Raw genomic sequence first — 57,671 nt, forward strand, 5'->3', positions numbered from 1 at the left:
CAAAAGCCAGCAACATCAGTGCAAAAATATGACTGTGCACCCCTGTCCCCTCCCTATCTCGTACGGAAGCATCGAATATTTCATCCGAAACTCTTCCGTAGCCATTGATGTATCCTCCGTTATTATATGGAAGACGAAACGGGTGGGTGCACATTAACATCATTATTACTGCTTAAGAGATCGTTCGCACTTGGAGCCTTTGACATCTCGGACAGAAATGCGTACCTCTTCCGCCCACAACTATCTTTTCGATAAGTGATCCACAGTTGATACAAGGTTTGTTCTCACGTCCGTACACTTGAAGTTCCTGCTGGAACATCCCCATCTCTCCTTGGCCATCCACATATGATTTGATCGAGGATCCTCCCGCTTCAATGGATTCCAATAATATTCTGACGATGGAGCCATGTAATATCCCAAGCTGCTTGTCCTCTATAGAATTTGTTGGTTGCTCTGGATGGATTCCCGCTTTAAATAAAGATTCATCTACATAGATATTACCAATTCCGACGACATATACCTGGTTCAAGAGGACTGATTTAATCTTAGTCTTCTTCCCCGTTAGTATCTTCTTGAATTGCTCTAGCGTAAATGACTCATCTAATGGCTCAACACCTAGCTTAGATAACGGTAAATTCACAAGATCCTCACCTGCTGCGAACAAGTGCATTGTACCAAATTGTCGGACATCTTTATAACGCAATTCTGTACCGTCGTTGAAATGAAAGACAACATGCGTATGCTTCTCTACTGGGTCTTGACTAGAGTAAAGACCGTATCTTCCTTCCATCCGTAAATGGGATACGAGTACAAGCCCATCCATCAGAATACGTAAAAATTTCCCACGTCGTTCCACACCTTGAACAGTATGTCCTGCAATCAAAAAGGAAAACTCATCTATATCATCAGGACGCTGAATAATTCGCCCCAAATGAACACTAACACGATCAATCGTTTTGTTTTTAATTAATACATTCAATGTGTTCTTTATCGTTTCTACTTCCGGTAATTCCGGCATAATGCTCTCACCTCTAACCCATTATAACGAAATTCTGACCTTTAGGGCTACTATTTAGCTTCATACCAGTTACTACCAAAGCTAACTTCAGCTTGTAGTGGAACAACAAGTTGAAGAGCTTGTGCCATAATTTCAGGGACAAGTGATTTCATCATCTCAAGTTCATCTTCAGGAACTTCGAATACCAATTCATCATGAACTTGTAGAAGCATACGGCTCTTTAATTTTTTATCTGAGAGCGCCTGATCCATATGCACCATTGCCAACTTAATAATATCTGCTGCCGTACCTTGGATAGGTGTATTCATCGCCGTACGTTCTGCGAATGATCGAAGATTGAAGTTACTGGAATTAATCTCAGGAAGATACCTTCTTCTGCCTAATAGCGTCGTGACATAACCATTCTCCTTGGCTTCTTTCACAATATCACCCATAAATTGTCTGACGCCTTGGAACACCTCGAAATATTGTTCGATAAATTGAGAAGCTTCTTTCCTCGTAATATTCAGATTCTGCGATAATCCATAATCACTAATGCCATACACGATACCGAAATTGACTGCCTTAGCAGAACGACGCATATTAGAATCTACTTCTTCTGGCTTCACTCCAAATACGTCCATAGCCGTCTTCGTATGAATGTCCATATTTTGAATGAAGGCTTCTTTAAGGTTCTCATCATTAGAGATATGTGCCAACACACGTAATTCAATCTGCGAATAGTCGGCCGCTAGAATAGACCACCCTGGTTCAGAAGGTACAAAAGCTTTACGGATTTTGCGACCTTCCTCAAGTCGAATCGGAATATTCTGTAGATTCGGAAATTGACTACTCAATCGACCCGTTGCAGCAATGGTCTGACGATAATACGTATGCACTTTACCTGTCTTAGGAGAGATCTCTTTAAGTAATCCTTCTACATAAGTTGATTGCAATTTAGCAAGTGTCCGATATTGTAGAATGAGTTGGACAACTTCATGATAAGGCGCTAGCTTCTCAAGTACCTCAGCATCAGTTGAGAATCCAGTCTTCGTCTTCTTCACTGCTGGAAGACCTAACTTCACGAATAGAATCTCACCTAACTGCTTCGGTGAATTTATATTAAACTTTGCATCTGCAATACGGTATATTTCTTCTTCAAGATGATGGATCTGCTCCGCAAGCTCCTTACCAAGCTGTTGTAAGCCCTCTGGGTTAACTTGGATCCCTTGCTTCTCCATATCTGCCAAAATACGTGATAGCGGCATCTCAAGGTCATGAAATAATGACTTCATCTCATTCTTATCCAACTCTTCTTCCTGCTTCGGAATAATACTAAGGATGGTAGCTGATTTACGTGCCAAGTGATTGCTCAGAACATCTACATCAGGCACTTTATATTTCGCACCTTTTCCGAATACATCTTCTTCATTAGCTACGGCTGATAAGCCATATTTGGAAGCCAATGCACTTACCGTTTGGTTGGATTCTGTTGGATCAAGCAAGTATGCAGCTAATTGAACATCAAAGTCTACACCAGCAAAGGGAATATCATTCCAATGCAACGCAAGATCCATTCGATGCAGATCATATCCTCTTTTCGGATACGCAGGGTCTTGTAGCCAATTCAGAATAGGTGCAGCAGAAGTTATTCTCAAGAGATCCAATGATACATAATCATGGCGCTCATAGGATGAGAACACGATACCAATGATCTCTGCACGATGCGGATTATCACCATACGTCTCTACATGCAACACTTCAACTTGTGGGAGCCGTGTAATAAACTCGTCCATATTATCTTCGTTAATGACAGTAACCTCTACATCCAGAACAGGTTGCGACGTAGCACCCACCCCTTCTTCTCCTTCTGCCGAGAAAGAAAGACGCTCCAACAATGATTTGAACTCTAATTTAGCGAGTGCCGGACCAGCATTCTCCTCCTGCAGACCATTGAACACCAGCTCATCAAATGTCTTATCTAATTGGACTTCCCGATAAATCGTAGCTAGCTTCTTACTTAGAATGGCATCATCGGCATGGGCCTCAATCTTTTCCTTCATTTTACCCTTTAACTCATGCGTATTGGCTAGAACCTCTTCTACCGATCCGAATTGATGCAGAAGCTTAAGAGCCGTCTTCTCACCTACACCTGGAACGCCTGGAATATTATCCGATGTATCTCCCATTAGCCCTTTCAAATCTGTAATTTGATGTGGTTCTAGACCATATTTCTCTTGAATTAATGCTGGGTTGTATATCTCAATATCCGTAACACCCTTGCGCGTCATCCCAATCTGTACATGCTCTGATGCCAGTTGAAACATATCCTTATCTCCCGATATGATCAATACTTCGCGGCCTGCTGCATCAGCTTGCTTGGCAATAGTCCCAATAATATCATCGGCTTCAAATCCACCCAATTCATATTGGGCAATTCCCAATCCCTCTAATAACTCTTTTAGCAAAGGAAACTGCTCAGATAGCTCATGCGGCGTCTTTGCCCGTCCACCCTTGTATTCTTTATAACTTTCATGTCGGAATGTCACTTTTCCAGCATCAAAGGCCACCATCATATGTGTCGGCTTATGATCCTCAATGATCCGAAGTAACATATTCGTAAATCCATATACGGCATTCGTATGCCATCCCTTGGTGTTCGTAAGTGGTGGCATTGCAAAAAAGGCACGATAAATAATACTATTTCCATCAATAAGAATTAACTTTTCCATAAAACACCTTCCCTTTACAACATTCTTCTATCATGATACCATAGGAACCCACAAATCGAGAAAAAAGCACCGACAATTGTCGATGCTAAGTTTTAAGCTACCTCTTTAATACATGTTCAAAAAGTCGGTTTTTTGAACTTCCTCTATTATTCGTTTAGGTCAGGTCGTGTTCCTGTCACTAGATAAATAACACTTTCCCCAATATTAGTAGCATGGTCTGCAATACGTTCAATGTAGCGAGCTACTAATGTCAATAACATCACTTGAGATATAGATTCAGGATGTGACGGTATATAGGTGTACAATTCTGTAATGATTTGTCCGTATAAATGATCCACTTCATCATCATCTCGTGCCATCTTTAAAGCCAGATCCGTATTCTCATCAAGATAGGAGGTAATAGCTTCTGAAATCATTACATCAACAATTTCAGCCATTTTAGGGATGTCAATAAGTGGCTTAATTAAAGGTTGCCCTTGGAGACGCATCGTTACTTTAGCAACATCTAATGCAAGATCTCCCATCCGCTCCAAGTCACTTGAAATTTTAAAAGCAACAAGGATACGTCGTAAATCCTTAGCAACAGGTTGCTGGGTAACAATCAAGCGTGATCCAATGTCCATAATTTGATCTTCCATTGCATTGAGTAACACATCATCCTTAACGATCTGTTGCGCTAAATCTACATTCAGTGTGTGCAGTGCTGTAATAGCGCCATCTAAAGCTTGAATAACATGTTCGCCCATTTTCCGTAACAATGTACGCAATTCATTTAGATCTTGGTCTAATCCTATTCTTCGAATCATAGGTCCATTATCCCCCCATCAATACTCTTCATTTAACCAAATCGTCCTGAAATATAGTCTTCCGTTCGGGAATCTTGAGGATTCGTAAATAAGACATCCGTTTCATCCGCTTCAACGACTTCCCCATTGAGGAAAAAAACCGTTCGCCCAGATACACGTGCTGCTTGATGCATATTATGAGTAACCATCACAATTGTATACATTTCCTTCAATTCCTGCACTAACTCTTCAATCTTAAGAGTCGAGATTGGATCGAGAGCTGAAGTTGCTTCATCCATCAATAAAATATCAGGCTGGACAGATAATGCACGTGCGATGCACAGACGCTGTTGCTGCCCGCCCGAAAGGCTTAGAGCTGAACGTTTCAAATAATCCTTCACTTCATCCCATAGCGCCGCTTGATGCAAGCTTTGTTCTACTATTTTATCAAGTTCTGCTTTATTCACAATTCCATGCAATCGAGGACCATAAGCAATATTATCATAAATCGATTTAGGGAATGGATTGGGTTGCTGAAATACCATACCCACTTGCTTACGGAGAACCTCAACTTGAACATCTTCACCATATATTTCTTTGCCATTAATTTTGACAGAACCAACAATTTGAGTTCCTGGAATCATATCATTCATACGATTCAATGTACGCAACAATGTTGATTTACCACAACCAGAAGGTCCAATAAATGACGTAATCGTCTTCTCTGGGATCGTTAGATCAACATCCTTGAGAGCATGGAAACTTCCGTAGAATAGATTTAATTGCTTAATATGGATAATATCTTCCATTTAATATTCTTATCTCCTTATCTATACGAGTTGTTCCCTAACATATTACTATTTTTATGTAAATACTGCACCCTACATTTGTAAGGTCCATGTAAAATATATTAATTGGGAACATTTCTCTTTTTATTAACAACTAATTTATAACCAACACCGCGAATAGAATCAATGTGGACAGAGTCAGGATCAAGTTCAAGTTTTTTACGAAGGGAACTAACATGCACGTCAACGGTTCTCTGACCCCCAATATAATCAAATCCCCAAACCTCGTTCATTAAATCATCCCTTGTGAGAACTACCCCAGGCTTGCGAGCAAGGTATAGAAGCACTTCAAACTCTTTGGGCCGTAGATTAATATTATGTCCACCTAATATCACTTCATATTTCTCTGGGAATATTTCTAACTGACCTAATGATATCATCGTGGATGTAGTCTGCGTTGTTATCACTTCTTCACTTTTACCTGATACTCTTCTTATAACAGCGCTCACTCTAGCCAATAATTCCGAGACACCAAAGGGCTTTGTTATATAATCATCAGCACCTAATTTAAGTCCTTGTACAACTTCCTCTTCAGCATTCTTAGCAGTTAGAATAATAATGGGCGTCACTACACCTTGTGCGCGTAATTTACCTAAAATATCAATACCATTCATTCCGGGGAGCATAATATCCAGTAGAATAAGGTCAAACATTTCCTGAGATGCACGTTCATAACCTATCGTCCCGTGATCTTCCACGGTTACATCATAACCTTCTTGTGTTAAATTATAGGATAATAATCGCGCCAATGTCGGCTCGTCCTCAATAACCAACAATCGTTGTGACATGTGAACCCCCCATTCTTTATATTTCATCACTTGCAGACGATCTTTATTCATAATCATAACACCGTAATGTTAACAGAGTGTAAACATTCTATATTATTCCCCATCTCCTTGTAGAAGCGGTAGTTCAATAATAAAGGATGTACCTATATTCAACTCGCTCTCTACCATCACAATCCCATGATGCATATCAACTAAATGTTTTACGATAGACAGACCCAGACCTGTCCCACCAGAAAATCTTGATCGTGCTTTATCGACCCGATAGAAACGTTCAAATATTCGTGAAAGGTCCTTTTTAGGAATTCCCATTCCAGTGTCTGCGATTGTGAATTGAATTGTATCATGACCTTCTTCATGCTCTTTATGCTCAACTGTTACTTTTACCTTCCCACCTTCTTGCGTATAATTGACAGCATTAGATAGAATATTCAGAAATATTTGTTTCAACTTATCTTCATCTGCTTCAATATATAACTCATCTGGAACATCAGCTTGGAGAAGTATCCTTTTTTTAGATGCGACTGCGCCTAATGTATCTAGTACGGGCACGAAGAATGATGATAAATGAACAGGGGAGCACTCCATATGAATACTCTTTGATTCAATTTTAGATAGATCTAGAATATCACTAATCAGCCTGTTCAACCTTTCGCTTTCATCATATATAATTTGTAGAAAAGATCGCACCGTCTTCTCATCTGTCACGCCACCACCCAGCAATGTTTCAGCGAATCCTTTCACTGCAGCTATTGGTGTTTTCAACTCATGTGAGACATTCGTAACGAACTCACTGCGAACATTTTCCAACCTGCGGATAGCCGTAATATTTTGTAATAAGAACAACATTCCCTTGTAAGTACCTTCCTCTTCTAACATCGGAACCCCATCCACGCGCATCAATATTTCCTCAGGATAATATAAATTTCGTTCTTCATGGATAGCTTGCATAGACGTCAGACCTTCATTTAAAAGCTTTGTTAATTCATAATGTTCTTTCATTTCCAAATATGGCTTACCTAGTACTCGTTCAGCTTTAACTTTGAGCATCTTTTCCGCAGCTGGATTAATAACTGCAATATTCCCCTTTATATCAATTAATAAAATACCGCTAGTCATATTATCTAATACACTTTGAATTAACCCCTCGTTATCTCGAATTCTCTTCAGTTGATTCTGCAAACTATCCGCCATTGCATTAATGGCTTTACCTAAATGCCCAACCTCATCATGACGATCCAATTGCACACGAGAATCGTAGTCCAGATGGGAAATTTTTCTAGAAACTTTAATAATCTGTTCTAAAGGTGCCGTTAGACTCGCCGCCATACGATAACTGACGATTGTTGCAATCACAAAAAGGATGAGTAACCATACCGCCATAAGCGTCCATCCGTGCTGTAACCCCTGATTAATGGATTGAAGACTGACCGACAATCGAATATATCCATCAAATTCATTACCCACTTTGATCGGTGCAGCTACATACAACATATCTTGTCCAAGAGAGGTACTATATCTTATAACATGTCCCACACCCTCTTCTCTAGCTGAAATAATCTCTTCTCTGTCGTTGTGGTTATCCATTAATAACGGATCTGTTTCCGAATCACCAATCACATCACCATTATGATTAATAAAAGTCACGCGTGAGTCTATTAACTCCCCTATTTTCTTAGATTCCTCAGTGTAATATCGCAAAGCCCTTGCATCCCCAGTTGGATGAAAGTCGAATGTACTGCCAAGCAGTTTTATTTCCCGGGACATATTCTCCTCAAGGATGATGACATGGGAATCTCTGAATACTTTGGCCATAGCAATACCAGCAACAATCATAGTAAATCCAATCATAATCATTAATACTATGGTTAACTTTGTACGAAAAGACTTCATAAACCATTTCTCCCTTGTTCAGTTTTACTAGTCCATTGAGGGCTCTTTACTTCTTGTAAAGGAACCCATCTTCTAAGATAAGCATGAAACAGCGTAGCTAGTGGTTGTTGCACCATGATCCCTAAAACAACTGGAACTGAGGCTTTTGGAGAGAAGTAACTCATGGCTATCACCATTCCAAGCGATATATTGCGCATCCCCGTTGCATAAGACATCGTTACCTTTATTTCTCTTTCAGGATTTGTCAGGACATTACCACCTAAATAACCCAGTATGTAACTAACGGTCACGATAATAAGCACCGCAGGGATAACGATCAGCATATCCTTCTTCAAGTCTATAAGATGCGGTGCGATAGCTGCTGCATTCAGCATGACTACCGATGTAAATCCAATCTTTGAAAGAGGAACAGCTATAGGTGCAACAACATTCTTAAGCTTTCCTCGTGACAATTCATACAAAGCAACACCTATAACAGTAGGAAGAACGACAATCACAAACAAATCTTTCATCAAACTCAAACTATCAAATGTAATCTGCGTCTCAAAGAAAAATTCAATGAGAAAAGGAACAACAAACGGACTAAGTGCGGAATCTAGAACGACCAAAGCAAGCATTAACGCCACATTACCATGCGATAGTCCAACCCACAGGACAGAAGAAACTCCAAACGGGATAATCGTAAATAGTACCAACCCAACGGTATAATCAGAATAGACCCCAAAGAGTAGCGATCCTAGTCCGAAAGCTAAGATTGGAGCAACAATATGACTTAGTACGAGCACAAGAACGATAGGTGCTGGACGTCTCATGACCCATTTCAAGTGCCCCACCCCACATCCTAATGCCATCACAAGTGTCACATAACCAAATATATAAGGTGACCAAGAAACGTAGGGTAGTAAAGAATGACTAAGTAAGAATCCAATGAACAGCGATCCAGGAATAATTAGAAACATATATTTCTCATACCATTGCGTAAAAGACTCACTCCATCTTCTCATTCTGTATATATCCTCTCCAATGTTGTTCATCATTTCTTCTCTTATAATACTTCCATTGGTATTATAATAGCATAAGAAGATTTATTCGAGAGGAGTTTTATATTTATGAACTATCATTTCTCTGCTTATATGTATCGTCTTCAATATATCCAGCGTTGGAGTCTGATGAGAAGTCACATGCCTGAGAACGTAGCTGAGCATTCTTACCATGTTGCTTTACTAACCCATATGCTCTGCACCATTGGGAATCATTATTTCCAGCGTGAGTTGAATGCTGATCGGGCAGTCACTTTAGCTCTATTCCATGATGCTACCGAGGTGTTCACAGGTGATATTGCTACACCAGTTAAACATGACAACCCACTTATACTCGCAAGCTTCCGTGAGATGGAGACCTTTGCAGCTGAACGTCTACTCAGTATGACTCCACCCCGTCTACAAGATATTTATGAAGGGCTACTCAAACCTGATAATCAGCTAGACATTCAAGATCATGAGTTAAATAAATATGTAAAGGCTGCCGATCGATTGGACGCTTATCTCAAATGTACGTTGGAAGTCGCTTCTGGTAATCGGGAATTTACGGTAGCCAAGAACCAGACCTATGATAAGTTACAACTACTAGATTTGCCTGAGTTGGATTACTTTCTCCAGCATATTGCTCCAAGCTTCGAGATGTCACTAGATGAGCTTTCCTATCCCCAATCCTAAATATACGATGACGGATTGTCCTTACGATCGCTGTTGCCCTCTGATTTCTTGATTATATACCGCTTAGCGGTTGAAATCAGAGGGCAAAGCATATGCTTCCGAAGTAGCTTTCCGTAGGAAAGCTTGTAGGCGAACGCTACCGCTTCTTCAGGACAATTCCGTCACCTACCCTTTTCTTCTGAGTAAGTACCATTTATGCAACTATTTCATCTTATTCTAGCGACCTTCATATATAAGTGTTCTTCCAAATGGTACAGTGCCACGCTATCTACTTTTCGATTGATTATAGCTGATTTGGAAATTAGGACAAAAAAGAAGGAGTACCCTATCATTATCATAAATGACAAGGCACTCCTTTTTACTTTGTATTAAATGATTCCTGGATACACCATGAAGATTACCATCACGAGTAAACAAACCGCGATTAGGGAACTCATCATCCGCATCTTGCTAATTTCAGCTGAAACATCTTTGTTTAGTTTAGTATTTGCAACGGTAGCCTTCAATGGTTTAGTCATCATTCCGCTAATTGCGAACAAAGCAACCATAAGCACAATTACGACAATCATCCATCCTACAGAATAACTACCTTTACTCATTAAATAACCGCCTGTAATAAATTGGATCAACAATCCAATTTGAGCAAAGATATTAAAACTGCGAATAGCCACAGCACTACCTTCTTTAGCGGCTAGTGACAATGTTGTCATTTTACCTATTACGAATGGCAGTAGAAGATAGAACCCAACAGATATCGCTCCTAAAATATGTACAAAATCCATGATTTTCTCCAATTAAAAAACCTCCATTAAATTCGTCTATGATTATTATCATATCAAGTATACCTTAATAACATAATAAAAGGAAAGAAACCCCTTGTTATTACGAAACAACGAGGTTTCTTTCTTCATAGCTTTGTCACATTTATAATTCTTTAATCTACATGGATATCTTATTCGATTATTCACTCAAAATCGAAATAACACTCTGAACAGACGCTGCTGATTTATCCAATGCTAACTTCTCATCTGCAGTTAACTCTAGTTCAAAAATTTTCTCAATTCCATCGCCACCAAGAATCGTAGGTACACCCATAAATAGGTTATCGTATCCATACTCTCCTTCAAGCAGAGCAATCACAGGAATAATACGTTTCTTATCCTTCAAAATAGCTTCTGTCATTTGAACCAAGGACGCTGCAGGCGCATAATAAGCACTACCATTACCTAGTAAGTTTACTATTTCACCGCCACCAACACGCGTGCGCTGAACGATCGCTTCAATACGATCAGCACTGATTAGCGTATCAATCGGTATTCCTCCAACACTTGAATAACGAACTAGAGGTACCATGTCATCACCATGCCCACCTAGTACAAATCCACGTACGTCTTCAACGGAAACATTCAATTCCGTAGCGATGAAAGAACAATAGCGCGCAGTATCAAGTACGCCCGATTGACCAATAACGCGATTCTTAGGGAATCCAAGAGCATGATATGCCACATAAGTCATAGCATCCACAGGATTACTTAGAATGATAACGATAGAGTTCGGGGCATATTTCTTGATGTTCTCACAAACAGACTTCACGATGCCTGCATTCGTATTCACAAGATCATCACGGCTCATTCCCGGTTTACGAGCAATACCCGCGGTAATAATGACAATATCAGAGTCAGCTGCTTCTTCATAATTAGAGGTACCTATAATTTGGCTATCGAATCCTTGAACAGGACTAGCTTCCATCATATCAAGAGCCTTACCTTTAGTAGGATTCTCTAGTTGCGGAATATCAATAAGTACAACGTCACCAAGTTCCTTCTGTGCCAACATAAGTGCCGTAGTTGCACCAGTAAATCCAGCTCCTACTACGGATATTTTATTACGCTTGATAGCCATAATTAATTATCCCCCTATAAATTACATGTTTTTGATCACTTGATCTGCGAACTCTGAACATTTAACTTCTGTAGCTCCATCCATTTGACGAGCGAAATCATAAGTAACAATCTTATCGTTAATGGATGCCTCCATACCTTTGTAAATAAGATCTGCTGCTTCCTTCCAGCCCAAATGTTCAAGTAACATAACTCCCGATAGTACAACAGAACCTGGATTAACAAGGTCTTTATCTGCATATTTCGGAGCTGTACCATGAGTCGCTTCAAAAATAGCATGTCCAGTCAAATAGTTAATATTGGCTCCCGGAGCAATACCAATTCCACCAATTTGTGCTGCAAGAGCATCAGATAAGTAATCACCGTTTAGATTAAGTGTAGCAATAACGTCAAAGTCAGTTGGACGTGTCAGAACCTGTTGCAAAGCAATATCAGCGATAGCATCCTTAATAAGGATCTTACCAGCCGCTAAAGCTTCATCCTGAGCTATATTTGCTGCTGCTTCACCATCTTTTTCCTTAATAATATCGTATTGTGCCCATGTGAATACTTTGTCTCCGAACTCTTGTTCAGCTACTTCATATCCCCAGTTCTTGAATGCACCTTCTGTATATTTCATGATGTTACCTTTATGTACCAAAGTGACACTCTTACGTCCGTGTTCGATCGCATATTCAACCGCAGCACGCACTAGACGTTTGGAGCCATCCTCAGATACAGGCTTGATACCAATTCCTGATGTTTCTGGGAAACGGATATTCTTCACACCCATTTCATCCTGCAGGAATGTGATCAACTTCTTCACTTCATCAGAACCCTCTTTGTATTCAATACCAGCGTAGATATCTTCTGTATTCTCACGGAAAATAACCATGTCTACAAGGTCAGGACGTTTCACTGGAGAAGGTACTCCTTTGAAATAACGAACCGGACGTAAACATACATACAAATCTAATTCTTGGCGCAACGCCACGTTTAATGAACGAATTCCTCCACCAATCGGTGTTGTCAAAGGTCCTTTAATAGCTACAATATATTCACGAATAGCTTCAAGAGTATCATTTGGTAACCACTCTCCATACGCATTGAAGGCTTTCTCACCTGCAAACACTTCATACCACGCAATTTTCTTAGAACCGCCATAAGCCTTGTTTACAGCAGCGTCAAGCACACGTTTGGAAGCTTTCCAAATATCTCGTCCTGTTCCGTCACCTTCAATAAATGGAATGATCGGGAAATTAGGAACCTTTAAGACCCCATCTTGAATCTCAATCTTGTCGCCCTCTGTTGGTAGTGAGTATTTTTCTAATTTAAACATATTTTTGTATCCTCCTAAAATTTTTTTTTAGCATTCCTTCATGATTATTCTTCACAAATAAACATGGATCGTAAGCATTATCTAGTTTTTCGCGTGGATTACAACTAAGTCTTTTATGCTCGTAATTCAATAGGTATATACTTCTGATCAGTTAATCCTATATATTCAGCCCGTGGACGAATAATACGGTTATCAACCCATTGTTCAAGGATATGCGCTGTCCACCCTGATACTCGACTAATTGCAAAGATCAAAGTAAATAACTCACTTTCAATACCAAGTTGTGTGTATACAGATGCAGAATAGAAATCGACGTTTGGCTTCAGACCTTTTTGTCCAGTGATCATCTCTTCTATCTTTATAGACATGGTATAGAGTTTAGTGTCATTCTTCATCTCACCAAGATCACGTGACATCTTCTGCAGGAATTTCGCCCGCGGATCTCCGTTCTTATATACCCGATGACCGAATCCCATAATCTTCTCGCGATTATTCAGCTTCTCTTGAATATAGCTCTCAACTTGATCAATGTCACCAATCTCATCTAGCATTCTCATAACAGCTTCATTTGCTCCACCATGCAATGGGCCTTTCAGGGCACCAATCGCTGAAGTAACACCTGAATATATATCTGAGAGCGTCGCCACCGTTACACGCGCAGCGAATGTAGAAGCGTTCAGTTCATGATCAGCATGAAGCACGAGCGCTTGATCCAATGCCTTGATAGAAGTCTCATCCGGTCGTTCGCCTCTTAGCATGTACAGAAAATTCTCCGCTATGGATAGACCTTTCTGAGGTGCGATTGGTTCCTTACCTTGGCGAATACGTGAGAGTGCTGCCACGATTGTAGGCAATTGCGCCTGTAGTCTTATAGCCTTTTTCTCATTCGTGGAACGACTCATGTCATCCGCCTCATCATCGTACAAAGCAAGAGCAGATACCGCAGAACGAAGAGTAGCCATTGTGTTCACATCTTTAGGATATAATTTCATTTGTTCAATTAATAATTGCGGAATTGGTGCGAAAGTGTCTAGATCTTGTCTCAGATCACTTAACTCTTGTACATTGGGTAACTTACCGAACCATAACAGGTAAGCCACTTCTTCAAAGCCGGCATGTAATGCTAAATCATCGATATCAATGCCGCGATATGTAAGTACACCATCCACGATTGAACTGATGGTAGAGGTTGCTGCAACAATACCTTCTAATCCTTTGGTAGCTGTCATCGTACGTCTCTCCTTTGTAAAAAACATATTTTATAAGTAGCTGTCTACAACAATGAAAACATTTACATAACATTAAATGAAAATAATATAAATCAAAACGCAAAAAACAAACCTTCTACCATCATACTGGAAATTGTCTGATTTGTGAACATCATGCGACGTATTTATTACATTAAAATGTTTTATCGTATTTATAACCAATTTCTTGTTGCTATTACGAGATATTATCTTTTACCTTTTATACACCTTCATGTTCCCGTTCTTCATCTTACTTTTCAGCCATCTCAAAATGAGAATACGATAGATTGGACGAGTTAGTGGGAATATCATGCTGAAGCCGACAATATCCATAAGGAAACCGGGCAGCACTAATAAGATTCCCCCAATAAAAATACTTAATCCATCAACCAAAGTTCTCCCAGGAATTTGACCGCTATTCATTTGTAAGCGAGCATCCTGTAACACTTTTCTCCCTTCAAAACGCATCATAACCAGTCCAATTGCTGAAGTAAATAACGTAAGGAGTAGCGATTTGGTTCCCCCGAAGTTTCCAACAACCAAGTTAAACAAGTATACCTCAATGATGATAATAACGACTATAATTCCCCATGCCCATTTCCACATATTCTAGGAACCCTCCTTAGTTACCTTCCCCTTCAGATTATGTTTAATAAGCATAATATACTCACAAACAATTATCCAGTTTAGCAAATACGGACTCCCTTAGTAGATATTACTGAAAAGAAAAGACGATCTAATTGTATTAGACCGTCACTTCATCTATTTAACATTCAGTTCATATCGCCCCACTGAATTAAAGAATTAAGCTTTATTAACTACACTTACTTTAATAAGATTCGTAGAACCTGAACGTCCCAATGGTACACCTGCTGTAATAACAACAAGATCTCCTTCGCTAACCATACCTGAGTTCAGACCACCTTGAACGGCATAATCAAACATTTCATCCGTTGTGGAAGCCAATTGGCCTTTAACAGGTGTCACTCCCCATGTAAGAGTCAGACGACGCATCGTACGATCTTCTGTCGTCACAGCAATAATAGGAGCTTCTGGACGGTATTTAGCTACTACACGAGCTGTGTGACCTGTCTCAGTCGAAGAGATAATAGCCTTAGCATTCAAATCCATCGCAGTAATAGCAACTGCTTGGCTAATTGCATCCGTAACTGTTGTTTCTTGGAATGTGCTTTGTTTCGCAAATAATTCACGATAATTCAAAGCTGACTCTGCCTTCTCAGCAATACGAGACATCGTAAGAACTGATTCCACAGGGTATTTACCAGCAGCTGTTTCACCAGACAACATAATAGCATCCGTTCCGTCAAAAATCGCGTTTGCTACATCACTTGCTTCAGCGCGAGTTGGACGTGGATTACGTTGCATAGAATCCAACATTTGCGTAGCTGTAATGACTGGTTTACCAGCACGGTTCGATTTAGCAATCATGCTCTTCTGTGCCAATGGTACGTCTTCTGCAGGAATTTCTGTTCCTAGATCTCCACGTGCAACCATCAACCCATCAGAAACAGCAATAATTTCATCTAAATTATCGACACCTTCTTGGTTTTCGATCTTAGAAATAATGTTGATGTGACCTGCATTGTGTTTTTCTAACAATTCACGAATTTCAAGAACGTCACTCGCTTTACGAACGAACGAAGCTGCGATGAAATCGACATCTTGTCCAATTCCAAAAATGATATCAGCAGTATCTTTCTCTGTAATACCTGGTAGAGAAATACGAACTCCTGGTACGTTAACGCCTTTCTTGCTCTTAATTGTACCACCGTTAACGATGACACATTTAATTTCTGTTCCTTTAATTTCGACAACCGTTAAACCAATCAAACCGTCATCAATCAGAATAGTCGATCCAATTTCTACGTCATTTGGAAGATTAGCATAAGTAATCGAAACACGGTTCTTATCACCTAAAATTTCCTCAGTAGTTAGTGTAATGAATTCGTCCTGTACTAGTTCAATTGAATCAACTCCAAGTGTACCTGTACGAATTTCTGGGCCTTTCGTATCTAAAAGAATTGACACTGTCTTTCCTAACTCTTGACAAGCTTGACGAATAACGTTAATCCGATTTCCGTGTTCAGCAAAATCACCATGAGAAAAGTTCAGACGAGCTACATTCATACCTGCATTAATCAATTTCTTAATATTTTCTAACGATTCACTTGCCGGACCGATTGTACATACAATTTTTGTTTTACGCATTATGTTTCCTCCGTTTTTTAAGATCTCTCTTTATCTTCTTTTCAACTACTTAATTTACTACACTATGAAGCTTTTGTATAGTAACTTTGTCACATTACTCAATTTCTGTGACTTGGGCGTTCACATTCTCAGTTGGGGTAATAGGTTCAAATGTATATTGACCTAGTTTCCTGAATTTTAAATATCTATCTTCTTTCAGCTCTTGGCTATCCATAACGGAGAGCTCCTTCAGATGCTTACACAGGCTTTCCTTAATATGCTGTGCTGTTAATTCATAATCCCTATGAGCCCCACCTTTGGGTTCAGAGATAATGTCTTCAATCACTTCAAACTTCAGCAGATCTTCAGCCGTGATTTTCATCGCCTCAGCCGCTTGATCAGCCCTGCTTGCATCTTTCCATAGAATGGAAGCAGCACCATTCGGGGAAATAACAGAATAGATCGCGTGTTCTAACATGAGAACACGGTTACCTACAGCCATACCCAGTGCTCCGCCACTACCACCCTCCCCAATAATGACACAGACAACAGGAACTCCTAATATAGACATCTCTCTGAGGTTTCGAGCAATCGCTTCAGATTGGCCTCTCTCTTCAGCCGCATTACCCGGATAAGCACCCTTTGTATCAATAAATGTAATAATAGGACGTTTAAACTTCTCTGCTTGCTTCATAAGTCTCAATGCTTTTCGAAAGCCCTCTGGGTGTGCGCTCCCGAAGAATCGTGCAATATTATCTTTCGTATCCTTGCCTCGTTGCTGTCCCAATACCGTTACAGGAACACCATTCAATGTCGCAATTCCACCAACAATAGCAAGATCATCACCAAATAAACGATCTCCATGTAATTCAACAAAATCAGTGAAAATAAGTTCTATTAATTCTAATGATGTTGGCCGTTGTTGATGTCTTGCAAGATGTATTTTTTGAGGCGCTGAAATACTGGAATAGATTTCTTCTTCCAACTTCATATATCGTTCCTCAAGTTTAGAAATCTCATCCGTGAAATCAATACCTTTTTCCTGTCCGAACACATACAACTCATCGATCTTTTTACGCATCTCTACGAGAGGTAATTCAAAGGGCATCTCCGCAGCCATTTAAAATTCCCCCTTCATCGTATGAAATTCAATAAGCTTAGCAAGCATTCCGCACATTTCTTTGCGATGTGTCACTAAATCCAATTGTCCATGCGCCATATTATATTCGGCCGTTTGGAATTCATCAGGAAGCTTCTGACGAATAGTCTGTTCAATAACGAGTCGTCCAGCAAACCCAAATACAGCTCCAGGTTCTGCTATATTAATGTCTCCGAGTGTGGCGAAGCTAGCAGAAACACCACCCATTGTTGGATCGGTGATGACAGAAATGTATAGACCACCCTGTTCATTAAAGCGTGCGAGTGCAGCACTTGTTTTGGCCATCTGCATTAAACTAAGAATACTCTCTTGCATTCTAGCACCACCAGAGGTAGAGAAAATAATGAGAGGCAATTGTCGTTCCATTGCGATCTCAATCGCACGTGTTATTTTCTCACCAACGACTGATCCCATACTTCCACTAAAGAAATCAAAACTCATAACAGCTACGACTACTGGAAGCCCAGAAAGAGTTCCTTGTCCGGTAACAACAGCTTCACGCAAACCTGATTTCATCGCTTGCTCTTCTAACTTGGTTGCATAGCCAGGAAATTTCAGTGGATCCACAGAGATCATGTTGCTATCGAATTCTTCAAAGCCTTCCTCATCCAAAGTAATCTGGATTCGTTCCATAGCATTTAGACGCATATGATATCCACAAGAAGTACATACCTTCAAGTTCTTCTCCAGTTCCTTACTATACTGAATGATACCACACTTAGCACATTTGCTCATAAGGCCTTCCGGAATTTCACGCTTCGGACGCTCACCCTCTGGGCTATTGTCACGTCCCACACGATCTGAAGGAATGGTCGCGTATTTTCTTTTTTTCTGAAATATGTCTTTAAACACAACTACACCTCTCCAGCCGTTAATTTGTTGGCCGTTCTTTCCGATAATCTTCTATTATACACCATTTATTGATTGTATTAAGTTAAAGGATGTAGAATAGTGTTCAGAACTTCCTGAATTTCCTCAAGTTCCCTAGAAGGAACCTGAATTTCAAACTGCTGCTTGGACAAATTAATGGGACGTGCACGAACCAAGAAACCTTCTTCTGTTAATTTGGTCTCGATCATTTCTGCAAACTTAGCGGTAGGTGCAATATAAATAACCGTCCACACTTTCGCAAAGCCCCCTACACTCAAATTCTAAGTACATATAATGAACCCATGATACCATATTTATCTTTTTAACCGCAAGAAATAGTATTGGATATAATTGGCTCTCACAATTATTTCATTCGTACTGTACCTTCACCTAACATTTGTTCCATCACCTTAAACAGCTCTGGGGACGGTTTAATTCGATATTTATCACTTAATGCAAGCAACTTCTGACTTTGTTCATAAAAGAGTACCGTCGCAACCGTACCCGGATGCATCTGAAGCAACTTTTTCAATCCAGTCAATAGCTGTGCATTCTCCGCATGATGACCAATCTTTACGAATACACGTTGTTCAGTCGTAGGCTTCGAGTTTTCTTCGATAACCTTCGGCTCACTCGAAATTTCATGTTGACCTACCTTCGCCCCTGTATTCGAGGTTCGCCCCTGTGAAGCAGTCTTCCCTAATGGTTGCTCACTCCCTTTCAGAACGACGCTGTTACGTTTCACTAACTGCACTAACCCTTTACTATCTAGAGGTACAACTTCCTCCGCAAGCAATTTAAATCCTTCATCTTGTTGTTGCACTCTAGCTCTTAGACCAAGTAAAGCACCCTTCTCAATCCATGCAGAACTACGTCTCCACACTTCAGGAAATAAGACAACCTCACAGCGCTCAATCTGATCTTCACACTCTATGAATGCCATAGCCTTTCCTTGCTTAGTCGTTATTGTCTTAATGGAAACAACCATCCCAACAACAACTGTCCGCGTGTCATCTGGTAGTTCACTAAGATCCATTAGACGGTCAACCATCGTCATCTGATCTAACAATTCATCATAATCGTCAAGTGGATGTCCAGACAAATATAATCCGAGTAGTTCGCGTTCCAGTTCAAGCTGCTGTCCTGCGGTAAATGGCGTTATATCAGGATAAGCAATATCCCAATTCGCACTCTCTACGAAATCAAACATTTGAATCTGCAAATCATCGCGCTCCTTGCGCCACTTCACTGCAGCATCAACGATTTCATCTAACATAGCTAACACTTGAGCACGATGTCCAGGTAAGGAATCAAAGGCCCCCGCCTGGATGAGTGATTCAATAACTCTTTTGTTACATACCCTTAGGTCAATTCGTCTGCAGAAATCAAGAAGACTCTCGAAGGGCTTGTCTTGCCTCATAAGAAGAATATTCTCCACCGCTTGGGTACCTACGTTCTTCACTGCGCCTAACCCGAACCGGATATGATCAGAACCTAACTTATCAGTAGGACTGTCTCCCTCTCCCATTGCTGGAACAGGTGTGAAGAGCACGCCACTTTCATTAACGTCAGGAGATAACACACCGATGTCCATCCTCCGACATTCAAGCACATACTCAGCTACTTTCCGATGATTCCCCATCACAGCTGTCAACATCGAGGCCATGAACTGAGCAGGGTAATGAGCTTTTAGATAAGCCGTCTGGAATGCAAGTACTCCGTAGGCTACAGCATGCGCTCGTGGAAATCCATAATCAGCGAAACGCACAATCATATCGTAGACCCGATTAGCTTCTTCTCCGGTATAACCCTGTTTCATACTTCCATCTACGAAATGACTTCTTTCTCGGTCCAGCACTTCCCGCTTCTTTTTCGAAACAGCACGACGCAGTAGATCTGATTCACCTAGTGAGAATCCTGCCATCGTGGATGCAATCTTCATAATCTGTTCTTGATACACAATGATGCCATATGTATCTTTCAAGATCGGCTCCAAGTCTGCATGTGGATATTCCACTTCCAACAGACCATGCTTCGCTTGAATATATTTCGGGATAAACTCCATCGGACCTGGGCGATATAGAGCAAGAACGGAAATAATATCTTCAAATGTTGAAGGCTTCATCTCCTTCAATACTCGTCTCATACCGGCTGATTCTAACTGGAACACACCCGTTGTATCTCCATGTCCAAGCATGGCATACGTCTGTAAATCATCATCTGAGATATGATCGAAATTCGGAGTATTCCCCGTCATTTCACCAATCCATTTCATCGAACGTTCAATGATCGAAAGAGTTCTAAGTCCTAGAAAGTCCATCTTCAGCAAACCGATACTCTCCAGAATCTCCATCGAATACTGCGTGAGCGCTGTCTTCTCACTACCTTCTTGTAAAGGTACAACATCTGTTAGAGGATCACGTGAAATAACGACACCTGCCGCATGTGTAGACGAATGTCGCGGCATTCCCTCTACCTTCATTGCCATGTCCAGCATCTCTCTCGTCTTACCACTAGCATCGTACAATTTCTTTAGATCAGCACTTACTTCCATCGCTCTGTCAATACGAATACCAAGTTGATTAGGAATTAGCTTAGCCGCTTTATCCACATCCCCAAAGGGTATATTCAGTGCCCTTCCGACATCCCTAACCGCAGCTCGCGCAGCCATCGTACCAAAAGTGATAATCTGGGCTACATGCTCTCGACCATATTTATCTACCACATACTCAATCACTTCATCTCGCCGCTCGTCACTGAAATCGATATCTATATCTGGCATCGTCACCCGTTCTGGATTCAAGAATCGTTCAAAGAGCAAATGGTACTTCATAGGATCCACATTCGTGATCTTCAGCACGTAGGCTACAATACTTCCAGCAGAAGATCCACGACCAGGCCCTGTTGCAATCCCATTCTTATGCGAGAACGCAATGAAATCCCACACGATAAGGAAGTAATCAGCAAATCCCATGCTGCCAATGACTCCAAGCTCATAGGAAAGTCTTTCTTCTATCTCTCGTCTACCATCTGCATTCTGCCATCTGTCTGACTTCTCATAACGCGCTATAAGCCCTTCTGAACATAACGCATGTAAATATTGCTCCGAGCTCATCCCTTCGGGTAGTGGGCTATACTGTGGCAGTATTGAACGATCAAATTCAAGCTCGAGCTGACATTTGTCAGCAATAAGATTCGTATTCTCCAAAGCCTCTTTAACATGAGGAAATAAGCGGGCCATTTCCTCCCCACTTTTGAAATATAACTGGTCTGTCGGAATTCGTAGTCTTTGCTCATCATCTACGGTCTTTCCTGTTCCGATACAGATAAGAACATCCTGCATCTCGGCATCCTCATGCTTTAAATAATGTACATCATTAGTCGCCACTAAGGAAATACCTGTCTCTTTGCTAAGCTCGAGCAACTGAGGATTGACCCTCTTCTGTTCTGATATCCCATGGTCCTGAAGTTCTAAATAGAAATCATCACCAAATATATCTTTGTAGCGAAGCGCTGCTTTCCGCGCCTCTTCGTAACGACCATGTAGTAATTGTTGTGGCACTTCGCCACCTAAGCATGCACTAAGACATATAATTCCTTCATTGTAATTTCGAAGTGCATCCAAATCTATCCGTGGTTTATAGTGAAAGCCCTCCAAATGTCCAATAGAGCATAGCTTCATCAGATTTCGATAGCCTATCTCGTTCTTAGCTAACAGTATTAAATGATAGATCGGCTGATCCTTTCGACTACCTCTCTCTTTACGAGAACCCGAGGTGAAATAAACTTCACAGCCTATGATGGGCTTGATACCTTTACTTTTACACGCCTTATAGAACGGAACTGCACCGTACATAACCCCGTGATCAGTAAGAGCCAACGACTTCATTCCTAAATCAGCAGCCTGTTGCACGAGATCCGTAATACGTGCGGCTCCGTCCAGGAGGCTAAATTCACTATGAACATGTAGATGTACAAATGAAGCCATGTTCGCCCTCCCTTTCATCGCTAGTTCAATATTTTTTTAAAAGACTTTCTCTTATTTTATCATATTCCTATAGGGAACGCCCATAGAATGGGTAACAGCAAGTATAAACGATATTTATATTGAAATAAAAAGGACAAGCGCTATACGAACCATTGTTCAAGAGAGGGGACGGGTTTATGAGTACTTTTTTATCAAAAGCGATTTTAGACTTCTTCATCGCCTTCGGTATTGTGCTCGGGGGTGCCTTGGTTGGAGGCATGGGGGCTGTCATTTCCTTACAACCTCCCACTCAAACTATGCTTGATATTGCTGATCGAATTAAGATTTGGGCATTAGCAGCGGCTGTAGGTGGAACGATCGATCCTATGCGCGTCATCGAAAGCAACTTCTTCATCGGTAATCTATCACCTGCAATCAAACAGATTCTCTTTCTTCTATTCGCTTTTCTAGGTGCTCACGCCGGCAGCGAATTAGTCAAATGGATATGCAACGGTAGGCGATAACGATGCGAATCCCTCCAACTCTTATGTTTCGTTCAAAACTAACTGCTTTTCTCGTACTTGGAATAGTCATTGGTAGTATCCTATATAATGCTATTTTTCATGCGAGCTATAATCAGCTTTGGCTTGAGAATCAAGACTTACTTATACAGAAGAAGCAATTCGAAGAGGATAACAAAACATTAAAAAAATATAGTACTCAGCAGACGGTGATCAAAGAAATAAAGATACGTGCTGAGCAACAAGACCCCCCTCTCGATTCCTTGATTGTGAAGGAGATCTTACTTAAAGTTGGAAAAGATGTAGAGGTGTTACGTGGTAGAAGTGTGTATGAGATCGACACCGATAGTAAACTAACTAGAGCACTTCTCGATCGTAAATCCTACTTTGTTCGTGAGAAAGATTACGTCATTCAGATCAAAACGATGCTACTCGCAGATAGTGTTTTGCAAATATGGATTAGTATTAGTATTCCTGTCCGTTAGTCTCTCATTTATGGTACAATACAAGCAAAATTATCATTTGTTAAGGAGTGAATAGAAGGTAATGATTTCTATAATTAAGACTATTCTCATGATATTATTGGTCGCAACATGCATTACTTCAGCATATTACAGCCTACGTTCACACCGTTCCTCTGATCCAATCGATCGCGGACTCTTTGGCGCTATTACCAATATATTGATGGGATTCATGCTCATCATATTATCCATCACCTTTATGTTTGTATTCCAGGGATCTACACCCGCAGTCATTGTAGAGGCATTATTCATGGTCCTCGGTGTATTCAATTTATTCGCAGGCATACGGAATCGCAAACATTATGTTCAGCAGAAATCCAAAGCTCAACCTATCTAAGTAAGAGTACCTGTTCAAAAATAATTTTAGCCATGTTCAATCGATTGAAGCGTCATGACGCCTTTACAGACTAATGTGTCATCATGAGACATTTCAATTTCTATTTTGCATGTTCTCCGACTCATCTCTAATAACTTAGATACGATAACAATCTGATCTTCTATCTGAACCGGTCGCAAGAAATAAGTAGACATATTATCTAACACATAATCATTTCCCGAAATATCTTTCGTGTATTTAAATGCGGCTTGGGTCATCACTGTAGCTAATACGCCTTCCGAAATAGTACCCAGGTCAGTCGCCATTTGAGGAGTAATAAAGCCGTGGAAATACAATCGTCCTTCCTGATCCCGCTCCTCAGCAATTCCATTCCAGATTAATTGATCAAACGTCTCACCTAGCTGCGAATGCTGCTGCGCATCTCTCATCGCTTGTAGAACTTCCTTACGTCTAATGGTTGTGATCAGCTTCCGATTGCGATCGACAACAGGTAAGAAATCAATCCCTTCCCACATCATTAGTTGTGCTGCGGATGCAAGAGATGTCTGCAAACTAGTTGTAATAGGATTTCGAATGAGTACCTTTTCGATCGATTGCCCTTCCGTTAAGCATTCAATATCCCTCAGGTTCACGATACCGATCACCCTATTCCATTCATCTGTGACTGCATACCTCTCTTCTCCAACTTGCTTAGCAAGTGCTCTCCATTCCTCGGGAGTACTTGATATTTTGAGGGCGCTAATTTTGGGTTTATTGACCACAATATCTTCAACAATCATTATTTTCTTCTTTATTATTCTATCAAAAATAGCTCTATTTATCATTGAAGCAACAGTAAATGTATCATGACGTGAAGAGAAAATAGGTAGATTGAGCTGATCAGCTAATACCTTTACTTCACGGCTAATTCCGAATCCTCCTGTTATGAGTACACCCGCCCCCTGCTTAAGTGCCAGCAAATGTGCATTGTCACGGTTTCCAACAATTAAAAGACTCCCTGCGTCTATATACTTTGCCATCGCATCAATCTTCATCGCACCAATAACATACTTGTGAAGATTTTTATGAAGTCCATCTGCTCCACCTAACATTTGGCCTTCTACAATTTCCACCACATCAGAAAAGGTTAACTGTTCAGATATGTTACGTGGCTTTTTCTCAACCCGAATGGTACCTATCCTTTCCTTAGTAATAACTATTCCGAGATTCTCAGCTTCCTTCACGGCACGATAAGCGGTTCCCTCGCTGACCCCCATTTCTTTAGCCAGTTTACGTACCGATATCTTCGTTCCTACCTTTAATCTCTCAATGTATTGGAGCAACTGTTCATGTTTCGTGATCGTATCGTCTCGACTCTCCAACTGTTACACCCCCGCACTATAATCTGTACTATTCTGTACCTATTATATCATGCATCGTGAACTATGAAAAATGAAGAAATAAGCAGTTTCTATGGTAGGTTCATCAAATAGCTGCATAACATGTATCTATTAGGACGGAAAGGGCGAAAGGTGAGGAAATAGATGTAAAAGTGGTAGTTAAAAGTAGGAAAATGGGGAAAATCCGAGTTTTCGAGGAAATTAGATGTCATTCGTGCACCTATTTTTGCTAGCCAACCTGTTCCCCTAATTTAAGTGTTGTTTAGACACTTATTCGCCGGCGGTAGACTTTCTAACCTTTCTAACGGAAGCCAGAGACCTTATTCCACGAAAAAACACTGAAATGAAAATTTAACGGAAATACAGACCTCTATATGCGTATTAACAGCTCAAATCCCAAGAAAAAGTCCAAATAAGGTCACTCACTTCCGTTAGAATTCCAAAAGTGACGATTTAGGCAGAATAGAGGCTGCTATTTCTGTTAGGAATTGTACGCGGTTACTCTCCATGATGCCACTACACGAGGTGTTTCCCATAGAAAATTATACTTTCTCTTTTGTTAAAATAACGGGGTTGTCCAAAGCCATTTCAATGACTTTGGACAACCCCGCTCTATTAAATACTTAGTATTATTAGCGCATAACAACTACATACTCTCGTTTCTCTCGGTCTCTTGTGACCACTTCATTTGCCATTGTTGAAACTTAGCTTGTCTTATCCGCTCAAGTGCTTTCTTCTTCTCTTCATCTACGCCGAGAATAACATGCCAATGGGCAGCAATGACTAGGAATGCGAATAAAACCCACACTACTCCGAACGCAGATATCCAAACATCCCCACTACTGAACGTAATCATAGGTAAAGCATACAATAACATCGCTAAAGCAAGTAGCATGTACAGGACATGCACGAACTTTCTTCCCTTCTTCATCCATATGCAACTCCTTCACTTCTAAATCTATATATCTAGTCTATGAAGATAGCAAATACAATATGAATAGAATTTAAGAGAGGATGTTCAAAAAGTCACCTTTTGATCACGAAGTATAACAAGATGCGTATTCGACATCGAATATTGAATTCAGCCGGTCCTAGCGTATGCTTACGAGGTATGTTTCCTTCGAAAACATTTCAGGTGCTCACGTAGGTACTGCAAGCGTATGCTTCCGAAGTCGTTTTCTACGAAAACGTGTAGCTCCGCTCCTCACTCCCTATCTTCATCCAATCTTCTGAGGCGTTTCGAAGAAACGCAGCATCGTAAGCATACACTTTAGTGCTGAAAAGCTGACTTTTTGAACTTTCACTTTAAGAGAAGCTGATATTACATATTTGATCCGCCATATAAATGCTGAAGGCTATCTGTAATAATCTTGTTCACATCTTCAATAATAACGCTCAACCGACGTTCTGCTTCAAATAAACGACGGATATTTAAGTTCAAGCTAAGCACTTCGAACTCCTTCTCCATTTTCTCCATTTCTTCTGGAGCAGGCATCTCACCAGTCATCATCTGTTGCTGAAGTTCCATTTGACGCTTACGGAAATCTTCAAGCATGTCTTTCCCTTCTGGATCCTTGTCAATCAAACTCATAGCCGAATTGATCTCCTGTACCTCTTGGCTATCCTTAAGTGCTTTTGCTAAATCATGGGCCTTGTCATAAATGTTCATTATTTGTTCCTCCTTTAAAATTACTCTCCAATTCTGAGAAATGGTCAATCACCAAGGGATATATGTCCTCATATGATGAATTACATGCAATATGCACAGTCCAAATATGACTTATGACATCAAGTTGTTGTTGGAAGGAGACTCACGATGTCCACAAAAAAGATATCGATCCAACTATTCAAACCAGGCATTGTGCAGGCGAACGCAATCATGTTGGGTGAGAGGTTAATCAAACTGTGGAAAATACCCACAGATCGCCCTTTACAATTGGTATTCGGTTCCTTTAAACAGGAGATTATCGTCATCTCGATACCAAAGTATAGCGGCCTACGAATCAGTGCAGCGTTATCTAAGCAAATGGGGTTATCATCTCGACCGGTTTTAAGAATCAATTATCATGCTGGGAGCCGAACGCTACGATTAGGTCCGCTCATCGGTATCATGATCAGTCGTGATTTCCCGAATACGCCTAATAACCCCTTTGGTTCTATCTCAATGTTCTGTCGTGAGCTAGTCAATGCCTGCCAAAAGCAAGGAGCATATGTTTACTTCTTCACCCCAAATCATATCACATCCAATTCCAGCAGCATGGAAGGCTGGTCTTATGATGATGGCTGGCGCATGACTCAAATGCCAATCCCTGATGTCGTGAACAATCGTCTGACTTCGCGAAAATTGGAGAATAAACCAAGCGTACAGCATTTTATGAGGGAAGTAAAATCCTTACATGGTGGTCACATTTTCAACGAAAAATTTCTAGACAAAACCGAAGTTTTCGATGCATTAAAAAAAGAGTCAAATCTCAAACGCTACATGCCTGAATCTTATTTATTAAATGGATATAATATTCTGAAGAAAATGTGTACGCAGTATCCAGTCGTGTTTCTCAAACCCGTTAGAGGCAGTCTAGGTAAGGGTATTATACGTGTCTCTAAGCAATCTGACGGTACATTCCAAACATTATCCACTACATTAGGCGGTACTCACAAAAATGTGTATCCCACTCTTCCTAAGCTATTCAATAGTATTTCAGGGAAAATGAAAAGCACACGTTATCAAATTCAACAAGGATTAACTCTGATTGACCATGGTAAACACCCAGTAGACTTTCGTGCATTAGTACAAAAAAATGGTAGCGGCCAATGGAGTATTACATCTATTGTGGCACGCATAGCTGGAGGAAATCACTTTGTATCCAATTTAGCTAGGGGTGGCAGCCTTAGCCATGTGAAAGAAGCTGTTATGAAAAGCAATATGCCACTGACCGCCAAAAATTCAGCTCACGCGAATCTGAAATTAGCCGCTATGCAAATAGCTAAAAGTCTTGATAACAGCATACCTGCCCATTTTGGTGAGTTGGGAATTGACCTAGCCATGGATACTTCAGGGCGTATCTGGCTGCTCGAAGTCAATTCTAAGCCTTCCAAAAATGATAATACACCACTTAATGAACAAAAAGTTCGACCATCTGTCAAACAACTCATACAATATTGTTGTTTTTTATCTGGATTTTAAGGAGCTGTTAATCATGACTCCTCAACACATTGGTTCACTTGGCATTCTATGTAGCGACAGATCAGGACACCAGCCTTTCTCAGAACAACATTACTGCCGTCGCTTAAGTCAGGCAGGTGCCAAATACGGATTATCCGTCGTTGTCTTGATCCCTGGGACGATGAAACTTTTTCATCATCAAGTGAGTGGCTATGTTTATGGGAGTGGAGGTTGGAAGAAAGTCATTGTTCCTATCCCTGATTTGTTATACGATCGTTGCTTTCATAAACAAGGAACAGAAAAAAGAATGATATCTAAGCTACTTACCTTATCTGGAACACAGAATCAATCGCTATTGTGGGCCAGAGGATTACCTGGGAAATGGCAAGTATACAACAAGTTGAAAGCTAGCTCTACTTTAATTCCCTATCTTCCACCCACCACTTATTACTCAGGTCCTAAATCTCTGATCACCTGCTTAGAATCGTATCAAGGCCAGGTGTTTCTAAAGCCACAAGCAGGTTCACAAGGGAAACGAACTCTACATGTACAAATATCCCCTGGTAAAGACAGATTAATGATTAGAGGGCGCGATCGCTATAATAAAGAACTTATCCAAATCTTTGATCATGTCACTGAAGCCCTAGCATGGATTCACCAATTCATTCATCATCGTCCATATATCATTCAGCCTTATTTACATTTATCCAATAAACAAGGTCATCCTTTTGATATACGAGCACTCATGCAAAAAAATGGTGCAGGACGATGGATGCTCACAGGCATGGCAGTACGACAAGGCCAACTTGGCGGAGTCACTTCCAATCTACACGGAGGTGGGACGGCTAGACCAGTCCCTCCATTCTTGGATCGGGAATATGGAGCGACTTTAGCTGAGCATATCAAGACTATTCTTCATAAACTGTCGAATGATATTCCGCCAATCCTTGAGAGCAATTTCGGTCGATTGGGTGAGCTTGGTATCGATTTCGGTATCGATCCAAAAGGAAATGTTTGGATTATTGAAGCTAACTCTAAACCAGGTCGCTCCTCTTTTGAACACGTCGAGGATCAGACAATCGCAATTCTCGCTACTGAGAATCCAATCCGCTACGCTCGTTATTTATTGCTTCGACAACTTAGGAGGGTAAATTCATGAGTTTGACTTTTTGCAATGTCCACTTTTCACAACAACCCGAGAAAGTCGTCTACATTTCAAATAATTTAATGAAAAGCCTCAAACTCTCCAACAAAAAAAGTATACAGCTTCGCTTGGGGAAAGAGGTTGTTCCTGCACGCGTCAGATCTATAAAGAAAGATGGTAACCATCTCTATTTAGGATCTGGAATTCGAAATGTTATTCACATCCCCAAATCAGGGGGAGTATTTCTTCGTAATCTTCAAGAAAACGAATTTCAACTTGGACCCTTAATTGGTATTCTTTCGGACGGACCTAGCAACTCAATCACGCGACCTTTTAGTTCTAGAACAGGTTTCATCAAACAACTGCTTAGGGAAGGAAGTAAGAAAGCCTATGTTTTTGCATTCACTCCTAAAGATATTAATTGGCAGCAGGAGACCGTTCGCGGATACTTTCTTTCAGATGCTGGCGTGTTCACCCGTAAAACGGTCCCCCTTCCGGATGTGGTCTACAATAGACTACCGAGTCGTAAGGCAGAGACCTCAGCATCCATCAGCCAATTGAGAGATCGTTTCGGTCGCAAAAGGATTCCTTTCTTTAACTGGAGCTTTTTTAATAAATCAGACATATATACTCTTCTTGAAAATGATAATACAGTTAACCGTTACGTTCCTGAATCCCATATGAACCCAAGTACTGAGATGTTGAAAGATATGTTGCAGCGTCATCAATTTGTATATTACAAACCTTCCGGTGGGAGTCTGGGTAATGGAATCTATCGGATTACTTATTTACCCAAACGTGGCTATTTCGTACGCTATCGCAAGAACAAAGAAAATGTTCTCCTTCGTTTCAGTAATTTCAATAGTCTCATGCGTATGCTGAACTCAAAACATGGTCGAATACTACAAGGTTATGTTATTCAACAAGGGATTCGTTTAATAGAGATCGACAATTGTCCTATTGATTTCCGTTTCCACATGCATAAAAACGGTAATAACCAATGGGTTGTTGTCGGCATTGGTGCCAAAAAGGCTGGTCGGGGTAGCGTGACCACACATTTGAAAAGTGGTGGCTCTCTCTTGACTCCGGAACAGGCACTAAGCCGTAGCTTTGGGTCACGTTCAGACGAAGTGCTCAAGCAAGCAAAACAAGTTGCTATAGCGCTTGCCGAGGCTATTGAATTCCACCATCAACATCTGCTTGGTGAAATTGGATTCGATATAGGAATTGATCAAGATGAGAAGATTTGGATGTTCGAAGCGAACGCTAAACCAGGTAGATCCATATTCCATCATCCGTCACTAAAGAATGAAGGGAAAGCCTCGATCGAGCATATCTTGGAGCATTGTCTGTATCTCAGTAAGTTTCGTAGGAGGATAAGCCAGTGAACAGCCGGAATTCTGAAGATATTAAACCGGTTGTTGCCATACTGACCATGCCCGATTCCATAAGAGGTTTCCGGGGCAATCATGCTAATTTTATGGATATCGTCCGGACAGGGAAAGAAATGGGCTTCCCTGTCTATGTGGTTACACTGCGTGATTTAAAGTTAACCTCACCCACAGTTAAAGGATATACACTAAAGGCCAATAACAAAGATTGGGAGGCACAACAGTTCCCCCTACCACAGGTCATCTACAACCGAATTCCTATGCGTGAAGATGAGGAGAAGCCTTGGGTACAAAGTAAAATAAAAAGCTATTTAGAGCATCCGAGTATTCATTTCTACAATCCTTATTTCTTTAATAAATGGGATCTATTCGAATGGCTCAAGGTTTCTAAGTCCACTGATTATTTAGTGCCCAAGACGAAACGCTTAGTTGGAGAGGTATCACTTGCCAGTATTATTGATAAACAACCCTATTTATATTTGAAACCTGAAAGCGGAAAAGCTGGTAAGGGCATTATGATGTTGAAAATCCAAAAAGAAAAATCATTGCCATATAGGCTAAAAATCCAAAATAGTAGATCAAGTATCACCTATAAAACGGCTAGCATGAGAAGGCTCTGGGTTCGTCTTAAGAAAGAAACAGGTAGTTCTCCTTATATTGTTCAGCAGGGAATCCAACTGGCAACGGTAGATAATCGCCCCTTCGATTTACGAATTTTGCTACAAAAGACAGGCAAAGGTAAATGGGGAGTTACAGGTGTTGGAGCTAGAATGGCTGGATTAAAAAGTATAACGACTCATGTGCCGCGTGGTGGAACGATTGAAAGTCCTACTAAACTGATCTCTACACTCTTTGGATCGGATATGTCGTCTATGAAAATAAGTCAAATAAAAACAACTGCTCTCATTATTGCTCGGCAGATTGAAAGAGCATCTCAATTCAACCTTGGAGAAATGTCCATGGATCTCGGACTCGACCGCTTCGGAAAAGTCTGGTTCTTCGAAGCGAACGCACGGCCAATGAAATTTGATGAATCACATATTCGCAAAAAATCATTAGAACGGATATTTGAATACAGCCAATATCTCATACGTCATAACAAACACCACTGAGGAGGTGAATCGATATGGCACATCCCGTCTTAGGTATTCTGACACTTTACCTCAATGACCGAAAACAACTTGAAGAACGAATGATTTATCAAAAAATGATTGTCGAGGGAAGAAAACTTGGACTTGACATCTTCGTATTCACCCCAATGGATGTAAGAAATCAGAAGATCATGGCTATGGAATATGATCCATCAAAAAAAAAGTGGACCCGCCGATTACGTGAATTCCCCGATATGATCTATGATCGCTGTCGAATTCAAAAAGGCATTCGTTTTGAACAGCTACTGTCCTTCCGAAAAAAATATGGGCATCACCTTTTTCTGAATCGTCCGCTTCGTAACAAATGGACGATTCACGAAATACTTTCTAATAAGGAAAGCTTCCGCCTACACTTACCAGAAACGAAGCTAGTAAACCAATTATCCGATATTAAACGAATGCTTAAAAGTAAATCTGTCATCTACTTAAAGCCGATTAATGGAACGGGTGGACGTGGAATTCTTCGTATTGAGCAGATGAAGAATAGTAAGCATCAATATTATATTCAAGGACGCAATCAACAACGTAAAATAATTACACCACAAAGAATACATGCCGCAACTTTAGGAGGCATTCTAAGAACTTGGAATATTAATAACTGTTATATTGTACAGGAAGGGATTCCAGTAATACTACCTAATGGACGCGTACATGACTATCGAATGCTGGTACAGAAAAACCGGGAAGGTCATTGGGAGCTAACTGGAATCGTTGGCAGAGTGGGGGCTATGAGAAGTGTCACCTCTAATCTCCATGGCGGTGGGCAAGCCATCCCAATGGATACCTTACTCCCACAGTGGATTACCAATAAAGAAACCCAGGAACATGTCAAGAAAACATCAGTAAAGTTAGGGCTTGAAACCGCGGCCTATCTAGAAAAGTCCTATGGGGCTTTATGCGAACTAGCTCTTGATTTAGCCATCAATAAAAAAGGTGAGGTCTTCCTTCTAGAGGTTAACCCCAAACCGGCAAGGGAAGTATTCGCAAGAAGTGGTCAAAGGGATATTTATCGTCAATCTATCGTAAAACCCTTAGAGTATGCTCTTTGGGTTTACCGAACAAAAGTAAAGCGCGTGCAAGTAGAGGTAAAAGAGGGATGATTACAACAAAGAGGGCCCGGATATAACATCTCGGGGCCTTTTCTTTGTCCAATACTTAGTCTCTATCATTCAGCTTATTTCCTCTGAAGCTAACTTTAGTTGCATGGAGTACATCTAGATTACTGGAAACTCCACTTTTCCGCGTTATCGCCATTTTTAACTGCAATTTAGACAACTAACTCTCTCTTCCACCACTTTTCCTGCTAATTAAATGCAGTTTATGCATCTGCTCTAGTCCCACCTTTATGCGTAGAGCGGGAATTCCTCCAAAAAATTTATACTTTCTTAATATGTCAAAAAGAAGCTGATGCCATATCATTATTGGCACCAGCTTCTAAATTAATTCGTTATTTAATCGGACCTGATCAGCCTAATTTTATCCGTCTCTGTCCTTAAAATACCTTCTGCTGCTCCCGATCCCCCTTAATCATCTCAACCGCTTCCTTAAACCGTAATGAATGCACAATTTCACGCTCTCGTAAATACTTCAAGCTATCCTGAAGATCAACATCATCGGTCATGTCAATTAGCCACTGGTATGTAGCCCGTGCTTTCTCTTCAGCAGCAATGTCTTCATACAGATCAGCTAATGGGTCACCCTTCGCTTGAATGTAAGCCGCGGTGAATGGAACTCCACTGGCGTTCTCATAGAACAGTGCACTATCATGAGCGGCGTAATGGGCACCGAGTCCCGCGGCTTTAAGTTGATCCACAGTCGCATCCTTAGTTAGTTTATATATCATCGTCGCGATCATCTCAAGGTGAGCGAATTCTTCTGTTCCAATATCCGTCAATAGACCAATAACCTTTTCGGGTATCGTATAACGTTGATTTAAATAACGAAGCGCTGCCGCCAACTCGCCATCTGCACCACCATATTGTTCAGACAAGTATTTGGCCATTTGGGGATCACACTTACTAACCCTTACAGGATATTGTAACTTTTTCTCATAAACCCACATAAATAAACCTCACCTCCGCTAGATTCTATACTTGCCAAGGCCAAGGGGACTGTGACCATTGCCATGGAAACTTTGAAAAAGCATGACCGAAATTCATAAGAGGTCCGTATACTTCTTGGAATTGCTTCGCAAGCCGCATTCTTTCTTGGGAAAGCTGGTTGTATTGTTGAATGCTTTGTAGATCCTCGGGATGTGTATCAAGAAATAGGTTTAGCTCCACAAGCGCAAAATCTACAATTTGCAGTTCTTCAAGCCATTCATAAAATTGTTGATCACATGCTACAGGTGTTCCCTCCATCAAGAAGCCCCCCCTTGTGATTGTCCAGAAGTATATGGGCTATAAAGTGCAGGCCAGAGCGTCCCCCGTCTCAACGCTTCCGGAAGGCTGAACTGCGGCCAACCCGTTGGTTGGAAATTAATAAATTGATTAGGTGGTACTACATATGTCCTACAGAGCAAGGGTGGACAAGGATCAAATGGTCCAACAAATGGTGTGTAACTGCGTATTTGTGAGTTCAATAAAAGTCTCCTCCTTTAGATTCATATTAATTATCTTGATCATCTCTTAGTAAATAGCATATGACACCAGCCTAGAAAATGAACTAAAATATAATAAAAAAGTGCCTAAGCTTGACCGAAGATCTATCTTCAGTCAAGCCTAGGCGCTCATATAGAACCGATGATCAAACCATATCTCATGACAGATCTTCTTCTAATTGTTCCTTCATGTTCTCCTGATGATCCACTCGCTGTATCATAACTCTCGTAATACGCAATCGGGTTGATTCCTCGACTTGAAATATAAAATTTCCTACCTGTACTTTTTCACCTTTGGTAGGACTACCTTCAAGTTCTTTAAACAACCATCCACCAATAGTATCTACCTCATCATCCTCAATCACAACACCCGTAAGATCATGTACGGCCTCAATAAGCATTCTACCTTCAACGGAAATAGAGTCCCCATCAACCTCAACACTTTCACGTTCATCCTCAAACTCATCATACAATTCCCCTACAATCTCCTCGAGGATTTCTTCGGCAGTCAACATTCCTGCCGTTCCACCATACTCGTCTACAACAAGTGTCAATTGCGAATGCTTCTTCTGCATCAGACGAAGCACATGACTTATCTCCATAGACTCAGGGACATTTAAAATCGGACGAACCATGGATGTGAAGTCCTCTTGTTGCTCCTTATCTGCAAGTAGAAGATCTGTAATATGAATAAATCCTAAAATTTGATCTTTATCTTCCAATGCAACAGGATATCGCGAATGCTTGGTCTCACTTATGATCTTGATGTTATCTTCAAAAGATAAATTTGCATACAAGCAGACCATATCTGTTCGAGGCAACATGACCTCACGTGCTAATAGATCTGAGAACTCAAAAATATTGTCCATTAGCTTCATTTCGTCTTTATCAATCACACCACTTCGAGCACTTTGACTCATCAGGATTCGAATTTCCTCTTCCGAGTGAGCCGCTTCTGACTCACTTGCTGGTTGAATCCCAATCATACGCAGAAGAGCATTTGCAGTAGCATTCAACACCCAGATTACAGGAAAGAATACTTTATAAAAGAAGATCAGGGGTGCGGAAAGTGCGAGTGCCGTTCCTTCCGTTCTCTGAATAGCAATCGACTTCGGTGCTAATTCTCCCAATACGATGTGTAAGAACGTTATCATACTAAATCCTACTGTAACTCCTACTGTTGTGATCAGTGCCTGATCTGTAACACCTAATTTAAACATGATTGGCTTAACAAGAAGCTCTGAAATAGCTGGTTCTCCTATCCAACCAAGCCCCAATGATGTCAAAGTAATCCCTAACTGAGTTGCTGATAAGTATGAATCGAGTTTGTTATTTACTTTAAGAGCGAACCCAGCTAATTTATTCCCTTCACTGACCAATTGTGTAATACGTGTTTGACGCATCTTCACAAGTGAGAACTCCGCCGCAACGAACACTCCATTTAACAATACAAGAAGCAATACTAGAGCTATATTCACAATAAGTTGCCCAATTGCAAACTCAGTAGGCAATATGAATCCCCCATTTCTATAGACTGTTCGCTGTTCTTTGTTTAAAGTCCACGTCTTTATAGTACATATCTGCCACAAGAAGATTAGGCCCACAGCAACTTACGGCATCACAATGACAATTTATCTTTTGATTCAAAGGATGACCATTCACCCATTTATCGAAAACGTCATCAAGCGCTTCGTTTTTAATATTACCAAACGGCGGGATTTCTGCAAAATCAGTGACATAGACATCACCGGAGAATAAATTCACATTGACCCTATTTCGACCATCCGGATCATTTCGAACCGTTACATTCTTTGATTCTTTTAAACGACGAAGAAGATTCATATCCTCCTCAGAATGACTACATGCATAGAATGGAAGTGTCCCGAACAACATCCATATATTCTCATCGCGCGTATCAAGTACAAGGGATATAGCTTTACGCATATCATCTAAAGATAATACAGGTAAGCTTGAGGCAAAATTCGATGCATACATTGGATGTACTTCATGACGTTGACAGCCCATTTCAACAATCAGTTGATGAATCTTATCCAAGTTCGTATGTGTTCGATAATTAATCATAGATTCAGCTGATATATACATCCCTGCATCACTAAGCACACGAGTATTCTCGATCATCGTATCATATAGACGATACGCAGCCGCCTTGCTTACAGGACGTGCGCTATTCGCAAAACCAATCTCATGAAAATCATCACCATTCAAGTAGTTGAATGACATATGCATAACATCTAGATAGGGGAGTAGCTTCTCATAGCGATCCATCCCCATCGTCAAATTAGAGTTTATCTGGGTTTTGATCCCACGATCTTTAGCATATTTCAGTAGAGGTACGATAATTTCATCAACGGTCTGCTTACGAAATAGAGGTTCTCCGCCTGTCATGCTTATCGTTTCTAGATGCTCCACCTCGTCTAATCTTCTTAACATTATATCCAATGATAAGGAATCCGACTCTTTCATAACAAGCATATCACCCACTGCGCAATGTTCGCAGCGCATATTACATAAGTGGGTAACTGTCATCTCTACGCTAGTCAGGACATGTCTACCATGCTTCCGAAGTGAATTTATAGGTTCCCATGGATCATAACTTGGTGATATCTGTTGTAATTGTGCTTTCTTCGCATTGTCTGTAATCATATTTACCACCTTATTTCATTTAATAATTAATATCATATCATGAAGAGTAGTTCACCGTATTCATACATTACCTTACTTCTCATCACAAAAAAACCGCGTAATATCAATTGTCCAACGATAACGAAACACATCATACTGTTCCATTATCGTAAGGATCTTCTCAATATCGCGATTTCACCGATTTCTTCATTACGGTTCATTGTACTACCAATTCCGTTGCTTCCAACCCTTCAACATGTGTAATGACAGTAGACAGAACTTTTGTTAAGTCGAGATCATAAGGGGCCCTCAATACTTCCCCATTACAGCCAGTCATAACACGAACGACCGGTCGTTGTGGCATCATAGGATGTATCTTGCAAATAACACCAGATTCACCTGTACTCAATCTAACACTCAACCCTGGTGGATATATAGCTACCTTATCACGGAATATTTCCAACTTATGCTGATCAAACAGTGTACCAGAACCCGTATACAGCACTTCCATAGCCTGATGAGGAAGCATCGCAGGCTTATATACCCGGTGCGATGTCATCGCGTCAAATGAGTCCGCCATTCCCAAATATTGCGCGAACTCATGTATTTCAGAACCTTTAAGCCCACGGGGATACCCTGTACCATTTAATCGTTCATGATGTTGTAACGCACAGTGAGCAGCGAGTAATGGAATATCGGATTCCGCTTTTAATATTTGATATCCAATATTCGTATGATTCTGCATCTGTTTGAATTCATCATCATCAAGTTTACCAGGTTTCATCAAGACTTTAACAGGAATCTGAGTTTTCCCTATGTCATGTAAAAGTGATCCTATTCCCAATACCTTCAGCTGATCTTGAGTCATCCCACTAGCAGCACCAAGTATTAAGGTATATATACATACATTTAAAGAATGTTTATATAAGAAATGATCCGTAGTATTCATATCCATAAGCATAATCATTGGTAACTCTTGGCTTCCGAGATCTTCTAGAATAGAATCCATCACCGCAGAGAACTCTCTACCTAAATGACGGTATCCTCCTGTGATAGGAGCGGAATTTGAGGTTTCCGATATTCTTTGAAAGTTTGAAGTAATCGCACGCATTGCTTTACGACGTGTCTCCTCGTGTAGAACATCGGGGATAATGATGTCCTCAGTCCACTTATCTTGAATATATACGTATCCAATATCTATTTCTTTCAATCTACGAATCAGCTTATCCGTTAACTCTACACCTTCTGCCAATAGAGTAACGCCTTCCATACTGAATATCTTTTTACCTATTTTCATTCCATTTTGAAGCATCGGTACAGGTACTAGTCGCAATGTGTATCCTCCTACATGAAGAATCGTCCTGACAATCTAATCTCGGTAGTTATAATTGAATCCATTCAAGAATATACACTTCATTGAGATTAATTCAATATAAATATCCAGAATATAGCTGCAAGTATAAATCGGTAAATAGCAAAATGAGTAAGACTAATTCGCTGTATTAGTTTCATAAAAGCTAATACTACGAAATATGCAACAATAAATGATATTAAAAAGCCTATAACAAAGGCACCAATAGTCTCTCTATTAAAATATCGGTATGAATCAAGTAATTCATAACCCGAAGCAGCACACATGATTGGAATGGCTATCAAAAAGGAGAAATCTGCAGATGCTTTATAACTAACTCCACTCAACATTCCGCCTGAGATCGTGGAACCTGAACGAGAGAATCCCGGCCATAGAACAGATATAATCTGGTAAATCCCGATCATGAATGCCTGTTTGTAAGTCAAATCGTCCAGCTCATGAGCAGTTATAGTCAACTTGGATTTATTGAACCATTCTGCAAAAATCATAAATATACCACCAGCTACCAATGCCCATACCACCGTATTAGCGTTAAATAAGCTTTTGATAAAATCCCTTGCAAAAAAAGCGACAATGAGTGCAGGTGTAATCCCCAAAATAACATGAATTAAATCTAATCTCTTACTTGACTGCATCCCATTAGACGATGCCTTTGGCTTATTATTCAATCCGATAAGGCTTAATAAGCGTTTCCAGTATACTATAGCGATGGCAAGGATGGCACCCAATTGAATTACAATTTCAAATGTTTTCATAATATCTGATTGATCGTTGTAGCCCATTAATTTAGCTGTTAAAATCATGTGACCGGTTGAAGAGACAGGTATGAACTCCGTGATCCCTTCTACAATCGCAAGAATAATTGCCGTAATAATATCCATAATACCCTCCCAATTTGGTTTCCATTGAACTGACTATTGTTATGTGTTGTTGGTAGTTTTTATACTAACTTATTCCATCTTACTACATGACTTTCATTAAAACTACCTGGTCTTTGAAGCTCATCACTTAATAGATCTCTCAGAAATTCTGGTAAAATAAACTTTATTTCGCTGCCTGTAGCTATTCTGTCATAACCTACTCCAAAAATAAACATGTCTATAGTACCTACTCTGTAGTCCTGATCCTCCGACAACGGGTACCCATTTATATAAATATTGGTAATTCTATCAAAGGGATCCTTATTGGGATCATAGAAAATATCTGCACCATCTATCGCAATACTACCTAACACTTTTCCGCGAAATCCGTAGCCCATGATTTTCTTTTCTTTATACTCAGATAGTAGACTTTGTTCGAATGTATATCGTATGTCGCTTCCCTTTAATTTGAGGGTACATGGATTAATCGGGGAAGGACATAATCCGTGTAGCATACCTACCGTAATATTACCTATCGGTAGAGATCCTAACAATTGGCCTGTATTAACCATCGATAGTTCACTTTTTGTAAACTGACGTATAGATTGGGCAAGTAGATTTCCAAAAGCGGTCTCTTGATCACCTTCATTTAATGGCAACATATGATCTGATACTATAACGGTACGTTGCAGAGCCTTCACCGCTTGAATACGATGAATATCCAATGCCATAGTCACATCTGTATCCTTTTGAAGAGGGTCCACGGACAGACATCCCCCCCACACCACTCCAAATGTACCATCTGGTTTTCGTTCCATAATCACTTTTCCCACATACTGACCGAACTTACCAGCTCCACAAATACTAGTATCTCCGATAAGCAAGGGTTCCTCCAGTAGGTGGTGAGTGTGTCCACCAAGTATAATATCTATTCCTTTTATATTGGAGGCTAGTTCACGATCAGCAGCAATCCCTAGATGAGAAAGAACAATAAGCACATCCACTTGCGGTCTTAATGAAGCGATCTGCTCCTGCAACATTTGTTCAGGATGAAGTGCTTCCCAACCAATCAATCTATAGAACTCATCAAAAGCAGCGGTAACTCCAACAATTCCAACCTTAATATCACCTTTTGATATGATGATCTGTTCCTTCATCCAGTCAGGGCAAAGTCCACTTTTCACTTCCCGAATGTTACAACAGACGACAGGACACAACAATCCGCTATAGGCTTTCTCTAACAAATCTGGTGTAAAGGTAAGACCCTCATTATTACCGATCGTAATCGCATCATAGTTTGTGAGATTTATAATATCCGTATTCGCTTGCCCCATACTTCCTTCTGTTTCTACTGCAGTACGGTCCATATGGTCTCCAATATCCAATAGAAGAAGGGGCGTGTCTGAGGCAATATCTCTTTCCTTGGATACGAGTGCGGCAATCGAACTTACCATTTCAAAATGGCTATGAATATCATTCGTATGTAATATCGTTAACCTTTCATTGTGAATGGGTCGTATGATATGGATCCCCTCCTACTTTCACTTCATTAAAATTCCATTTTCAATCATACCATTTACTACAAATTTGTGGTACGTCCATTTAGATTATGCTACCTTTCTAATACTTATTGTAAATCCATTTTTTTCTTGATATGATACACTTGATGCATCATTTTTACGAGAGGAGACTTCACTTGAGAGTTCATGTAACCGATTTAAAACCTGGGGATATTTTGCTAGCTGACACTTTTAGTGATCATGGTTTACACGTCTTACCTAAAAGTACTGCATTAGGATCACCCGAGATTAATAAGCTATTGATGCATGGAGTCGACTTTGTGGATGTCCAAACTTTCCATGTAGCGGATCCTATAAAGGATTTAACTAAGAAGGAAGAAGCTCTCTCTAGAGCTAAACCTGATATAGAACAAGCGGTTGACGGATTTGAGAACATCTATTTAGAAGCACTTAGAACAGGATCCATCAATAATACTGTGATTGACGACATCATGCATCCTTTAGTTGATCAATTAATAGAGAATAAAGACGTTGTTTCTTTATTGCTAGTGCTTGACCAGAAGGATGATTATACATACTATCATTCCATGCAGGTTGGAATGCTGTCATACTATATTGCATCTTGGATTGGATACTCTAAGAAGGATGCCTATATAGCAGGTAAAGCCGGATATTTACACGATATAGGAAAATGTAGAGTACCTTCAGAATTACTTCATACGCCTACTAAATTAACACCTGAAGAATATGAAACAATCAAACTTCATACCACTTATGGATACGAGATCATTCGTAATTCTTCAATGGATGAAGTATTGGCACTAGTTGCTCTACAGCATCATGAACGTGATGATGGTAGTGGTTATCCTCTTAGAATCAATGAACATAACATCCATCCATTCTCACAAATTACGGCCGTTGCTGATACATTCAGCGCGATGACTACTCCCCGAGTCTATCAGTCCAACCAAGAATTATTATCTGTTCTTAAAGAGATTTATAATCTTAGCTTTGGGAAATTAAATGGCAAACCTACGCAAGCTTTTATTAGACATATACTTCCCAATTTCATTGGTAAGGAAGTACTGCTATCCTCTGGAGATTCCGGAACCATCATCATGACTAATAATCAAGACTTCTCTCGACCTCTCGTCCAGGTCGACGCAAACTTCTTGGATCTATCTATCGAACGTCATTTATCCATCGAACAAATCATCGTTTGATTTCAACTCACAGTAGCAGGCTCCTTAAGAACTGGGATCCTGTTATTTTAGATGCGAATCATGATCTCAGCGCGGTGGGCGTGGGGGCACGGTCAGTGCACTCAGCGTATCGCGCAATGGGTGCGGCATCAGATTTCTAACGGAAGTACAGTCCTCTAAACCCATCACTATTCCTCTTTCCCCCACTTTAGTTGCTTAAAAGACATCTAATTTCTCGAAAAACCCATTTTTCCGCGATTCTCTCAGTTTTAACTGTCATTTTGCAATTATTTCTCGCAAGCTTGCCTATTCTGCTAATTTAAGTGTTGTTTAGGCACTTATTCCGTTCCCGTAGTCTTCCTTCCTCTGCAATTCACGTGGGATACATCTAAAGGTCCGAAAAAACTTATATTATGTAAAAAAAGAAGACGAACTTAAAAAGTTCGCCTCCTACACTAAGAGAAAAATATGATTGGTACATTTCAGTCCACGCACTCACAAAGGGCGTAACTTGAATTGGCACGAATTCGGCACGGATGATTTCCCTCGCTACTCAAATAGATCAAAAGGGTTATCAACCCTCATTGAAGGTTGATAACCCTTACCATACAAAACTTACCCGATAGAACCTTCCATCTCGAACTTGATTAGACGGTTCATTTCTACCGCATACTCCATTGGAAGTTCTTTGGTGAATGGTTCAATGAAGCCCATAATGATCATTTGAGTGGCATCAGCCTCTGTAAGACCACGGCTCATTAAATAGAAGAGTTGTTCTTCAGACACCTTAGATACTGTAGCCTCATGCTCCAATATAATATTATCATTCATAATCTCATTATATGGAATTGTATCCGAAGTGGATTCGTTATCTAGAATCAACGTATCGCACTGGATATTAGACTTAGCCCCTGTTGCTTGACGTCCAAAGGAAGCTAGACCACGATAAGTTACCTTACCACCATGCTTACTGATGGATTTAGATACAATCGTAGATGTCGTATCGGGTGCTAAATGAATCATTTTCGCCCCTGCATCCTGATGCTGACCTTTACCTGCAATCGCAATGGATAGAACCATTCCTTTGGCTCCACGGCCCTTAAGAATAACAGAAGGATATTTCATCGTTAGTTTGGAACCGATGTTACCATCTACCCATTCCATCGTAGCATTCTCTTCTGCTACAGCACGTTTTGTAACCAGGTTGTAGATATTCGGTGCCCAGTTCTGAATTGTCGTATAACGTACCCGTGCATTCTTCTTAACGACAATTTCTACAACGGCACTATGCAGAGAATTCGTGCTGTATATTGGCGCTGTACAGCCTTCTACATAGTGAACATGGCTGTCTTCATCCGCGATAATTAACGTACGTTCGAATTGCCCCATATTCTCAGAGTTAATACGGAAGTATGCTTGTAGAGGCATTTCACATACAACACCCTTAGGTACGTATATAAAGCTTCCTCCCGACCATACCGCACTGTTCAAAGCTGAGAACTTGTTATCCGTTGTTGGAATCACTGTACTAATATATTCCTTAACAATCTCAGGATGCTCTCTAAGTGCTGTATCCATATCCATGAAGATAACACCTTGTGCTTCAAGATCTTCTTGCATGCTATGATAGACCACTTCTGATTCATATTGTGCAGATACCCCAGCTAGAAACTTCTGTTCTGCTTCAGGGATTCCTAGCTTATCGAATGTTTCCTTGATTTCAGAAGGTACCTCTTCCCATGTCTTACTTTGTTTATCGGAAGCTCTGACGAAGTATTGGATTTCATTGAAATCCAAATCATCCATATTTCCACCCCAAGTTGGCATTGGCATTTTCTCGAACTGTTCCAGTGCCTTTAGACGGAAATCAAGCATCCATTCAGGTTCATTCTTAATACGAGATATTTCCATAACAACTTCACGAGTCAAACCTTTTCCAGTCTTAAAAATAGATTCATGTTCATCGCGAAAGCCATATTTATATTCTTCTAACTCTGGTGATTTCTTAGCCATATTCATTCATCTCCCTATCATAATTTATTGAATTGTTCCTCATCAATCACTTTGCGTAGTGCATTCCAAGAGAGCGTTGCGCATTTAATGCGTGCAGGGAACTTATTCACTCCAGATAAGGCTTCAATATCTTCGTATTCATCAAATTGAACGTCTTTACCTAGCATAAGCTCTGAGAAACGTGCAATCATTTCCTTCGCTTCTTCCAGGGTTTTACCTTTCACTGCAGCTGTCATCATCGAGGCAGACGACATACTAATGGAACACCCATCACCCGTATATCTAGCATCTTCAACGATTCCATCATTGACCTTGAGTTGCAGCGAAATCTTGTCGCCACAAGTAGGATTATTTAAATCCACCGTTATAGCGCCCTCTTCGAACTTTCCTTTATTACGAGGATTCTTATAATGATCCATAATTACCTGACGGTATAAGTCATCAAGTTTCATCGCCGAAATACTCCTTTGTCTGGATTAAGGCACTAACGAGACGGTTAATATCTTCTTCTGTGTTGTATAAGTAGAAGCTTGCACGAACGGTCGAATTCACATTCAACCAACGCATGAGCGGCTGGCAGCAATGATGTCCAGCTCGAACAGCTATTCCACTAGCATCCAATACAGTAGCTACATCATGAGGATGAACCTCACCTAAATTAAAGGTAATCAGCCCTACTTCCCGTATACGAGGTCCATACAGTGAAATCCCTTTAATCTCAGATAGTCGGTCCATAGCATATGTTGCTAGTTGAACCTCATGGCGTTCGATATTATCCATTCCAATCTCATTCAGGAAATCAATCGCTGCACCTAATCCTACAGCACCTGCAATAATAGGGGTTCCGCCTTCGAACTTCCAAGGTAGTTCCTTCCATGTCGAGTCATGAAGACCTACCTCATCGATCATTTCTCCCCCGAATTCAACTGGTTCCATGAACTCAAGCAGTGCCTTCTTACCGTAAAGTACACCGATACCAGTTGGACCACACATTTTATGAGAAGAGAATGCATAGAAATCACTATCCAAGTCTTGAACATCCACTTTCATATGTGGCGTGCTTTGAGCTCCATCTACCACAATAATAGCACCGTGGCGATGGGCGATCTCAGCAATTTTTTTCACGGGATTCACGACTCCCATGACATTGGATACATGTGCGATGGATACAATTTTAGTCTGAGCTGTTACCGATTTCTCAACTTCAGCCAGATCAACTGATCCATCTGGTTGTAACGTAATATATTTGAGCGTAGCACCAGTAGCTTTGGCCACCTGCTGCCACGGAATGAGATTACTATGATGTTCCATAGGTGTAATTACAATTTCGTCGCCTTCACGACATACCGCACGAGCATAAGATGTAGCAACCAAATTTAATGCCGTTGTTGTCCCACGAGTGAATATAATTTCTTGTGTACTTCGGGCATTAATGAAGCGAGCTACCTTCTCACGCGCACCTTCATAGGCATCTGTAGCACGGCTACCTAGAGTATGCACCCCACGATGAACGTTCGCATTATCCCACTCATAATAATGCTGCATTGCATCAATAACAACACGAGGCTTCTGAGATGTAGCTGCGCTATCCAGATAAACTAACGGATGTCCGTTGATCTCCTGCTGCAGAATAGGAAATTGCTCCCGTACATGAAGGTTCATCGTCCTAGCTTCCTTTCAACAAGGGATTGAAGCTGAGTCTGCAAGCCTTCCAGTGGAATCTGAGATACTACTGGAGCCAAGAAGCCATAAATAATCAAAGCTTCTGCTTCTGAACGCGTAATACCACGGGACATTAAGTAATAGACTTGTTCCGCATTCACTTGCCCAACAGATGCTGCGTGACCTGCCGTTACATCGTCTTCATCAATTAGAAGCAATGGATTCGCATCCCCACGTGCTTTCGGACTAAGCATTAACACTTTTTCCGTCTGCTGACCGTCTGCTCCGGAAGCGCCATGTTCAATTTTCGTAATCCCATTGATAATTGCTGTGGATTCCTCACGTAATACAGCACGTGTAATCATTTGGCTAGGCGTGTTCTTGCCGAAATGCTGTGCTTTGGTCGTATAATTAAGCTTCTGTGCTCCTGATCCAACAGCGATGATCTTAGAATCAGAAGATGATCCATTCCCTTTGAGGATAGAATTCGTATCACTCATCGTATTCCCATCGTTCATCTCACCAACGATCCATTCGATTACAGCATCGTTGTCCAAGATAGCACGACGATAAGTTAATTCTGTCACTTCTTTACCCAATTGATGCACAGTAGCATAACGAACCTTCGCTCCAGCTTTTGCGAACACTTCAACAGAGCCATTAAGAACAACTTCCGCTTCAAGCTCACCCGATACATAATTATCAACGTAAGTTACGTTACTGTTCGTATCTGCAATAATTAATACGTGTGGCGCAAAGGTTGCCTGTCCTTCATCCGTTAGAAAAATAGCTTGAAGTGGTATCGTAACTTCTACGTTCTTAGGTACATATAGGAATACTCCACCGTTCCAAAGCGCAGCATGTAAAGCAGTAATGTAGTTTTCTTCCATTCCAATCGCTTTATGCAAGTAACTCTTCACTAATTCTTCATGTTTACTTGCCGCTGAATGAAGATCCATAAAGATAACACCTTGATCAGTCAATTCAGAAGATAGCTTAGAATATACTACGCCAGAATTATGCTGAACGATAAGACTATCTTGTAATCCTTGATCTTTAATCAATCCTTGCACCGTAGCTGGAAGCTTCTCGATAGAATCAATCACAGTCGAATCTTGATATGCTCCGTAAGCTTGCGTGTTCCAACGATCTATTCTCGTCTTCTCTAGACGAGGAAGTTCCAATTGACTGGCTAACTCCAATCCTTTTAAACGTAGTTCAGTTAACCAACCTGGCTCATTATTACGTTTCGATATTGTTGCTATACTTTCGGTGTTAACCGGAAGAATGGTTTGTGTTGTCATTTCAATGTCCTCCTCCCGTTATATTTACGCTTCTTGCCCTACGGTTTCGTCTTCAATGCCAAGCTCTACCTTGATCCAATCATAACCATCAGCTTCCAAACGTTCAGCCAACTCAGGTCCACCGGATTTCACAATAACACCATTCATCATCACATGGACGAAATCAGGCTTAACATAGCTCAACAGGCGTTGATAGTGAGTAATAATAAGGAATCCACGATCTTCATTTCTCATCGCGTTCACACCATTTGCAACAATTCTCAATGCATCGATATCCAGACCTGAGTCAATCTCATCCAGAATAACAATTTTAGGATCTAGCATCATCATTTGCAGAATTTCGTTACGCTTCTTTTCTCCACCTGAGAAACCTTCGTTCAAATAACGATGAAGAAACTCTGGGTTCATTTCAAGTTCTTTCATCTTAGCTTCCATTTGACGAATGAATCTAATCAATGATATTTCGCTTCCTTCTTCGCGACGTGTGTTCATTGCACTGCGAAGGAAATCGGAGTTCGTTACTCCGCTAATTTCACTTGGATACTGCATTCCTAGAAAAAGTCCAGCACGAGCGCGTTCATCAACAGCCATCTCAAGAACATCTTCCCCATTCAATAACACTTTACCTTCACTAACTTCATACTTAGGATGTCCCATCAAAGCAGAAGCTAACGTACTCTTACCTGTACCGTTTGGACCCATGATTGCGTGGATTTCTCCACCCTTCATCTCCAAGTTGATACCTTTTAATATTTCTTTACCTTCGATTGATGCTTTAAGTCCTTCAATGACGAAATTTGTAGTCATATTTGTTATTCCCTCCGTTATTTTGATAGTTGGTAAAAATAAAAACTATATTTGAAATGGATTTATCGCTCCAATTTCAAGCATGTGTTACGTTCTTTATACTCATTCTAAACTAAATCCATTTGATTCTCAATGATTCTCACTTAATTCTTTTTATATAGTCATTATTGATCGCTTCGGAATGACCGATAGATAAGCAAAATAGGCTTGGCCAAGTGGATCAGCCAAGCCCAACGATCATCATTCATAACTGTATCTCTTACTTAAATTATCCCAAAAAAGAACGCAGCATCCACATATGCTTCTCAAAGTCACCTTTGATACCAATCAAAATATCGGCTGTGACATGATCAGTGGATTGTTCTGCCAATTGGATTCCTTCGACTACTTCTTCTGAGATCGTAGCTAGGTCTTCAATCATATTTTGTACCATTTTAGCTGCGTCTTCTTTACCTTCAGCTTCTTGAATTGTAGTAATCTCCAGAAATTCCTTCATTGTTGCTACTGGACTTCCTTTAATCGTCAATAAGCGTTCAGCCACTTCATCCATCTTCAAAGTGATATCATTATATATTTCTTCAAATTTCTCATGTAATGTAAAGAACTTCTCACCGCGAACATACCAGTGATAATTATGTGCCTTTACATATAATACGTTTAAATTAGCTACTTGTTGATTTAATACTTGTTCTAACGTTGTATCTGGTGATTTAACTGAAGTTACCTTTGTCATGTTAATCGCTTCCTTTTCTATAAATGATTAGATAAGATTTGCTCATAACTATATATTACCCCTATTCCCTACCATTTGAAACATGGAATGTATTATTCCATTCTTAATAATGTACAAATGTTGACATTCATTTCTTTTGACCCATGTCATAAGGACTATTTTATTTTCCATTTTAATGGTATAGTCTAGAAATGATATAAGATTTCAATGATAGGTTGGGGGACATATGGATATTACACAAGACAATGAGGATACAGGTTTTTTATTCAATGTCGATATATTAATCAAGAATCAATCTAATGCTATTGCACTTCAGTTGTTAGTTGAAATGATCAATCAAAATGAGCATATACTAGATTTCAAAGTGAAGTCTGGCATTAAACTTGGCGGAATTATAGATACCCTTCTAGAATTAAAGAATAATCCACCAATCACCCAAACAAACGTATTCCACTCCGCAGCATTCAGTAACAATAAAGTTGGTAAAGGCGAGAAGGTAGCCGCTCAATCTAAGATCGTTAAGTCTAATATTCAACGCGCCACTTCCAATCCAAAGCTTATTGACCCAAACACTAAACCAATTGATGATCCTAGAAACTGGATTAGATCATCTATTATAGACAATCGACTAGTACGTTTAGTAGCTAATCGCAAGGGTCAACACATCAATATTCCATGTCGCATATTGAATTTCGATGAAGATAAGCAATTTATTAATGTGTATCATGTTGATGAGAAACAAGTGTATAACTTTAACCTGAATGAAATTGATTCCTTCGATAGTTAGATTAATTTAGCATTCATGCAACCATTAAGAAACGGCCATGTCGTCCATTATTAAGGACAACACAGCCGTTTCTTATTGGGATGAATGATCATTTCTTGTATTGAACAATCGCTAATAAGAAGTAGATCCAACCCGCAATAAAAGCTATGCCACCAATAGGGGTAATGGCTCCCAATACTTTGATACCACTTATGCTCAATACGTACAAGCTGCCCGAGAATAGAACTATTCCAACTATAAACAAGCAACCTGCCCAGTACAGTCTTCTAACTTCTCCAATTTGCCCGGCTGTTAATCCCACTAGAATAAGAGCAAGTCCATGAATCATATGATATTGTACACCTGTCTCATATACACCTATTGCTGCTTCACCAATTCTAGGCTCTAATAAATGCGCGCCAAAAGCCCCAATCATAACAGAGAGGGCCATCACAATAATTCCCCACTTCATAAATCCTTGTCGCAAGAAAGTCCAACTCCTCTTCCTATAATCTAATCCCCTTTAGCTATAATAACTTATAGCTTAATCGTTTACCATCTTCCTTTTTTAGGTAATTAAAAATAACAATCCTTGATTTTTCCAGTCAAATATGGAAAAGTATTAATATAAGTAAGTGCGAGTTCAAAAAGTTAGATTTTCAGCACCGAGAAGATTGGATGAAGATAGGGAGTGAGGAGCGGAGCGTAGGCAGTACCTACGTGAGCACCGGAAGGACCGACTGAATTCAATCTTCGATGTCGAGTAAGCTTCTTGATATACTTCGTGATCAAAAGGTGACTTTTTGAACAACCTCTAAAATGAATATTGTTAAGGAGAGATCAATGATGGACCCTATTGAACTACATCGCCCAACACCTGAGCCAATACCAGCCCCACTTAAACATTCTGGACTTGGCATCGCTTCCTTTGTGCTAAGTATGGTCAGTTTATTAGGTTATATAGCTGCAGTCGCTCTAATAGGCGCCATGATCTCACCTTATTTAAATGGTGAAGGTCTTCCTGATTCAAGTGAGGAACTGTTTCAGATCGTAGGTGGTGTTGTTATACTTGCTTTATTATTCGTATTATTAAATGTGATCGGTTTTATTCTAGGTATTGTTGGCGTGTTCTTAAAGAATAGAAAGAAGATATTTGCGATATTAGGCTTAATTTTGAACGGTGTCATTGTGCTATGTATAGCTGCATTTTTTATATTCGCTGTCATAAACGCTACAACATAATCCATATATAACAAGGGAGAATCACATGCCAAATATTAAAATTTTTGCAGATAGTACTAGTGATTTACCTGCCTCTTGGATTGAACAATTCAATATTGGCATCGTGCCATTATATGTTGTTTTTGAACAACAGTCATTGAAAGATGGCTTAGAGATTACCCCTACTGATCTCTACCAGAAGGTATCTGTGAATGGAATCCTACCTAAAACGGCCGCCCCATCACCTGCTGACTTTATTGCTGCATTCACTCCCTACATAGAGCAAGGTGATCAGATTCTATTCATCAGTCTTTCTTCAGAGCTTTCTGCAACTTATCAGAATGCAATCATTGCTGCTGATGAATTCCCAGCAGACCAGATTACTGTCTTCGATTCTTTGAACTTATCTTCTTCCATTGGACTTTTAGTTATGAAAGCCGTTCACGCTGCTGAATCTGGAAGCTCATTAGAGGAAATCGTCACACTTTTGGAAGCTGTAAGACCTGAAATAGAAGCCGAGTTCGTTGTAGATACGCTCGAATACCTCTACAAAGGTGGGCGCTGCTCTGGTATGCAGAACCTCATCGGTAGCCTTCTAAAGATTCGTCCTATTATTAAAGTGTCAGAGGGTAAAATGACTCCATCTGATCGGATTCGCGGAAAACGTGATAAAGCTGTGGATCTGCTATTACAAAATGCCCTTAATAAGAAAGACCTTATGGATCAGGATCTCATTTTCGTCGTTCATTCTTTAGCAGAAGAAGATGCCCTTCGTGTCCAAGCCAGTCTTCAACAGCATACGAATGCTAAGGTAGCACTTGCCACCGCAGGCTGTGTCGTTTCTTGCCATTGTGGACCGCAAACCATCGGTATCATGTATTCCAAGAAACCTCAATAGAGGTAATCCAAAAGACGACTTCACTGGTCTACCAAAGATCAGGGAAGTCGTTTTTGCACATATCATACCTTTCAGTGAATATACTTACTAACAACTATACTTACCGCATATTGCAGTGGGAGGTGCTCCGTCATGTCAATGTCACACCAACCTTATTCGTTCGTCGTTTCCCGCGAAGACTGGTCTCTACATCGAAAAGGCTATCAAGACCAAGTCCGACATCAACAAAAAGTGCGGGATGTCATTAAACAAAACTTGCCCGATCTCATTACTGAAGAGAATATTATTATGTCCGATGGCAAACAGATCATCAAAGTTCCAATCCGCAGCTTGGATGAATATCGCTTTATTTATAATTATCAGAAACAAAAACACATTGGACAGGGTGATGGAGAAAGCCAGGTTGGAGATATACTCGGTCGCGATCCTGTACAGAAGCCTGGCAAAGGAGATAAAGCAGGTGACCAGCCAGGGCTAGATACCGTTGATGCGGAGATCAGCATTGAAGAAATTGAGAATATGCTTTTTGAAGAATTAGCACTTCCCAACTTACAACAGAAAGATAAAGAGCAGGTCGAGACCCACAAGATTGTATTTAATGATGTTCGCAAAAAAGGTATGATGTCTAATCTCGATAAAAAAAGAACGATTCTAGAAAATTTACGCAGAAATGCTACAACTGGAAATCCTGGCATTCATAATATAAATCCAGATGACTTAAGGTATAAAACATGGGATGACATTGTAGTACCTGAATCCAATGCAGTCATCATAGCGATGATGGATACTTCTGGATCTATGGGTTCTTTCGAGAAATATTGTGCTCGGAGCTTCTTCTTCTGGATGAATCGATTCTTACGTAAGCAGTATGAAAGGGTTGAGATTGTGTTCATCGCACATCATACAGAAGCCAAAGAAGTTACGGAGAATGAGTTCTTCACACGCGGTGAAAGTGGCGGTACCATCTGTTCATCAGCCTACCAGAAAGCACTCGAAATTATTGATCAACGATATCCTCCTTCTAAATTCAATATTTATCCTTTTCACTTCTCAGATGGAGATAATTTATCATCCGACAATGATCGTTGTGTAAAGCTAATCGGAGAGTTACTCAAAGTAAGTAATGTATTCGGTTATGGAGAAGTGAATCAATACAATCGAAGCAGTACATTGATGTCTGCCTATCGCAATATAAAAGTCGAGCAATTTATGTATTATGTTATTAAGGAGAAGGGCGAGGTATATCAAGCATTGAAGAGCTTCTTTCAAAAACGTGAGGGTGTGCAGAGTTAATAGCATAGACAGTACCAAGCCACATGGAGTATATACTTTCATGTGGCTTGTTTCGGATTACGCTCCACTTTCAACGAGATGAGGACTCATGTATGCTGTACTATGGTTAGCGGAAAGGATTCACAAATTCAATCCCTTGCTCCATAACGCAATCAATAAGCGCCTTATAATCTTCGTAATCTTAAGCACCTTTCAAAAAATCAATAACCTCTTTAAACACTTTATCCTTCTCGCATTCTATGGTGATGTTGTGACCGCAATGATCTAAATAAATCTTTTTAATTTCCTTTGACGAGACATTATTGGCTAATATATCAATCCCTTTTTGATGAATCGTGTTATCTTGCTTGGCATGAATGATCAATATAGGTTGTGTAATTTTTTTTAATGACTTTTTCGTGATACGTTGTAATTTATTTAATTCGTCTACACTTCTTACTGGTATTTTGCTATAACCTAATAAGTGTTTTGTCTCTTCTTCTCGTCGTTCCCTCTCTACCCATTCGCTATACTTCATGAAATACTTGGCTAGGCCAGCATACTTTGCCTTCGGGTCCCTATTAACTAAGGCTGGCGCAAGAGCCACTACTTTGTTCACCTCGTAGTTACCTGCTAGATTAAGAGCCAATACCCCACCCATAGAGTGACCGATTACATGTATGGTGGTACAGATTCCTTGTAGCCTAGCATAACCCTCTGCAACAGACTCGATCCAATCTGTATATTTACAATTTTCCATATCCTCTATGACGGTTCCATGTCCAGACAATAGAACTCCAAGAACGGTATATCCTACTTTGTGGAGCTGTTCGCCAAGCTCTCTGATCTCTGCAGGTGTTGAGGTGAACCCATGTATCAAGAGACAACCCGTTTCATTCCCTGAAAAGAAAAACTCCTTCTTCAAATCAATATCTTCCATCTGCCATATCACTCCTATCCAATATACATACTTTTCTCTATCGGTTTCTCAATTTTACTAGTTAAAAGAATACATACTGCAATCACAATCCAGAACCCTGCCAATGGGAAGAAAATCTTATATCCGATAGAATCCAGTAAAACACCCATTAAAAGACCGGCAATAAATTGCGAAATGGATACGAAGAAATTGAAAATCCCCATGAACTCACCTAAACGTTCCCGTGGAACCACTTCTGCTAGAATGGCATAAGCGGTTACCTGAATGGCAATAAACCCGATTCCTATAACAGACATTACTACGTAGAGTCCGGATGCCCCCGTAACAAAGATAGCTGCAAACATCGCAATTACAAATATAATAACTCCGAGAAGCATCACCGTTGTCCTCTTCATTTTATCGGATAGAACACCTAAAGGGTACGCGAACAAAGCGCCTGTTATCGTAAGCAATAGTAGAGAGAAACTTGCGGTATCCGCAGTTAAGTTTAAGTGTTGGATGCAGTATTTAACAAAATAAGGGGTTATACTTCCATATCCAAGATAAATGAAAAAGATAGCCGCAAACAATTTCATGGCTGAAGGATATTTATAGAAGTCAAAAGCTAATTTCGTAACTTTACGTTCCGTGTTAGCAGGTTTCTCCTTAATTAGAAGCAATGTAATCACGACGGTTAGTATCCCAAGAAAAGCGCTTACAATGAAAGGGAAGCTATGATTCTGATTGAATGAGCTTGTGTTATCCCACAACCTAGGGCCAATAATAAAGATAAACGCACCACCCAGTACACTAACTACCTTGGAGAATCCGTTAGCAAGCCCCAGTTGACTCTCTTTTACCGTCTCCGGAATCAATGAATAATAGGGACCTTGATAGAAATTCAAACTGAAATAGAATATAAAAGCGATAGCAAATAAAGACCAGTAACTAGGTGCAAAGGGTAATAAACACATGGATATCGTTGTAACAACGGCCCCCATCAGCATGAATGGCTTTCGTCTACCCATTTTAAATTTAGATCTATCACTTAAGACTCCGGCTATGTACTGAACAAAAATTCCGGTAAAAGAACCCATCGTGATCAGAAAACCAGCCTTTGTATTACTCACGTCAAACGTAGCTACTAGCATGGGAATTAAAGTCATGTTCATTGCCCACAACAGTCCTACACCTAAATTGGGAAGTCCAATAATATAGGGTAAAGATTTTTTATCCATTGCTACACCTCTTCTTATTTATTCGGCAATCGTTAGGCATCGAGTTTAGTAGCTTATGTAGTTTATTGCCATACCGATCACGAGTTTCACTTGCAATTCTCCTTCAATATCCTGATCACTATTCAGTATCGAGTTCCTCGAAATTAATTTCTGACACAAGCTGATCAGTGTATGGGTTAAGGTCATGTAAAATTCTTCGTTATGAACAGAAGGTTTGATACTTCCTTCCTTTTTACCCTTTTCCATTGCTTCAATCATGAAAGGTTTCAAATTCAATATGGTTTTCTCATATATTTCTAATCGATCGGGTGAGATCTTTTCTTTCATAATGTAATGATCAAACTCTTCAATAAATCTCAGAAAGTCCTTATGGTTCTGGTAAAGCGTTAAGAATACCTCTAACAATAATTCAACCCTTTGAATCCCCTTAAGCGCTGTATACTCCGTTTGATTAAAATTCTCAAAAAAGGTAGTGATGATGCTCTCCCAGTTTCTTATACCGACTTCAATCACAAGCTCTGGTTTGGTCTTGAAATAACGATAAACAGAAGCAACTCCAACCTCAGCCTGTTGGGCAATCTCAGTCATTTTCGTATTTTCGATTCCGTTTACTTTGAACACGGCAATTGCAGCCTGAATCACCTCTTCCTTTCGCTGTTCTTTCTGTTGATCTTGCTCGTTCTTTCTTTTGTTTTTTAAATTCATCATAGATATCCTCTGTTTCTTAGAATCATTCAGTTGATAGTCGTACTATCAACTTGAAACTCATTATATCAGCCTTAAATTATTTTTCAATATGAAATATCATAAAGGATATCGACGAACTGCATAACAAAATTCCTCAGCTCTGTACAAACGAACTGAGGAATCGTCATTTAATGTGAAAGTTACGGTGTAAAATCTCCATTAAGATTTGATAATATCCCCAATGATTTATTCCTCACTTCATAAATTTAAAAAAAAGATTTAAAGTGCATTATATTATTTAATCACTTTATCACTTTTTTTTCTAATTACACAAAAACAGAATAGCATAATATATCATTCATACAATTTCTAAATATCACTGTTAGTTTTAGATTTCGGAATAGTAAAGGTAAGCGGGGACCCTACTACATAGGGTAGTTATTATTCGTAGTCATAATCTCAAAGAATGCTATAATGAGAAAGTTACTTTGATTTATCCATCTCTCACAAAGGAAGTTGAACTTATGATTGCTGACATCATGCTAGAAGTCGTATTACCCGTATTCGTACTCATTGGAATTGGGTCTTGGATGCAACGTGTATTCCGTCTAGACCTATATACGTTAGCCAAAATAAACTTTTATTGCATTACACCTGCTGCCGTTTTTATGAGCATGTATCACTCCGATATTTCAGGAGAGCTACTGGGAACAATCACGCTATTCTACGCACTATATGTACTTATCCTCTACTTTATAGGCTCACTACTATCCCGTTTTATGAAGCTTAGCAAAGGGATGAAGGCTGCATTCAATAATAGTATTATGCTGGATAATTCGGGGAACTACGGGATGCCGATCAATGCATTAGTATTTAAAGGTGACCCATTAGCCGCTTCCATTCAAGCGTTCATCATGTCACTTCAGAGTTTATTAACCTTTACATATGGTGTTCTCTCTATCCAAGGGGCGAAGCTTAAGGGGAACTACAGAAGTGTATTGATTGGTTTTCTCAAAATGCCTGTCCCCTACGCATTAGGTATCGGGTTGCTTCTTCGTGCGCTGAAGGCTCCTCTTCCAGTCTTTATCTCACAGCCGCTAACCTATGCACAGCAATCTATGGTCGCTATCGCGTTGCTAACACTTGGAGCACAAATCGTGAAATATCCGTTACACTTGTATCGACTAGACGTTTATGTGAGTGTATTCGTGCGCCTTCTGATCGGACCCGCAGTGGGTTGTTTCCTTGTATTCAGCCTAGGGATACAAGGAATTTCTGCACAAGCATTACTCATCGCTTCAGGTATGCCAACAGGTGTCAACTCATCCATTCTGGCTGAAGAGTATCATAACGAACCCGATTTCGCCGCACAAACCGTATTAATCTCGACCTTATTGAATGTGATCACAATTACAGCCTTGATCTCTCTAGCAAGAACTTTCTAAGTTGCTGATATAGAGCAAATCTCGATCCTCAGAAGCTTCATATAGACGTGGAGTTAAATCCGATGAATATAATGGATAGCCACTAATCTAGATGATCCGGTATTTCTTACGATATTATTTGGTTTGATGCTCTCTCGCACTATGATAGAGCTTGTACCATTCTTCCCGAGTCATAAGTTCCGCCTGCCTCTCAGCATCTTGGCAAGCCTTAATTCGTGCCTCGTTCGCCGTACCTAACACAGGCTGAATCATTGCGGGATGTCTCATAAGCCAACCGAGAACGATAGCCTCCATTGTCGTTTCTTTATCGTTTGCCATTTGCTTAACCAGTTTAGCGGTAATGCGAATTCGTTCCGGCTCGTTCTCTAGGGATCTTCCTGAGAATCTACCTTGTGCAAGTGGTCCCCATGATTGAATCTGTATCTTCTCCAATTGACAGAATTCCATCAGCCCTTCGGAGAAATTCGTAGATGCCCCG

55 protein-coding genes (2 of these 55 cut by a window edge) are annotated in these 57,671 nt (G+C 40.2%); 15 read left to right on the top strand and 40 right to left on the bottom strand.

What is annotated here, in order from left to right; all coding sequences use genetic code 11:
- The 8 genes from ytaF to AC1TO8_RS04390 form a co-directional block, all read right to left on the bottom strand.
- Window positions 1-40 carry the 5' portion of a sporulation membrane protein YtaF gene (ytaF, locus tag AC1TO8_RS04355; RefSeq protein WP_482054363.1) on the bottom strand. Its footprint begins 644 nt before the window's first position, so 40 of the gene's 684 nt are visible here — the first part of the coding sequence; it begins with the start codon at window positions 38-40; its stop codon lies off the left edge, out of view.
- Between the two features lie 132 nt (window positions 41-172).
- Entirely contained in the window at window positions 173-1,018 is an 846-nt protein-coding gene (mutM, locus tag AC1TO8_RS04360) for a DNA-formamidopyrimidine glycosylase (RefSeq protein ID WP_482054364.1), read from the bottom strand.
- Between the two features lie 50 nt (window positions 1,019-1,068).
- Window positions 1,069-3,729 carry a DNA polymerase I gene (gene polA, locus AC1TO8_RS04365; RefSeq protein ID WP_482054365.1) on the bottom strand — a complete coding sequence of 887 codons (2,661 nt, stop codon included), beginning with the start codon at window positions 3,727-3,729 and terminating at the stop codon, window positions 1,069-1,071.
- 146 nt (window positions 3,730-3,875) lie between these two features.
- Window positions 3,876-4,535, bottom strand: coding sequence for a phosphate signaling complex protein PhoU (phoU, locus tag AC1TO8_RS04370; protein WP_482054366.1), 660 nt, complete (start codon window positions 4,533-4,535; stop codon window positions 3,876-3,878).
- Window positions 4,536-4,567: 32 nt separating this feature from the next.
- On the bottom strand, window positions 4,568-5,323 hold the full coding sequence (gene pstB / locus AC1TO8_RS04375) for a phosphate ABC transporter ATP-binding protein PstB (RefSeq protein ID WP_482054367.1): 756 nt from the start codon (window positions 5,321-5,323) through the stop codon (window positions 4,568-4,570).
- A 101-nt stretch (window positions 5,324-5,424) separates the two neighbouring features.
- Window positions 5,425-6,150 carry a response regulator transcription factor gene (locus AC1TO8_RS04380; protein WP_482054510.1) on the bottom strand — a complete coding sequence of 242 codons (726 nt, stop codon included), beginning with the start codon at window positions 6,148-6,150 and terminating at the stop codon, window positions 5,425-5,427.
- Between the two features lie 93 nt (window positions 6,151-6,243).
- Window positions 6,244-8,040 carry a two-component system histidine kinase PnpS gene (gene pnpS, locus AC1TO8_RS04385; protein ID WP_482054368.1) on the bottom strand — a complete coding sequence of 599 codons (1,797 nt, stop codon included), beginning with the start codon at window positions 8,038-8,040 and terminating at the stop codon, window positions 6,244-6,246.
- On the bottom strand, window positions 8,037-9,044 hold the full coding sequence (locus tag AC1TO8_RS04390; protein ID WP_482054369.1) for a bile acid:sodium symporter family protein: 1,008 nt from the start codon (window positions 9,042-9,044) through the stop codon (window positions 8,037-8,039). The genes pnpS and AC1TO8_RS04390 overlap by 4 nt, the downstream gene beginning before the upstream one ends.
- Before the next feature lie 105 nt (window positions 9,045-9,149).
- Between AC1TO8_RS04390 and yfbR the strand changes: the two genes are divergently transcribed.
- Window positions 9,150-9,755 carry a 5'-deoxynucleotidase gene (yfbR, locus tag AC1TO8_RS04395; RefSeq protein ID WP_482054370.1) on the top strand — a complete coding sequence of 202 codons (606 nt, stop codon included), beginning with the start codon at window positions 9,150-9,152 and terminating at the stop codon, window positions 9,753-9,755.
- Between the two features lie 368 nt (window positions 9,756-10,123).
- On the opposite strand, the gene AC1TO8_RS04400 is transcribed toward yfbR, so the two are convergent.
- From AC1TO8_RS04400 to AC1TO8_RS04445, 10 genes are all read right to left on the bottom strand, one after another.
- Entirely contained in the window at window positions 10,124-10,549 is a 426-nt protein-coding gene (locus AC1TO8_RS04400) for a hypothetical protein (RefSeq protein WP_482054371.1), read from the bottom strand.
- A gap of 166 nt (window positions 10,550-10,715) precedes the next feature.
- Window positions 10,716-11,657 (bottom strand): malate dehydrogenase, encoded by a 942-nt coding sequence (gene mdh, locus AC1TO8_RS04405; RefSeq protein ID WP_482054372.1) that lies wholly within the window; start codon window positions 11,655-11,657, stop codon window positions 10,716-10,718.
- 21 nt (window positions 11,658-11,678) lie between these two features.
- Entirely contained in the window at window positions 11,679-12,974 is a 1,296-nt protein-coding gene (icd, locus tag AC1TO8_RS04410) for an NADP-dependent isocitrate dehydrogenase (RefSeq protein WP_482054373.1), read from the bottom strand.
- 113 nt (window positions 12,975-13,087) lie between these two features.
- Complete coding sequence (locus AC1TO8_RS04415; RefSeq protein WP_482054374.1) at window positions 13,088-14,203, bottom strand: citrate/2-methylcitrate synthase; 1,116 nt, start codon at window positions 14,201-14,203, stop codon at window positions 13,088-13,090.
- A gap of 231 nt (window positions 14,204-14,434) precedes the next feature.
- Window positions 14,435-14,827 (bottom strand): FxsA family protein, encoded by a 393-nt coding sequence (locus tag AC1TO8_RS04420; protein ID WP_482054375.1) that lies wholly within the window; start codon window positions 14,825-14,827, stop codon window positions 14,435-14,437.
- 198 nt (window positions 14,828-15,025) lie between these two features.
- The gene (pyk, locus tag AC1TO8_RS04425) at window positions 15,026-16,450 is read right to left on the bottom strand and encodes a pyruvate kinase (RefSeq protein ID WP_482054376.1); all 1,425 of its coding nucleotides are present in this window, start codon (window positions 16,448-16,450) and stop codon (window positions 15,026-15,028) included.
- Between the two features lie 94 nt (window positions 16,451-16,544).
- Window positions 16,545-17,549, bottom strand: coding sequence for an acetyl-CoA carboxylase carboxyltransferase subunit alpha (locus AC1TO8_RS04430; RefSeq protein ID WP_482054377.1), 1,005 nt, complete (start codon window positions 17,547-17,549; stop codon window positions 16,545-16,547).
- A complete protein-coding gene (gene accD, locus AC1TO8_RS04435) occupies window positions 17,550-18,440 on the bottom strand; it encodes an acetyl-CoA carboxylase, carboxyltransferase subunit beta (RefSeq protein ID WP_438349617.1) in 891 nt (296 codons plus the stop codon).
- 77 nt (window positions 18,441-18,517) lie between these two features.
- Window positions 18,518-18,712, bottom strand: a complete 195-nt coding sequence (locus AC1TO8_RS04440) for a glutamate decarboxylase (protein WP_482054378.1) — start codon at window positions 18,710-18,712, stop codon at window positions 18,518-18,520.
- A 110-nt stretch (window positions 18,713-18,822) separates the two neighbouring features.
- Window positions 18,823-22,446 (bottom strand): DNA polymerase III subunit alpha, encoded by a 3,624-nt coding sequence (locus tag AC1TO8_RS04445; protein WP_482054379.1) that lies wholly within the window; start codon window positions 22,444-22,446, stop codon window positions 18,823-18,825.
- Between the two features lie 176 nt (window positions 22,447-22,622).
- Between AC1TO8_RS04445 and AC1TO8_RS04450 the strand changes: the two genes are divergently transcribed.
- From AC1TO8_RS04450 to AC1TO8_RS04460, 3 genes are all read left to right on the top strand, one after another.
- Window positions 22,623-22,949: a YtrH family sporulation protein gene (locus AC1TO8_RS04450; protein ID WP_482054380.1), complete on the top strand. Its 327-nt coding sequence runs from the start codon at window positions 22,623-22,625 to the stop codon at window positions 22,947-22,949.
- Window positions 22,950-22,951: 2 nt separating this feature from the next.
- Window positions 22,952-23,431 carry a sporulation membrane protein YtrI gene (locus AC1TO8_RS04455; protein ID WP_482054381.1) on the top strand — a complete coding sequence of 160 codons (480 nt, stop codon included), beginning with the start codon at window positions 22,952-22,954 and terminating at the stop codon, window positions 23,429-23,431.
- A gap of 61 nt (window positions 23,432-23,492) precedes the next feature.
- Window positions 23,493-23,804, top strand: a complete 312-nt coding sequence (locus tag AC1TO8_RS04460; protein WP_482054382.1) for a YtpI family protein — start codon at window positions 23,493-23,495, stop codon at window positions 23,802-23,804.
- 26 nt (window positions 23,805-23,830) lie between these two features.
- Here the strand turns inward: AC1TO8_RS04460 and AC1TO8_RS04465 are convergent, their stop codons facing one another.
- The 3 genes from AC1TO8_RS04465 to AC1TO8_RS04475 form a co-directional block, all read right to left on the bottom strand.
- Window positions 23,831-25,165 (bottom strand): DRTGG domain-containing protein, encoded by a 1,335-nt coding sequence (locus AC1TO8_RS04465; RefSeq protein ID WP_482054383.1) that lies wholly within the window; start codon window positions 25,163-25,165, stop codon window positions 23,831-23,833.
- A gap of 664 nt (window positions 25,166-25,829) precedes the next feature.
- Window positions 25,830-26,114: a hypothetical protein gene (locus AC1TO8_RS04470; protein ID WP_482054384.1), complete on the bottom strand. Its 285-nt coding sequence runs from the start codon at window positions 26,112-26,114 to the stop codon at window positions 25,830-25,832.
- A gap of 390 nt (window positions 26,115-26,504) precedes the next feature.
- Window positions 26,505-26,852 carry a YlbF family regulator gene (locus AC1TO8_RS04475; protein ID WP_482054385.1) on the bottom strand — a complete coding sequence of 116 codons (348 nt, stop codon included), beginning with the start codon at window positions 26,850-26,852 and terminating at the stop codon, window positions 26,505-26,507.
- Between the two features lie 147 nt (window positions 26,853-26,999).
- Here AC1TO8_RS04475 and AC1TO8_RS04480 point away from each other — a divergent pair, with 147 nt between their 5' ends.
- Genes AC1TO8_RS04480 through AC1TO8_RS04500 form a run of 5 tightly spaced genes read left to right on the top strand, consistent with a single transcriptional unit; the run spans window position 27,000 to window position 33,132 of the window.
- Window positions 27,000-28,367, top strand: a complete 1,368-nt coding sequence (locus AC1TO8_RS04480) for a YheC/YheD family endospore coat-associated protein (protein ID WP_482054386.1) — start codon at window positions 27,000-27,002, stop codon at window positions 28,365-28,367.
- Window positions 28,368-28,380: 13 nt separating this feature from the next.
- The gene (locus AC1TO8_RS04485; RefSeq protein WP_482054387.1) at window positions 28,381-29,505 is read left to right on the top strand and encodes a YheC/YheD family endospore coat-associated protein; all 1,125 of its coding nucleotides are present in this window, start codon (window positions 28,381-28,383) and stop codon (window positions 29,503-29,505) included.
- Window positions 29,502-30,878, top strand: a complete 1,377-nt coding sequence (locus AC1TO8_RS04490) for a YheC/YheD family endospore coat-associated protein (RefSeq protein ID WP_482054388.1) — start codon at window positions 29,502-29,504, stop codon at window positions 30,876-30,878. The genes AC1TO8_RS04485 and AC1TO8_RS04490 overlap by 4 nt, the downstream gene beginning before the upstream one ends.
- On the top strand, window positions 30,875-31,993 hold the full coding sequence (locus AC1TO8_RS04495; protein ID WP_482054389.1) for a YheC/YheD family endospore coat-associated protein: 1,119 nt from the start codon (window positions 30,875-30,877) through the stop codon (window positions 31,991-31,993). The genes AC1TO8_RS04490 and AC1TO8_RS04495 overlap by 4 nt, the downstream gene beginning before the upstream one ends.
- A gap of 14 nt (window positions 31,994-32,007) precedes the next feature.
- Window positions 32,008-33,132, top strand: coding sequence for a YheC/YheD family endospore coat-associated protein (locus AC1TO8_RS04500; RefSeq protein ID WP_482054390.1), 1,125 nt, complete (start codon window positions 32,008-32,010; stop codon window positions 33,130-33,132).
- Window positions 33,133-33,524: 392 nt separating this feature from the next.
- Here AC1TO8_RS04500 and AC1TO8_RS04505 read toward each other — a convergent pair whose 3' ends face one another.
- The 8 genes from AC1TO8_RS04505 to AC1TO8_RS04540 form a co-directional block, all read right to left on the bottom strand.
- A complete protein-coding gene (locus tag AC1TO8_RS04505; RefSeq protein WP_482054391.1) occupies window positions 33,525-34,094 on the bottom strand; it encodes a manganese catalase family protein in 570 nt (189 codons plus the stop codon).
- A 25-nt stretch (window positions 34,095-34,119) separates the two neighbouring features.
- Entirely contained in the window at window positions 34,120-34,392 is a 273-nt protein-coding gene (locus AC1TO8_RS04510; protein WP_482054392.1) for a spore coat protein CotJB, read from the bottom strand.
- Window positions 34,392-34,613: a spore coat associated protein CotJA gene (locus AC1TO8_RS04515; RefSeq protein ID WP_482054393.1), complete on the bottom strand. Its 222-nt coding sequence runs from the start codon at window positions 34,611-34,613 to the stop codon at window positions 34,392-34,394. The genes AC1TO8_RS04510 and AC1TO8_RS04515 overlap by 1 nt, the downstream gene beginning before the upstream one ends.
- Before the next feature lie 176 nt (window positions 34,614-34,789).
- Window positions 34,790-36,142, bottom strand: a complete 1,353-nt coding sequence (locus AC1TO8_RS04520) for a hemolysin family protein (protein ID WP_482054394.1) — start codon at window positions 36,140-36,142, stop codon at window positions 34,790-34,792.
- A gap of 16 nt (window positions 36,143-36,158) precedes the next feature.
- Window positions 36,159-37,295, bottom strand: coding sequence for a radical SAM/CxCxxxxC motif protein YfkAB (gene yfkAB, locus AC1TO8_RS04525; protein ID WP_482054395.1), 1,137 nt, complete (start codon window positions 37,293-37,295; stop codon window positions 36,159-36,161).
- A 196-nt stretch (window positions 37,296-37,491) separates the two neighbouring features.
- Window positions 37,492-38,607 carry an HD-GYP domain-containing protein gene (locus AC1TO8_RS04530; RefSeq protein ID WP_482054396.1) on the bottom strand — a complete coding sequence of 372 codons (1,116 nt, stop codon included), beginning with the start codon at window positions 38,605-38,607 and terminating at the stop codon, window positions 37,492-37,494.
- 89 nt (window positions 38,608-38,696) lie between these two features.
- The gene (locus AC1TO8_RS04535) at window positions 38,697-39,527 is read right to left on the bottom strand and encodes an undecaprenyl-diphosphate phosphatase (RefSeq protein ID WP_482054397.1); all 831 of its coding nucleotides are present in this window, start codon (window positions 39,525-39,527) and stop codon (window positions 38,697-38,699) included.
- A 59-nt stretch (window positions 39,528-39,586) separates the two neighbouring features.
- Window positions 39,587-41,026 carry a bifunctional metallophosphatase/5'-nucleotidase gene (locus tag AC1TO8_RS04540; RefSeq protein WP_482054511.1) on the bottom strand — a complete coding sequence of 480 codons (1,440 nt, stop codon included), beginning with the start codon at window positions 41,024-41,026 and terminating at the stop codon, window positions 39,587-39,589.
- Between the two features lie 176 nt (window positions 41,027-41,202).
- Between AC1TO8_RS04540 and AC1TO8_RS04545 the strand changes: the two genes are divergently transcribed.
- Complete coding sequence (locus tag AC1TO8_RS04545; protein ID WP_482054398.1) at window positions 41,203-42,249, top strand: HD-GYP domain-containing protein; 1,047 nt, start codon at window positions 41,203-41,205, stop codon at window positions 42,247-42,249.
- Between the two features lie 594 nt (window positions 42,250-42,843).
- Here the strand turns inward: AC1TO8_RS04545 and sufB are convergent.
- The 6 genes from sufB to AC1TO8_RS04575 all read right to left on the bottom strand — a co-directional run bounded on the left by sufB (window position 42,844) and on the right by AC1TO8_RS04575 (window position 48,747).
- Window positions 42,844-44,241 carry a Fe-S cluster assembly protein SufB gene (sufB, locus tag AC1TO8_RS04550; RefSeq protein ID WP_482054399.1) on the bottom strand — a complete coding sequence of 466 codons (1,398 nt, stop codon included), beginning with the start codon at window positions 44,239-44,241 and terminating at the stop codon, window positions 42,844-42,846.
- Between the two features lie 17 nt (window positions 44,242-44,258).
- Window positions 44,259-44,693: a Fe-S cluster assembly sulfur transfer protein SufU gene (gene sufU, locus AC1TO8_RS04555; protein WP_482054400.1), complete on the bottom strand. Its 435-nt coding sequence runs from the start codon at window positions 44,691-44,693 to the stop codon at window positions 44,259-44,261.
- The gene (locus tag AC1TO8_RS04560) at window positions 44,683-45,903 is read right to left on the bottom strand and encodes a cysteine desulfurase (protein ID WP_482054401.1); all 1,221 of its coding nucleotides are present in this window, start codon (window positions 45,901-45,903) and stop codon (window positions 44,683-44,685) included. The genes sufU and AC1TO8_RS04560 overlap by 11 nt, the downstream gene beginning before the upstream one ends.
- Window positions 45,900-47,207, bottom strand: coding sequence for a Fe-S cluster assembly protein SufD (gene sufD, locus AC1TO8_RS04565; protein ID WP_482054402.1), 1,308 nt, complete (start codon window positions 47,205-47,207; stop codon window positions 45,900-45,902). Before sufD ends, AC1TO8_RS04560 begins: the two co-directional genes overlap by 4 nt.
- A gap of 24 nt (window positions 47,208-47,231) precedes the next feature.
- Window positions 47,232-48,014: a Fe-S cluster assembly ATPase SufC gene (sufC, locus tag AC1TO8_RS04570; protein ID WP_482054403.1), complete on the bottom strand. Its 783-nt coding sequence runs from the start codon at window positions 48,012-48,014 to the stop codon at window positions 47,232-47,234.
- 268 nt (window positions 48,015-48,282) lie between these two features.
- Window positions 48,283-48,747, bottom strand: coding sequence for a Dps family protein (locus tag AC1TO8_RS04575; RefSeq protein WP_482054404.1), 465 nt, complete (start codon window positions 48,745-48,747; stop codon window positions 48,283-48,285).
- A gap of 226 nt (window positions 48,748-48,973) precedes the next feature.
- On the opposite strand from AC1TO8_RS04575, the gene AC1TO8_RS04580 reads away from it, so the two are divergent.
- Window positions 48,974-49,534, top strand: a complete 561-nt coding sequence (locus AC1TO8_RS04580) for a hypothetical protein (protein ID WP_482054405.1) — start codon at window positions 48,974-48,976, stop codon at window positions 49,532-49,534.
- Window positions 49,535-49,622: 88 nt separating this feature from the next.
- Here the strand turns inward: AC1TO8_RS04580 and AC1TO8_RS04585 are convergent, their stop codons facing one another.
- Complete coding sequence (locus AC1TO8_RS04585; RefSeq protein ID WP_482054406.1) at window positions 49,623-50,000, bottom strand: DUF423 domain-containing protein; 378 nt, start codon at window positions 49,998-50,000, stop codon at window positions 49,623-49,625.
- A gap of 356 nt (window positions 50,001-50,356) precedes the next feature.
- On the opposite strand from AC1TO8_RS04585, the gene AC1TO8_RS04590 reads away from it, so the two are divergent.
- The 3 genes from AC1TO8_RS04590 to yhbH all read left to right on the top strand — a co-directional run bounded on the left by AC1TO8_RS04590 (window position 50,357) and on the right by yhbH (window position 52,925).
- Window positions 50,357-50,755: a hypothetical protein gene (locus AC1TO8_RS04590; RefSeq protein WP_482054407.1), complete on the top strand. Its 399-nt coding sequence runs from the start codon at window positions 50,357-50,359 to the stop codon at window positions 50,753-50,755.
- A gap of 25 nt (window positions 50,756-50,780) precedes the next feature.
- Complete coding sequence (locus tag AC1TO8_RS04595) at window positions 50,781-51,632, top strand: DegV family protein (RefSeq protein ID WP_482054408.1); 852 nt, start codon at window positions 50,781-50,783, stop codon at window positions 51,630-51,632.
- A 132-nt stretch (window positions 51,633-51,764) separates the two neighbouring features.
- Entirely contained in the window at window positions 51,765-52,925 is a 1,161-nt protein-coding gene (yhbH, locus tag AC1TO8_RS04600) for a sporulation protein YhbH (RefSeq protein WP_482054409.1), read from the top strand.
- A 181-nt stretch (window positions 52,926-53,106) separates the two neighbouring features.
- Here the strand turns inward: yhbH and AC1TO8_RS04605 are convergent, their stop codons facing one another.
- Genes AC1TO8_RS04605 through AC1TO8_RS04615 form a run of 3 tightly spaced genes read right to left on the bottom strand, consistent with a single transcriptional unit; the run spans window position 53,107 to window position 55,769 of the window.
- Entirely contained in the window at window positions 53,107-53,844 is a 738-nt protein-coding gene (locus tag AC1TO8_RS04605; RefSeq protein ID WP_482054410.1) for an alpha/beta hydrolase, read from the bottom strand.
- Between the two features lie 14 nt (window positions 53,845-53,858).
- Complete coding sequence (locus AC1TO8_RS04610) at window positions 53,859-55,061, bottom strand: MFS transporter (protein WP_482054411.1); 1,203 nt, start codon at window positions 55,059-55,061, stop codon at window positions 53,859-53,861.
- Between the two features lie 45 nt (window positions 55,062-55,106).
- A complete protein-coding gene (locus AC1TO8_RS04615) occupies window positions 55,107-55,769 on the bottom strand; it encodes a TetR/AcrR family transcriptional regulator (RefSeq protein ID WP_482054412.1) in 663 nt (220 codons plus the stop codon).
- 503 nt (window positions 55,770-56,272) lie between these two features.
- On the opposite strand from AC1TO8_RS04615, the gene AC1TO8_RS04620 reads away from it, so the two are divergent.
- Window positions 56,273-57,193: an AEC family transporter gene (locus tag AC1TO8_RS04620; RefSeq protein WP_482054413.1), complete on the top strand. Its 921-nt coding sequence runs from the start codon at window positions 56,273-56,275 to the stop codon at window positions 57,191-57,193.
- Between the two features lie 114 nt (window positions 57,194-57,307).
- On the opposite strand, the gene AC1TO8_RS04625 is transcribed toward AC1TO8_RS04620, so the two are convergent.
- On the bottom strand, window positions 57,308-57,671 hold the final stretch of the coding sequence (locus tag AC1TO8_RS04625) for an aldo/keto reductase (RefSeq protein ID WP_482054414.1). It continues 614 nt past the right edge of the window; only the last 364 of its 978 coding nucleotides appear in the window; its start codon lies off the right edge, out of view — the gene reads right to left on this strand; its stop codon occupies window positions 57,308-57,310.

Source organism: Paenibacillus sp. Y859 (assembly GCF_056786405.1).

Coding starts and splice junctions, on each gene's coding strand:
- AC1TO8_RS04455 (WP_482054381.1), top strand. CDS start 22,952: ATGCGAATCCCTCCAACTCTTATGTTTCGTTCAAAACTAACTGCTTTT.
- mutM (WP_482054364.1), bottom strand. CDS start 1,018: ATGCCGGAATTACCGGAAGTAGAAACGATAAAGAACACATTGAATGTA.
- AC1TO8_RS04610 (WP_482054411.1), bottom strand. CDS start 55,061: ATGGATAAAAAATCTTTACCCTATATTATTGGACTTCCCAATTTAGGT.
- pnpS (WP_482054368.1), bottom strand. CDS start 8,040: ATGAAGTCTTTTCGTACAAAGTTAACCATAGTATTAATGATTATGATT.
- AC1TO8_RS04380 (WP_482054510.1), bottom strand. CDS start 6,150: ATGTCACAACGATTGTTGGTTATTGAGGACGAGCCGACATTGGCGCGA.
- yfbR (WP_482054370.1), top strand. CDS start 9,150: ATGAACTATCATTTCTCTGCTTATATGTATCGTCTTCAATATATCCAG.
- AC1TO8_RS04595 (WP_482054408.1), top strand. CDS start 50,781: ATGCCAAATATTAAAATTTTTGCAGATAGTACTAGTGATTTACCTGCC.
- AC1TO8_RS04605 (WP_482054410.1), bottom strand. CDS start 53,844: ATGGAAGATATTGATTTGAAGAAGGAGTTTTTCTTTTCAGGGAATGAA.
- AC1TO8_RS04390 (WP_482054369.1), bottom strand. CDS start 9,044: ATGAGAAGATGGAGTGAGTCTTTTACGCAATGGTATGAGAAATATATG.
- AC1TO8_RS04575 (WP_482054404.1), bottom strand. CDS start 48,747: ATGACAAAGGTAACTTCAGTTAAATCACCAGATACAACGTTAGAACAA.
- AC1TO8_RS04430 (WP_482054377.1), bottom strand. CDS start 17,549: ATGGCTGCGGAGATGCCCTTTGAATTACCTCTCGTAGAGATGCGTAAA.
- icd (WP_482054373.1), bottom strand. CDS start 12,974: ATGTTTAAATTAGAAAAATACTCACTACCAACAGAGGGCGACAAGATT.
- sufB (WP_482054399.1), bottom strand. CDS start 44,241: ATGGCTAAGAAATCACCAGAGTTAGAAGAATATAAATATGGCTTTCGC.
- AC1TO8_RS04490 (WP_482054388.1), top strand. CDS start 29,502: ATGAGTTTGACTTTTTGCAATGTCCACTTTTCACAACAACCCGAGAAA.
- AC1TO8_RS04500 (WP_482054390.1), top strand. CDS start 32,008: ATGGCACATCCCGTCTTAGGTATTCTGACACTTTACCTCAATGACCGA.
- AC1TO8_RS04590 (WP_482054407.1), top strand. CDS start 50,357: ATGATGGACCCTATTGAACTACATCGCCCAACACCTGAGCCAATACCA.
- AC1TO8_RS04560 (WP_482054401.1), bottom strand. CDS start 45,903: ATGAACCTTCATGTACGGGAGCAATTTCCTATTCTGCAGCAGGAGATC.
- AC1TO8_RS04510 (WP_482054392.1), bottom strand. CDS start 34,392: ATGGAGGGAACACCTGTAGCATGTGATCAACAATTTTATGAATGGCTT.
- AC1TO8_RS04535 (WP_482054397.1), bottom strand. CDS start 39,527: ATGGATATTATTACGGCAATTATTCTTGCGATTGTAGAAGGGATCACG.
- AC1TO8_RS04475 (WP_482054385.1), bottom strand. CDS start 26,852: ATGAACATTTATGACAAGGCCCATGATTTAGCAAAAGCACTTAAGGAT.
- AC1TO8_RS04485 (WP_482054387.1), top strand. CDS start 28,381: ATGACTCCTCAACACATTGGTTCACTTGGCATTCTATGTAGCGACAGA.
- yhbH (WP_482054409.1), top strand. CDS start 51,765: ATGTCAATGTCACACCAACCTTATTCGTTCGTCGTTTCCCGCGAAGAC.
- sufC (WP_482054403.1), bottom strand. CDS start 48,014: ATGACTACAAATTTCGTCATTGAAGGACTTAAAGCATCAATCGAAGGT.
- AC1TO8_RS04505 (WP_482054391.1), bottom strand. CDS start 34,094: ATGTGGGTTTATGAGAAAAAGTTACAATATCCTGTAAGGGTTAGTAAG.
- pyk (WP_482054376.1), bottom strand. CDS start 16,450: ATGCGTAAAACAAAAATTGTATGTACAATCGGTCCGGCAAGTGAATCG.
- AC1TO8_RS04615 (WP_482054412.1), bottom strand. CDS start 55,769: ATGATGAATTTAAAAAACAAAAGAAAGAACGAGCAAGATCAACAGAAA.
- sufD (WP_482054402.1), bottom strand. CDS start 47,207: ATGACAACACAAACCATTCTTCCGGTTAACACCGAAAGTATAGCAACA.
- phoU (WP_482054366.1), bottom strand. CDS start 4,535: ATGATTCGAAGAATAGGATTAGACCAAGATCTAAATGAATTGCGTACA.
- AC1TO8_RS04415 (WP_482054374.1), bottom strand. CDS start 14,203: ATGACAGCTACCAAAGGATTAGAAGGTATTGTTGCAGCAACCTCTACC.
- polA (WP_482054365.1), bottom strand. CDS start 3,729: ATGGAAAAGTTAATTCTTATTGATGGAAATAGTATTATTTATCGTGCC.
- sufU (WP_482054400.1), bottom strand. CDS start 44,693: ATGAAACTTGATGACTTATACCGTCAGGTAATTATGGATCATTATAAG.
- AC1TO8_RS04620 (WP_482054413.1), top strand. CDS start 56,273: ATGATTGCTGACATCATGCTAGAAGTCGTATTACCCGTATTCGTACTC.
- AC1TO8_RS04460 (WP_482054382.1), top strand. CDS start 23,493: ATGATTTCTATAATTAAGACTATTCTCATGATATTATTGGTCGCAACA.
- mdh (WP_482054372.1), bottom strand. CDS start 11,657: ATGGCTATCAAGCGTAATAAAATATCCGTAGTAGGAGCTGGATTTACT.
- yfkAB (WP_482054395.1), bottom strand. CDS start 37,295: ATGATTACAGACAATGCGAAGAAAGCACAATTACAACAGATATCACCA.
- pstB (WP_482054367.1), bottom strand. CDS start 5,323: ATGGAAGATATTATCCATATTAAGCAATTAAATCTATTCTACGGAAGT.
- AC1TO8_RS04470 (WP_482054384.1), bottom strand. CDS start 26,114: ATGAAGAAGGGAAGAAAGTTCGTGCATGTCCTGTACATGCTACTTGCT.
- AC1TO8_RS04480 (WP_482054386.1), top strand. CDS start 27,000: ATGTCCACAAAAAAGATATCGATCCAACTATTCAAACCAGGCATTGTG.
- AC1TO8_RS04450 (WP_482054380.1), top strand. CDS start 22,623: ATGAGTACTTTTTTATCAAAAGCGATTTTAGACTTCTTCATCGCCTTC.
- AC1TO8_RS04445 (WP_482054379.1), bottom strand. CDS start 22,446: ATGGCTTCATTTGTACATCTACATGTTCATAGTGAATTTAGCCTCCTG.
- AC1TO8_RS04420 (WP_482054375.1), bottom strand. CDS start 14,827: ATGTGGAAATGGGCATGGGGAATTATAGTCGTTATTATCATCATTGAG.
- AC1TO8_RS04580 (WP_482054405.1), top strand. CDS start 48,974: ATGGATATTACACAAGACAATGAGGATACAGGTTTTTTATTCAATGTC.